This is a genomic window from Stenotrophomonas sp. TWI1183, assembly GCF_039673115.1.
GTDB classification, from domain to species: Bacteria; Pseudomonadota; Gammaproteobacteria; order Xanthomonadales; family Xanthomonadaceae; genus Stenotrophomonas; species Stenotrophomonas maltophilia_AA.
Window position 1 is genome coordinate 1 of record NZ_JBDJKZ010000017.1, and the last position, 55,838, is coordinate 55,838.

At 64.8% G+C, this 55,838-nt stretch carries 55 protein-coding genes (1 of these 55 running past the window's edge); 31 read left to right on the forward strand and 24 right to left on the reverse strand.

Translation table 11 applies throughout. The features are described 5' to 3' along the window. Positions 1 to 150: 150 nt before the first annotated feature. The 5 genes from ABE434_RS14535 to ABE434_RS14555 form a co-directional block, all read right to left on the reverse strand. Complete coding sequence (locus ABE434_RS14535; protein ID WP_176990514.1) at positions 151 to 705, reverse strand: queuosine precursor transporter; 555 nt, start codon at positions 703 to 705, stop codon at positions 151 to 153. A gap of 74 nt (positions 706 to 779) precedes the next feature. After that, the gene (locus ABE434_RS14540) at positions 780 to 1,298 is read right to left on the reverse strand and encodes a hypothetical protein (RefSeq protein ID WP_346479322.1); all 519 of its coding nucleotides are present in this window, start codon (positions 1,296 to 1,298) and stop codon (positions 780 to 782) included. Positions 1,299 to 1,341: 43 nt separating this feature from the next. After that, positions 1,342 to 1,863 (reverse strand): hypothetical protein, encoded by a 522-nt coding sequence (locus ABE434_RS14545; protein ID WP_346479323.1) that lies wholly within the window; start codon positions 1,861 to 1,863, stop codon positions 1,342 to 1,344. 67 nt (positions 1,864 to 1,930) lie between these two features. Next, entirely contained in the window at positions 1,931 to 2,794 is an 864-nt protein-coding gene (locus tag ABE434_RS14550) for a DUF2145 domain-containing protein (RefSeq protein ID WP_346479324.1), read from the reverse strand. Between the two features lie 56 nt (positions 2,795 to 2,850). After that, positions 2,851 to 3,822 carry a mitochondrial fission ELM1 family protein gene (locus ABE434_RS14555; RefSeq protein ID WP_346479325.1) on the reverse strand — a complete coding sequence of 324 codons (972 nt, stop codon included), beginning with the start codon at positions 3,820 to 3,822 and terminating at the stop codon, positions 2,851 to 2,853. Positions 3,823 to 3,951: 129 nt separating this feature from the next. On the opposite strand from ABE434_RS14555, the gene ABE434_RS14560 reads away from it, so the two are divergent. Next, complete coding sequence (locus tag ABE434_RS14560; protein ID WP_176990511.1) at positions 3,952 to 4,542, forward strand: malonic semialdehyde reductase; 591 nt, start codon at positions 3,952 to 3,954, stop codon at positions 4,540 to 4,542. Between the two features lie 85 nt (positions 4,543 to 4,627). After that, entirely contained in the window at positions 4,628 to 5,335 is a 708-nt protein-coding gene (locus ABE434_RS14565) for a YceI family protein (RefSeq protein WP_346479326.1), read from the forward strand. 184 nt (positions 5,336 to 5,519) lie between these two features. Here ABE434_RS14565 and ABE434_RS14570 read toward each other — a convergent pair whose 3' ends face one another. The 3 genes from ABE434_RS14570 to ABE434_RS14580 form a co-directional block, all read right to left on the reverse strand. Continuing rightward, on the reverse strand, positions 5,520 to 5,957 hold the full coding sequence (locus ABE434_RS14570) for a hypothetical protein (protein ID WP_176990509.1): 438 nt from the start codon (positions 5,955 to 5,957) through the stop codon (positions 5,520 to 5,522). A 57-nt stretch (positions 5,958 to 6,014) separates the two neighbouring features. Beyond that, positions 6,015 to 6,812, reverse strand: a complete 798-nt coding sequence (locus tag ABE434_RS14575) for a siderophore-interacting protein (protein ID WP_346479327.1) — start codon at positions 6,810 to 6,812, stop codon at positions 6,015 to 6,017. A gap of 90 nt (positions 6,813 to 6,902) precedes the next feature. Continuing rightward, entirely contained in the window at positions 6,903 to 7,406 is a 504-nt protein-coding gene (locus tag ABE434_RS14580) for a PadR family transcriptional regulator (protein WP_176990507.1), read from the reverse strand. 469 nt (positions 7,407 to 7,875) lie between these two features. Between ABE434_RS14580 and aceE the strand changes: the two genes are divergently transcribed. From aceE to ABE434_RS14595, 3 genes are all read left to right on the forward strand, one after another. Then, a complete protein-coding gene (aceE, locus tag ABE434_RS14585) occupies positions 7,876 to 10,563 on the forward strand; it encodes a pyruvate dehydrogenase (acetyl-transferring), homodimeric type (RefSeq protein WP_346479328.1) in 2,688 nt (895 codons plus the stop codon). A gap of 117 nt (positions 10,564 to 10,680) precedes the next feature. Next, positions 10,681 to 11,223, forward strand: coding sequence for a hypothetical protein (locus ABE434_RS14590; RefSeq protein ID WP_346479329.1), 543 nt, complete (start codon positions 10,681 to 10,683; stop codon positions 11,221 to 11,223). Then, positions 11,220 to 12,002, forward strand: coding sequence for a hypothetical protein (locus tag ABE434_RS14595; protein WP_346479330.1), 783 nt, complete (start codon positions 11,220 to 11,222; stop codon positions 12,000 to 12,002). Before ABE434_RS14590 ends, ABE434_RS14595 begins: the two co-directional genes overlap by 4 nt. 520 nt (positions 12,003 to 12,522) lie before the next feature. On the opposite strand, the gene ABE434_RS14600 is transcribed toward ABE434_RS14595, so the two are convergent. After that, positions 12,523 to 13,167, reverse strand: a complete 645-nt coding sequence (locus ABE434_RS14600; RefSeq protein WP_346479331.1) for a hypothetical protein — start codon at positions 13,165 to 13,167, stop codon at positions 12,523 to 12,525. Continuing rightward, positions 13,168 to 13,722 carry a TIR domain-containing protein gene (locus ABE434_RS14605; RefSeq protein ID WP_346479332.1) on the reverse strand — a complete coding sequence of 185 codons (555 nt, stop codon included), beginning with the start codon at positions 13,720 to 13,722 and terminating at the stop codon, positions 13,168 to 13,170. A gap of 1,096 nt (positions 13,723 to 14,818) precedes the next feature. On the opposite strand from ABE434_RS14605, the gene ABE434_RS14610 reads away from it, so the two are divergent. From ABE434_RS14610 to ABE434_RS14620, 3 genes are all read left to right on the forward strand, one after another. After that, positions 14,819 to 15,202, forward strand: a complete 384-nt coding sequence (locus ABE434_RS14610) for an integrase core domain-containing protein (RefSeq protein WP_346479333.1) — start codon at positions 14,819 to 14,821, stop codon at positions 15,200 to 15,202. A gap of 183 nt (positions 15,203 to 15,385) precedes the next feature. Continuing rightward, positions 15,386 to 17,365 carry a DUF3578 domain-containing protein gene (locus ABE434_RS14615; protein WP_346479334.1) on the forward strand — a complete coding sequence of 660 codons (1,980 nt, stop codon included), beginning with the start codon at positions 15,386 to 15,388 and terminating at the stop codon, positions 17,363 to 17,365. Beyond that, positions 17,355 to 18,590 carry a hypothetical protein gene (locus ABE434_RS14620; protein ID WP_346479335.1) on the forward strand — a complete coding sequence of 412 codons (1,236 nt, stop codon included), beginning with the start codon at positions 17,355 to 17,357 and terminating at the stop codon, positions 18,588 to 18,590. Before ABE434_RS14615 ends, ABE434_RS14620 begins: the two co-directional genes overlap by 11 nt. A gap of 116 nt (positions 18,591 to 18,706) precedes the next feature. On the opposite strand, the gene ABE434_RS14625 is transcribed toward ABE434_RS14620, so the two are convergent. The 4 genes from ABE434_RS14625 to ABE434_RS14640 form a co-directional block, all read right to left on the reverse strand. Continuing rightward, the gene (locus ABE434_RS14625) at positions 18,707 to 19,003 is read right to left on the reverse strand and encodes an NYN domain-containing protein (RefSeq protein ID WP_346479336.1); all 297 of its coding nucleotides are present in this window, start codon (positions 19,001 to 19,003) and stop codon (positions 18,707 to 18,709) included. 116 nt (positions 19,004 to 19,119) lie between these two features. After that, positions 19,120 to 20,439, reverse strand: a complete 1,320-nt coding sequence (locus ABE434_RS14630) for an XVIPCD domain-containing protein (protein WP_346479337.1) — start codon at positions 20,437 to 20,439, stop codon at positions 19,120 to 19,122. A gap of 26 nt (positions 20,440 to 20,465) precedes the next feature. Then, the gene (locus ABE434_RS14635) at positions 20,466 to 21,332 is read right to left on the reverse strand and encodes a hypothetical protein (RefSeq protein WP_346479338.1); all 867 of its coding nucleotides are present in this window, start codon (positions 21,330 to 21,332) and stop codon (positions 20,466 to 20,468) included. 100 nt (positions 21,333 to 21,432) lie between these two features. Next, positions 21,433 to 22,287, reverse strand: coding sequence for a hypothetical protein (locus tag ABE434_RS14640; RefSeq protein ID WP_346479339.1), 855 nt, complete (start codon positions 22,285 to 22,287; stop codon positions 21,433 to 21,435). 244 nt (positions 22,288 to 22,531) lie between these two features. On the opposite strand from ABE434_RS14640, the gene ABE434_RS14645 reads away from it, so the two are divergent. From ABE434_RS14645 to ABE434_RS14660, 4 genes are all read left to right on the forward strand, one after another. Further along, complete coding sequence (locus ABE434_RS14645) at positions 22,532 to 23,095, forward strand: hypothetical protein (RefSeq protein WP_346479340.1); 564 nt, start codon at positions 22,532 to 22,534, stop codon at positions 23,093 to 23,095. Between the two features lie 684 nt (positions 23,096 to 23,779). Then, positions 23,780 to 24,079 (forward strand): hypothetical protein, encoded by a 300-nt coding sequence (locus ABE434_RS14650; RefSeq protein WP_346479341.1) that lies wholly within the window; start codon positions 23,780 to 23,782, stop codon positions 24,077 to 24,079. A 118-nt stretch (positions 24,080 to 24,197) separates the two neighbouring features. Continuing rightward, entirely contained in the window at positions 24,198 to 24,545 is a 348-nt protein-coding gene (locus ABE434_RS14655) for a hypothetical protein (RefSeq protein WP_346479342.1), read from the forward strand. Beyond that, positions 24,542 to 28,156: a zeta toxin family protein gene (locus tag ABE434_RS14660; protein WP_346479343.1), complete on the forward strand. Its 3,615-nt coding sequence runs from the start codon at positions 24,542 to 24,544 to the stop codon at positions 28,154 to 28,156. The genes ABE434_RS14655 and ABE434_RS14660 overlap by 4 nt, the downstream gene beginning before the upstream one ends. 30 nt (positions 28,157 to 28,186) lie before the next feature. Here the strand turns inward: ABE434_RS14660 and ABE434_RS14665 are convergent, their stop codons facing one another. Next, positions 28,187 to 28,402, reverse strand: coding sequence for a hypothetical protein (locus ABE434_RS14665; RefSeq protein ID WP_319206545.1), 216 nt, complete (start codon positions 28,400 to 28,402; stop codon positions 28,187 to 28,189). A gap of 195 nt (positions 28,403 to 28,597) precedes the next feature. On the opposite strand from ABE434_RS14665, the gene ABE434_RS14670 reads away from it, so the two are divergent. The 4 genes from ABE434_RS14670 to ABE434_RS14685 all read left to right on the forward strand — a co-directional run bounded on the left by ABE434_RS14670 (position 28,598) and on the right by ABE434_RS14685 (position 31,853). Continuing rightward, positions 28,598 to 29,743: a YncE family protein gene (locus tag ABE434_RS14670; protein ID WP_346479344.1), complete on the forward strand. Its 1,146-nt coding sequence runs from the start codon at positions 28,598 to 28,600 to the stop codon at positions 29,741 to 29,743. Between the two features lie 284 nt (positions 29,744 to 30,027). Then, complete coding sequence (locus tag ABE434_RS14675; protein WP_346479345.1) at positions 30,028 to 30,243, forward strand: hypothetical protein; 216 nt, start codon at positions 30,028 to 30,030, stop codon at positions 30,241 to 30,243. A gap of 509 nt (positions 30,244 to 30,752) precedes the next feature. Continuing rightward, positions 30,753 to 31,565, forward strand: coding sequence for an alpha/beta hydrolase (locus ABE434_RS14680; protein ID WP_346479346.1), 813 nt, complete (start codon positions 30,753 to 30,755; stop codon positions 31,563 to 31,565). 111 nt (positions 31,566 to 31,676) lie between these two features. Next, complete coding sequence (locus ABE434_RS14685) at positions 31,677 to 31,853, forward strand: hypothetical protein (RefSeq protein WP_346479347.1); 177 nt, start codon at positions 31,677 to 31,679, stop codon at positions 31,851 to 31,853. 12 nt (positions 31,854 to 31,865) lie between these two features. On the opposite strand, the gene ABE434_RS14690 is transcribed toward ABE434_RS14685, so the two are convergent. Continuing rightward, the gene (locus ABE434_RS14690; RefSeq protein WP_346479348.1) at positions 31,866 to 32,708 is read right to left on the reverse strand and encodes an MnmC family methyltransferase; all 843 of its coding nucleotides are present in this window, start codon (positions 32,706 to 32,708) and stop codon (positions 31,866 to 31,868) included. Positions 32,709 to 32,897: 189 nt separating this feature from the next. On the opposite strand from ABE434_RS14690, the gene ABE434_RS14695 reads away from it, so the two are divergent. Then, positions 32,898 to 33,383, forward strand: coding sequence for a transposase (locus ABE434_RS14695; RefSeq protein ID WP_176990480.1), 486 nt, complete (start codon positions 32,898 to 32,900; stop codon positions 33,381 to 33,383). A 148-nt stretch (positions 33,384 to 33,531) separates the two neighbouring features. Here ABE434_RS14695 and ABE434_RS14700 read toward each other — a convergent pair whose 3' ends face one another. Beyond that, the gene (locus ABE434_RS14700; protein WP_346479349.1) at positions 33,532 to 33,951 is read right to left on the reverse strand and encodes a hypothetical protein; all 420 of its coding nucleotides are present in this window, start codon (positions 33,949 to 33,951) and stop codon (positions 33,532 to 33,534) included. A 112-nt stretch (positions 33,952 to 34,063) separates the two neighbouring features. On the opposite strand from ABE434_RS14700, the gene ABE434_RS14705 reads away from it, so the two are divergent. After that, positions 34,064 to 34,396 carry a hypothetical protein gene (locus tag ABE434_RS14705; RefSeq protein WP_346479350.1) on the forward strand — a complete coding sequence of 111 codons (333 nt, stop codon included), beginning with the start codon at positions 34,064 to 34,066 and terminating at the stop codon, positions 34,394 to 34,396. Between the two features lie 9 nt (positions 34,397 to 34,405). On the opposite strand, the gene ABE434_RS14710 is transcribed toward ABE434_RS14705, so the two are convergent. Further along, positions 34,406 to 34,777, reverse strand: a complete 372-nt coding sequence (locus ABE434_RS14710; RefSeq protein WP_346479351.1) for a MerC domain-containing protein — start codon at positions 34,775 to 34,777, stop codon at positions 34,406 to 34,408. Positions 34,778 to 34,847: 70 nt separating this feature from the next. Here ABE434_RS14710 and ABE434_RS14715 point away from each other — a divergent pair, with 70 nt between their 5' ends. Continuing rightward, a complete protein-coding gene (locus ABE434_RS14715) occupies positions 34,848 to 36,179 on the forward strand; it encodes a GTP-binding protein (protein WP_346479352.1) in 1,332 nt (443 codons plus the stop codon). A 9-nt stretch (positions 36,180 to 36,188) separates the two neighbouring features. Here ABE434_RS14715 and ABE434_RS14720 read toward each other — a convergent pair whose 3' ends face one another. Both ABE434_RS14720 and ABE434_RS14725 read right to left on the reverse strand, forming a co-directional pair. Next, positions 36,189 to 37,799, reverse strand: coding sequence for an ABC-F family ATP-binding cassette domain-containing protein (locus tag ABE434_RS14720; RefSeq protein WP_346479353.1), 1,611 nt, complete (start codon positions 37,797 to 37,799; stop codon positions 36,189 to 36,191). Positions 37,800 to 37,973: 174 nt separating this feature from the next. Beyond that, a complete protein-coding gene (locus ABE434_RS14725; RefSeq protein ID WP_346479354.1) occupies positions 37,974 to 38,876 on the reverse strand; it encodes a LysR family transcriptional regulator in 903 nt (300 codons plus the stop codon). Positions 38,877 to 39,185: 309 nt separating this feature from the next. Here ABE434_RS14725 and ABE434_RS14730 point away from each other — a divergent pair, with 309 nt between their 5' ends. Beyond that, on the forward strand, positions 39,186 to 40,388 hold the full coding sequence (locus tag ABE434_RS14730) for an MFS transporter (protein ID WP_346479355.1): 1,203 nt from the start codon (positions 39,186 to 39,188) through the stop codon (positions 40,386 to 40,388). 106 nt (positions 40,389 to 40,494) lie between these two features. Beyond that, positions 40,495 to 41,442: a polysaccharide deacetylase family protein gene (locus tag ABE434_RS14735; RefSeq protein WP_346479356.1), complete on the forward strand. Its 948-nt coding sequence runs from the start codon at positions 40,495 to 40,497 to the stop codon at positions 41,440 to 41,442. Positions 41,443 to 41,451: 9 nt separating this feature from the next. Here ABE434_RS14735 and ABE434_RS14740 read toward each other — a convergent pair whose 3' ends face one another. Continuing rightward, a complete protein-coding gene (locus ABE434_RS14740; protein WP_346479357.1) occupies positions 41,452 to 43,056 on the reverse strand; it encodes an EAL domain-containing protein in 1,605 nt (534 codons plus the stop codon). A gap of 271 nt (positions 43,057 to 43,327) precedes the next feature. On the opposite strand from ABE434_RS14740, the gene ABE434_RS14745 reads away from it, so the two are divergent. Then, positions 43,328 to 44,101 (forward strand): lytic transglycosylase domain-containing protein, encoded by a 774-nt coding sequence (locus ABE434_RS14745; protein ID WP_346479358.1) that lies wholly within the window; start codon positions 43,328 to 43,330, stop codon positions 44,099 to 44,101. A 9-nt stretch (positions 44,102 to 44,110) separates the two neighbouring features. On the opposite strand, the gene ABE434_RS14750 is transcribed toward ABE434_RS14745, so the two are convergent. After that, entirely contained in the window at positions 44,111 to 45,637 is a 1,527-nt protein-coding gene (locus tag ABE434_RS14750) for a hypothetical protein (protein ID WP_346479359.1), read from the reverse strand. A gap of 133 nt (positions 45,638 to 45,770) precedes the next feature. Between ABE434_RS14750 and ABE434_RS14755 the strand changes: the two genes are divergently transcribed. Beyond that, the gene (locus ABE434_RS14755; protein ID WP_346479360.1) at positions 45,771 to 47,849 is read left to right on the forward strand and encodes an SMP-30/gluconolactonase/LRE family protein; all 2,079 of its coding nucleotides are present in this window, start codon (positions 45,771 to 45,773) and stop codon (positions 47,847 to 47,849) included. A gap of 6 nt (positions 47,850 to 47,855) precedes the next feature. Here the strand turns inward: ABE434_RS14755 and ABE434_RS14760 are convergent, their stop codons facing one another. After that, positions 47,856 to 48,230: a YciI family protein gene (locus tag ABE434_RS14760; protein ID WP_346479361.1), complete on the reverse strand. Its 375-nt coding sequence runs from the start codon at positions 48,228 to 48,230 to the stop codon at positions 47,856 to 47,858. 211 nt (positions 48,231 to 48,441) lie between these two features. Between ABE434_RS14760 and ABE434_RS14765 the strand changes: the two genes are divergently transcribed. The 8 genes from ABE434_RS14765 to ABE434_RS14800 all read left to right on the forward strand — a co-directional run bounded on the left by ABE434_RS14765 (position 48,442) and on the right by ABE434_RS14800 (position 55,412). Then, a complete protein-coding gene (locus tag ABE434_RS14765) occupies positions 48,442 to 48,861 on the forward strand; it encodes a YciI family protein (RefSeq protein ID WP_346479362.1) in 420 nt (139 codons plus the stop codon). 27 nt (positions 48,862 to 48,888) lie between these two features. Continuing rightward, positions 48,889 to 49,311: a VOC family protein gene (locus tag ABE434_RS14770; RefSeq protein WP_346479363.1), complete on the forward strand. Its 423-nt coding sequence runs from the start codon at positions 48,889 to 48,891 to the stop codon at positions 49,309 to 49,311. A 27-nt stretch (positions 49,312 to 49,338) separates the two neighbouring features. Then, the gene (locus ABE434_RS14775; protein ID WP_346479364.1) at positions 49,339 to 49,749 is read left to right on the forward strand and encodes a VOC family protein; all 411 of its coding nucleotides are present in this window, start codon (positions 49,339 to 49,341) and stop codon (positions 49,747 to 49,749) included. Between the two features lie 55 nt (positions 49,750 to 49,804). After that, positions 49,805 to 51,058, forward strand: coding sequence for a sigma-70 family RNA polymerase sigma factor (locus ABE434_RS14780; RefSeq protein ID WP_346479365.1), 1,254 nt, complete (start codon positions 49,805 to 49,807; stop codon positions 51,056 to 51,058). Between the two features lie 69 nt (positions 51,059 to 51,127). After that, a complete protein-coding gene (locus ABE434_RS14785; protein WP_346479366.1) occupies positions 51,128 to 52,777 on the forward strand; it encodes a M28 family metallopeptidase in 1,650 nt (549 codons plus the stop codon). Between the two features lie 245 nt (positions 52,778 to 53,022). Continuing rightward, positions 53,023 to 54,282: a histidine kinase gene (locus ABE434_RS14790; RefSeq protein WP_176990461.1), complete on the forward strand. Its 1,260-nt coding sequence runs from the start codon at positions 53,023 to 53,025 to the stop codon at positions 54,280 to 54,282. Beyond that, entirely contained in the window at positions 54,272 to 55,045 is a 774-nt protein-coding gene (locus ABE434_RS14795; protein ID WP_088432747.1) for a LytTR family DNA-binding domain-containing protein, read from the forward strand. Before ABE434_RS14790 ends, ABE434_RS14795 begins: the two co-directional genes overlap by 11 nt. A 22-nt stretch (positions 55,046 to 55,067) precedes the next feature. Next, a complete protein-coding gene (locus ABE434_RS14800; protein ID WP_346479367.1) occupies positions 55,068 to 55,412 on the forward strand; it encodes a hypothetical protein in 345 nt (114 codons plus the stop codon). 39 nt (positions 55,413 to 55,451) lie between these two features. Here the strand turns inward: ABE434_RS14800 and ABE434_RS14805 are convergent, their stop codons facing one another. Then, a protein-coding gene (locus ABE434_RS14805) for a hypothetical protein (RefSeq protein ID WP_176990458.1) crosses the window boundary here: on the reverse strand, positions 55,452 to 55,838 show its 3' portion. It continues 228 nt past the right edge of the window; the window shows 387 of its 615 coding nt (coding positions 229-615); the start codon falls outside the window, past its right edge — the gene reads right to left on this strand; its stop codon occupies positions 55,452 to 55,454.

Sequence of the window (55,838 nt, forward strand, 5' to 3'; positions counted from 1 at the left end):
GTGGTTGGCGCCCGCGCGTCCCGTCGCCCCACCCCCTTGCCGCCCCGCCCCGCCCCCCGGCACTACCGACAGCGATCTTCGACCGACAGCGCCTTCCGACCGACAGCGCCTTCCGACCGACAGCGCCACACCGGGCGGCCGGCGCAGATGTCACACCGCGCGCGGCGCCATCTTCCACAGCAGCGCGCGGAACGGTGCCAGCAGGAACACGCCGATCGTCAGCTTCACCGCCAGATCGCCCAGCGCCCAGCTCACCCACGGCAGGCTGGAGCCGGCAAACGCAATGCTCCAGAAAATCGTCGTATCCAGCGTCGCGCTGCAGGTCGTCGCCACCATCGGTGCGCGCCACCAGTGCCCGCGGCGCAGCCGGTCGAACACGGTGATGTCCAGCAGCTGCGCGGCGATGAAGGCCAGGCACGAGGCCACCGCGATCCGCGGCGTGGCGATCCAGATCGACAACAGCACCGCCAGCGCGAAACCTGCCCACGCCACCCGCCGTGCCGCCGCCGGACCAAAGCGGCGATTGATCAGATTGCTGACCAGGAAGGCGACCGGGTAGCTGAAGGCGCCCCAGGTCAGCCAATCATTGATCGGGTACTGCACCAGCACGTTCGAGCCCAGCACCACCGCGCCCATGGCCAGCACCGCCAGCAGTAGCGAGCGGGGGGTCAACGGGGCAAACGCAGTGGCAGGACGCGCGGACATGGCGAGCCGGAAAAGTCGGGGAACAGCGGATTATCCGGGCTTGGCCGGCCCAGGGCCAGCCCGGGCCGGTTCAGTCAGAAGCGTTCGCTCATGCTGGTCGCCGCCGCATCCCGGGTCGGCAGGAACGCCAGCGCGGCACCTCCGGCATCGGCCACCATCCAGCCCGCACCGGCCGGGGTCGGGGTGAAATCCAGCACATCGCCCACCTTCACGCCTGCCGCCGGGTTGTCGGCACGCGCGGGCCATGCCACCACCGCCGGTGCATCCGGGGCCTGCGGGTTCTTCAGCTCCACCTCGTAGCTGCCGTCCGGCTGGTGCGTCACGCGCTCCACGGTGAGGGGCGGCATCGGCGCGGCCTTCTGCCGTTTCGCGGCCCGGGCGGCGCGGTTGTGCGGCATGGAGGCGTCATGCAGCTCGCTCACCCCCAACGCACTGAGCCAGACCGGTGCGGTGATCACCGCCAGGCTCACCACCGACGTCGTGAGGACGCTGCTGGTGACCGGCGAGGCATTGCTGAGGTTCTGGGCGCTGACCGGCAGGCTGGCCGTGAGCAAGGCCAGCGTCAGCAGTGGCGCAACGGCAGGACGGGACATCCGGTTCATTCAGTAGCTCCACGAGACAGTGGACAGCGAGGGGTTACCAACGTGCACTCGGCTGCGCCGCCGCCGCATCGATGGGCAGGAAGGCCAAGGCCGTGCCCTCGGCCGTGGTCACTGTCCAGCCGGCGCCGCCCTGGGTGGGCGTCAGCGCCAGGACGTCGCCCACCGCCACCGCTGCTGCCGGGTTGTCCTCGCGCGCGGGCCAGGCAATCACGGCCGGCTCGTCCGGTTCCTGCGGGTTCTGCAGGGCCATTTCGATGCCGCCTTCGGGCGTGCGTTCCACCTTCTCCACGGTGAGCGGCGGCAGCGGACCGGCTTTGCCACGTGCGTCCTTGGCCGCGCGGCTGCGTCGAGCGGAGGCATCGCTGGCCCTGCTGAGGCCGGCCGAGACCAGCCACACCGGTGCGGTCACCACCACCACGCTCACCACCGAAGTGACGATGACGCTGCTGGTCACCGGGTGATTGATGCCCACCACCTGCGCGGGCGCGGGCAGGCTGGCCGCGCATACGGCAATGGCCAGCAGCGGTGAAACGAGGCTGCGCGAAACACGTGTCATCGAAGATCCTTCTGATGTCTCAACATGGGTCCGCAGTATGCCCGCTGGCGTGCTGCCTGCCGCTGACTCACGGTTTGGGTGGGGTAATGCCCTTGACCGGCACATGCGGCACGGCCAGTTCCTGCTGCAGGCTGCTGCGCAGCTGCAGGAAATCGAAGATCGATTCCACCGTCACCACTGAGTAGTTGCCGGAAAGGCGCTCGCTGGCCGGGTGGTCGGTAACGGCCGCATTGGGCACGAAGAAGCGCGCGCCGAGCCGCTTGGCCACGCCGATGTGCAGCGTGCTGGGCGTGTACATGTGCCGCTGCAGCCATTCCTGCGCCTGGGTACGGTTGACGATCAACGTGCGCTCTTCCACCTGCGCCATCGCCGCGCCCAGGACTTCCAGCACCCACTGATTGGAATTCTGGTATTCGGTGCGGAACGGATAGGCCACCACGCTGTAGCGTGCTTCGTGCAGCGCCTTCGCCTGGATCGCCGGCTGGGTGAGCATCGCCTTGAGCGCATCGCGCACGGCCGGGGTCGGCACCCCGATGCGCAGATCGGTATGGCTGGAGGTCTCGCCGATGAAGGTCGCAACACCCTCGCGGAACAAGTGCGACTCCGCGGTCTTGCACGGATTGAGCAGATGCACCGCGCGCCATTGGCCATCCTCCTCGCGCAGCAGGAAGGCCAGGTGGCTGTGGCGCAAGCCGTACTTGCTCAGGTCCTGGCCGCCGCGTGCGATCAGCACCACGTCCACGCCCTCGAGGGCATCCAGGGCGTCCGTGGTGGCCAGCGCCACATCGAACATCGAGGCAAGCGCGGCGGGCGTGGGATAGCGTTCGGTGCATTGCGGCTCGGCGTGCGCGGTCAGCGCAGCGCCCATCAATACCGCGCACAGCAAGGCAGGGGGGAAGCGCTTGCGCAGGGCAGCGAAGGGTACATCCATGTCACACGTTCTCCGGCGGCACCGGCCGCGGCCGCATCATAACGCTGTGCAGGACGTCAGGCGTGGATGCCCAACCGCGCGCGCACCTCTTCGGCAACGCGCGTGGTCTCGCGCAGCGGTTCGATGCGGCCGTCCTTCTGCCAGTCCAGCCAGCGCAGCTGCAGGCGGCCACGCTCGCGCAGCGCGCTCTGGAAGTGCGCCAGCCGTCCCTGCGCCTGGTCGGCCAGGGCGACGGCCACCGGCATGCGCGTGGCGCAGGCTTCGGAGAGCAGGTTCACCGAGTCCGGTGAAACCACGACGCGATTGGCCCAGCCGAGCAGGCCGGCATACGGATTGACGCCATCACCGCCGTCGCCCCAGATCACGTTCGGCACATCGGCGAACGCACTGCGGAGCGCGCCGACCAGCGCGGGGGGCGTGCGTCGCGAGGTCGTGGCCAGCAGGCTGCCGCCCTCCGCGCGCAGCTGCGACGCCAACTGCTGGAATACCTGCACCATGTCCGGCTCATGCCAGGGTGCGTGCGGGGTCGGCCCGCCGACCAGCAGCGCGGTGCGCGGGCCGGGCAGGGCGCTGAACGTCGCGAAGGCGGCACGGCCGCAGGCCAGCCAGTCATCGTTGACCGGATTGAGGCTGCCCAGCAGGGTGAGCACGTTGCTGCCGCGCAGGCGGTCGTGTTCGGGGACGACCAGCAGGTCCCAGTGGCGCGGGCTGAGGCGGGGGTCGAGGATCTGCACCACCCGGGTGCCACGGCGGCGCAGCTCGCGCAGCGCACCGGCAGCCTGGCGGCCGCAGCCGATGGCCAGCTCCGGGACCTCTTCGGTCAGCGCGGCGAAGGCTTCGCCGTAACCCTTGGCGGCGCCCGGCAACCAGCGCGGGGCCAGCCAGCGCCAGGGCGCGCGCGGCGTGAGTACCAGCGGACGATGCGCCCCCAGCTTCAATGCCGTGGCCAGGGCCACCGCCTGCCGCACATTGCCGGCACGGCCGTCAGTGATCGTCCAGGGCGGACTCCATCGTTTCACGTATGGCATTAATTCGTTTCAGTCAGGCTGGGTGTTGCAACTGTCGCGACACTCTACACTGCCAGCCTTCGCCGATCGCGCGGTCGCCCTGCCACGGTAGCCGATGCGCGAACGATTCCCCTTGTTTCCGGAGGCTTCATGTCCCACGTCCTTGACGATGCTGCGCTCGATCAGTTGTTCCGTACCGCCCGCACCCAGAACGCCTTCCTCGATAAGCCGGTCGAGGACAGCCAGCTGAAGGCGCTCTATGAGCTGCTGAAGTGGGGCCCGACCGCCGCCAATGGCAGTCCGGCACGCTTCGTATTCGTGAAGTCCCCGGAAGCCAAGGCCAAGCTGGCCCCGGCGCTGTCCGAAGGCAACCACGACAAGACCCTGGCCGCCCCGGTCACGGTGATCGTCGCCTTCGACGAAGACTTCCACGAGAAGCTGCCGTTCCTGTTCCCGCACACCGACGCCAAGGCGTGGTTCGACGGCCCGCGTGAAGGCCGTACCGAGGGGGCATTCCGCAATGGCAGCCTGCAGGGCGCCTACCTGATCCTGGCCGCCCGCGCGCTGGGTCTGGATGCCGGCCCGATGTCCGGCTTCGACAACGCCAAGGTCGACGAAGCCTTCTTCAAGGGCACCGCGATCAAGTCGAATTTCCTCGTCAACCTGGGGTACGGTGACGCCTCGGGCCTGTTCCCGCGGCTGCCTCGCCTGTCGTTCGACGAAGCCGCCCGCATCGCTTAAGCGTTACCGCCGGATCGTGGCCCATCCGTGCGGATGGGCTGCATGACCTTTGCTACTTTTCCCTTCGAATCGAGAGAGACCTGACATGACCGTGACCCGCAAACTGCTGCTGCCGCTCGCCCTGACCCTGGCCATCGCCGCCTGCTCCAAGCCGGCCGACGAAGCCGCTGCCCCGGCTGCCGACGCGCCGGCCGCCACCGAAACCGCTGCCCCGGCTGCGGACGCTGCTGCTGCCGCTGCCGCCCCGGCGGCCGATGCGATCCAGATCGCCTCGGGCACCTACAAGCTCGACCCGACCCACACCGACGTGCTGGTCCAGTGGAGCCACTTCGGCTTCTCGCACCCGACCGCCCACTTCGGCGCGGCCGAAGGCACCCTGGTGTATGACGCGGCCGACGTGACCAAGTCGACCGTCGAAGTGAAGCTGCCGCTGACCGGCCTGAACAGCTTCACCGCCAAGTTCGACGAGCACCTGAAGAGCGCCGATTTCTTCGACGCCGCCAAGTTCCCGGCCGCCACCTTCAAGAGCACCAAGGTTGAGGCCAACGGCACCAACAAGCTGACCGTCACCGGCGACCTGACCATCAAGGACATCACCAAGCCGGTGACCCTGGATGTCACCGTCAACGGCGGCGGCGAGCACCCGATGGCCAAGGTGCCGGCGGCGGGCTTCGATGCCACCACCACCATCAAGCGCAGCGATTTCGGCGTCGGCGCGTACGCCCCGAACGTCAGCGATGAAGTGAACATCCGCATCACCACCGAGGCCACTGGCGAAAAGCCGGCTGCCTGAGTTTCTCCTCACTCGTCGTGAGAAGGCAGAAAGCCCGCCAATTGGCGGGCTTTCTTTTTGCGCGGCTACCGGTCGATACCCGGTAGTGCCGGCCGCTGGCCGGCTCCTCATCATCCTGGACGGAAGGGGGAGCCGGCCAGCGGCCGGCACTACCGTTCCTGGCCCGGCTGCACGACGGCCTCGGTCACCCCGCCGCCACCTGCGCGCTCACCTTGCCCAGCCACAGCGTGGTGAAATCGGTCGGCGTCCGCCGTGCCGGTGCACTCAATCCGCTCTCGCGCAGGAATGCATGCGTCGCCTGCGCAAATGCCTGGCGGGCCAGCAGCGCGGCCTGCTTCACCGAGGCCTGCTGCTTGCGCAGCTGCACGATCTGCAGGCTCGGCTTACCGGGCATCGCGTACTTCTGGTAACGGCGCAGCTCATCGGCGACCAGGTCGATATCGATGTTCGCCTGCACCAATGCTGCCTGGGCGCGGGCCAGCGGGATCAGGGCGGTGCGCAACGGGGCGATGTTCCCGCCCACGGAAGGCGCCAGCGCCGCCAGGGCGGCATCCAGCGCGGGATCGGCGCGCTCGGCGCGGTCGATCAGATCGGTCAGTGCCGAAAGAGGAGAGGCTTGCATGAAAGGCACCGGCACAAAACGCGATTGTCGCATCCGTGGCCGGTGCCCGTCGCGGGCTCAGTCGTCGTGGTGCTCACTGCCGTGGGCCTTCCAGTAGCCGGTCGAGCGGATCCAGTCCTTCGGCACGCCCAGGTGACCCTCGATGTACTTGCGCATCATCCGGGCCCGGCGCGACTCGGCCGCGATCCAGTAGAAGGTGTCGCCATCCGGCTCCTCGAAATCGGTCAGCACGTCTTCCAGCAGGGTGCTGCTGGCGGCGTCGAAGCCGTTGCGCTCCAGCCACGAGATGCGGATGCGGTCGTCCTCCGGCAGCTCCTGGCGGTCGCCGGATTCCGGGATCTCGATGTAGACGTCGGCGTTCGCGCCCTCCGGCAGCGTCTCCAGCCAGCGGCCGATCGCCGGCAGCGCGGTTTCATCGCCGATCAGCACGTAGGTGTCGAAGTCATCGGCGGTCATGTGCGAGCCGCGCGGGCCGCCGACGGCGATCGCATCGCCCGCCTGCGCGTTGGCGGCCCAGGTCGAAGCCAGGCCGTCGCCATGCATGACGAAGTCCAGCGCCAGCTCGTTGCTCTCCAGATCCCACCAGCGCGGGGTGTAATCGCGCGAGGGGGAGGGCGCCTGGCCTTCCGGGTAGCGCGGGCCTTCCGGGGTCATCGTCGGGACCACGAACTGGCCCTCGGCGTTGGGGAAGAACAGCTTGACGTGGTCGTCCGGCGAGGGCGAATCGAAGCCTTCCAGCGCCTCGCCACCGACGATCACCCGGCGCATGCACGGGCTGATCTCTTCGGTGCGCAGCACCTGCAGCGGGCGGAACTTCACGGTATGACGGAGCAGTCGGTTTTCATGCAGAGCCATGGGAATACCTGGATCAGTGCCGCAGCGCGGCGTTGAGAGAGAAGGACCTGGCGGGCGGTGGCTGGCTGGGTCTGAAACGAAGAGGGAAGGTCAGCGGCCCTGCGCACGGATGTGCGCGGCGGCCTCGCGCAGCGCTTCGGCCACGGCGGCGGCGTTGTCGTCCTGCCAGCGGCCGTGGCACAGGCCCAGCGCGTGCTTGAGCTCGCGCAGCGCATCGCGCACGGACGGCGGCAGGTTGGCCTTGGTGATCGTGCGCGCGCTGTCGCGCACCCGGTGCACCGCTGCATCGACCTCGTCGCGCTGCGCCTCCAGCTCGGCCTGGCCCAGCGCGCTGAGCGCGTAGCGTTTGCGCCCACCGTCCTCGACCGCGCCGACCCAGCCGGCCGCCTCGAACTGCGCCAGCACCGGGTAGATCGAGCCGGCGCTGGGCGTGTAGACCCGCACGAACATGTCGCTGATCAGCTGGATCAGCTCGTAGCCGTGGCGCGGCTGGTCGGCCAGCAGTGACAGCACCAGCAGGCGCAGATCGCCGCGGCTGAGCGGCCGGGCGGTCAGCGGGCGGGCAGGGCGGTCGAGATCGCGCGGAGAGGTCATTTCGATATATCGAATGCAGTGACGGAACGATATATCGAAAACTCCCGTTCGGCCAGCCGCGGCGCACGCATGGCAGGGATGCGTTCAGGTGAATCCAGCGTGCGACGGTGCGTGCTTGTGATGGAACACTGCGCGCTCTCCTGGCCGACGAACGTTGCCGATGATCCACGCCGATGCGCGCTGGAACGCCTTCCCGCCGCGTACGATCCACGCCAATCGCCTCTGCCGCAGCGCCTGGGCTGTCCAGCGGTGTCCTGCTGACGCGCCGGTGTCATCGCCGCCGGGCAGGCTGAAATGCAGCGTGGAACCTTCAAGCCCGGCCCGCGCGCTGTCGCCTGCTGTCCTTCCGGACACGCCCGGATGGTTCCATACGCAACCGTAGCGAAGTAAGCAAACCCCTTGGTGCGCTACACTTTGCGGCTAGAAATCTAAAACAGTCGCGCGCGTGCGTGCGGTCATGGGAGCGCAAATGAACTGGTTGAACGAGGTGCTGAACAACGACCCGAATCCTGTGGAAACCCAGGAATGGATCGAGTCGCTGAAGGCCGTTATTGATGTCGAGGGCCCCGAGCGCGCGCATCAGCTGTTGGAAGGCATGGTGGAACTGACCCGTCGTTCGGGTGCTTACCTGCCGTTCTCTCCCACCACCGAGTACGTGAACACCATCGCGCCGACCCTGGAGGCCAAGAGCCCGGGCAACGCCGAACTGGAATGGCGCATTCGTTCCATCATCCGCTGGAACGCGATGGCGACCGTCGTGCGCGCCAACCGCAAGCCGGGCGACCTGGGCGGCCACATCGCCTCCTTCGCCTCCGGCGCCACGCTGTATGACGTGGGCTTCAACCACTTCTGGCGCGCCCCGAGCGAAGACCACCCGGGCGACCTGCTCTTCATCCAGGGCCACAGCGCCCCGGGCATCTATGCGCGTTCCTTCCTGGAAGGCCGCATCGACGAAGCCCAGCTGGACAAGTTCCGCATGGAAGTCGACGGCGGTGGCCTCTCCAGCTACCCGCATCCGTGGCTGATGCCGGACTACTGGCAGACCCCGACCGTGTCGATGGGCCTGGGCCCGCTCGCCGCGATCTACCAGGCGCAGTTCCTGCGTTACCTTGAAAACCGTGGCCTGATCGAGAAGTCCGACCGCAAGGTGTGGTGCTTCATCGGCGACGGCGAGAGCGATGAGCCGGAAACCCTCGGCGCGATCGCGCTGGCCGGCCGCGAAGGCCTGGACAACCTGATCTTCGTGGTCAACTGCAACCTGCAGCGCCTCGACGGCCCGGTGCGTGGCAACGGCAAGATCATCCAGGAACTGGAAGGCGTCTTCCGTGGCGGCGGCTGGAATGTCATCAAGCTGTTGTGGGGCGGTTACTGGGATGCCCTGCTGGCCAAGGACACCAATGGCGTCCTGCGCAAGCTGATGATGGAAACCGTCGACGGCGAATACCAGAACTGCAAGGCCTTCGGTGGCGCGTATACCCGCGAGCATTTCTTCGGCAAGTACCCGGAAACCGCTGCGATGGTCGCCGGCCTGTCCGACGACGATATCTGGCGCCTCAACCGTGGTGGCCACGATCCGCACAAGGTGTACGCCGCCTACCATCAGGCCGTGAACACCAAGGGCATGCCGACCGTGATCCTGGCCAAGACGGTCAAGGGCTACGGCATGGGCAGCGCGGGTGAAGCACTGAACCCGACCCACCAGACCAAGAAGCTGGACGACGATGCCGTCCGCCATTTCCGCGACCGCTTCAACATCCCGGTGACCGACGCACAGCTGGCCGATGGCCAGGTGCCGTTCTACCACCCGGGCCCGGATTCGCCGGAAGTGAAATACCTGCAGGAACGCCGTGCCGCCCTGGGTGGTTACCTGCCGCAGCGCCGCCGCAAGGCGACCAAGAGCTTCAACGCACCGAAGCTGGAAAGCTACGAGCGCCTGCTGAAGTCCAGCGGTGAGCGCAGCTACTCCACCACCATGGCCTTCGTGCAGAGCCTCAACATCACCCTGCGCGACAAGGAACTGGGCCCGCACATCGTGCCGATCGTGGCCGACGAAGCCCGTACCTTCGGCATGGAAGGCCTGTTCCGCCAGATCGGCATCTACGCCCCGTTCGGCCAGAAATACAAGCCGGTCGATGCGGACCAGCTGATGTTCTACCGCGAAGACCAGAGCGGCCAGGTGCTGCAGCAGGGCATCAGCGAGCCGGGCGCGATCAGCTCCTGGATGGCCGCCGGTACCAGCTACTCGGTCTCCAACGTGCCGATGCTGCCGTTCTACATCTACTACTCGATGTTCGGCTTCCAGCGCGTGGGCGACATCGCCTGGCAGGCCGCGGACATGCGTACCCGTGGCTTCCTGCTCGGCGGCACCGCCGGCCGCACCACGCTGAACGGTGAAGGTCTGCAGCACGAAGATGGCTTCAGCCATATCGTCGCCGGTGGCATCCCGAACGTGCGCAGCTATGACCCGACCTTCGGCTTCGAAGTGACGGTGATCCTGCAGCACGGCACCAAGGCCATGATGGAAGATCAGATTGATGAGTACTACTACATCACCCTGATGAACGAAAACTACACCCACCCGGAAATGCCGGAAGGCGCGGCCGAAGGCATCGTCAAGGGCATGTACCTGCTCACCGACGCCGGCAAGCCGAAGAAGGGCGAGCTGCGCGTGCAGCTGCTGGGTTCGGGCACCATCCTGCGTGAAGCCATTGCCGCGGCCGAGCTGCTGGACAAGGACTTCGGCGTCACCGCCGATATCTGGAGCTGCCCGAGCATCAACGAGCTGCGCCGCGATGGTTTCGATGCCGAGCGCTACAACCGCTTCCACCCGGAAGCCGAGCCGCGCAAGGCCTACGTGACCGAGCTGCTGGAAGGCCGCCAGGGTCCGGCGATTGCCGCGACCGACTATGTGCGTGCGTATGCGGACCAGATCCGTGCGTTCGTGCCGATGTCGTACACGGTGCTGGGCACGGATGGCTTTGGTCGTTCGGATACCCGTGCGAACCTGCGTCGCTTCTTCGAGGTTGACCGGTACTACATCGCGCATGCCGCGATTGCGGCGCTGGCGAAGGAAGGGAAGATGACGGGTAAGGATGTGGCGCGGGCGATCAAGCAGTACAAGATTGATGTGGAGAAGTCGAACCCTGTTGGCGTTTGATCTGTAGTACATCTTGGATGACGCAGGAGGTTTCGGATTCTAGTTCCGAATCCTTCTGCGTTCTTCTTAAGCGAGAGGTTGACCCCTCCAACAACCCTCGAAATCAGGGATGTAGTAATGAGCTACTCGCCAGCTGAAATTTATGCTTTGCAGGTTGAGCAAAGGGTCCATGACGATCTTTTTCATGCTGACATCTCGCGTCTAGATCTTTCTCGCAGAATCGCGCACTTGAATTTGCATTTGAGTAAGTACTGCGGAGACCTTGTGCTCGCCAAAGAGGGAGGGAATGAGAGTGCCGCTATGAAGGCACTTGTCGATTGCGCCATTATTTCCTCATCAGCTGCGACTGCACTTAATGTTGATCTTTCCAAGGTTCGAGCGGGGGATGGCGCGATTCCAGACACTGTTCCATTCTTATTGGCCCTTGTTGTCCGCGTCGGCCGGTTGGCGAAGGCTACAGAAGCGCTAGACCACGTTGAAGACTACCCCTTTAGAAGAGTATGGGAGCAGGAGTTTTCCTCGATCTTCCATATGGTGATCAGCGAAATCGATAGTAGGGAGGGCGAGACGGGAGCTAATGCTCTGTCGAAAATCAAGCGACGCCTCGAGTTTGTCAGGTCGAAGATTAACTTCGCAATGATTGCAGGAGGGGCCCCTTGACGTTTTGGAGCGATGTGACGCTCAAGAAAAGACTTCCTGAGCTTATTAGTCCGTATTCGGTCGGTCTCGTTGAAGGTGCTTCGTACGAGCTGGGTGTCGGGGGAGAAGCCTACGTCACGCCAGATCATGAGGTGAAGCCTGCGGAGCGCATAAAGCGCAGAATGTCCGATGGAGACTCGGTAAATATTCCGCGTGGTCAGTTCGCATTCCTTGTTACGGACGAGATCATCACTGTTCCTAATGACGCGGTTGCATTCATTTCAATTAAGGCGAAAATCAAATTTAAGGGATTGGTTAATATTTCGGGATTTCATGTCGATCCTGGATACAGTGGCCGGCTAGTTTTTTCGGTCTTCAATGCTGGTGCAAGCGATGTTGTGCTCGATCGTAATGAGCGCGCATTCCTAATCTGGTATGCGTCGCTGGATCAGCCAAGCGAAACGCCGAAATCCGGACGTGGCTACATGAACATTCCTTCCGAACTAGTCAATGGGATCTCCGATAGCACGCTTTCGCTGGCTGTCTTGGATAGCAAAATCGGTGATGTGACCGCCCAGGTGAAACGTATCTACCATGTTGCGCTTGGGATTGTGGGATTCGTAGGCTTCCTTACTTGGATGGGCTTTGGGCCTTCATCAGACAAAGCGTCGGTGGCTCCAGGTAGCGCTGAGAAAATATATATCCTGCCTGATGCGAATTTCGTTTACCCCCCTCGGTTTAACTATCTTGATTGCTCGGTTTTGGTTTCAAATCCTGTGGATGAGCGGTCATGCAAATGAGTATATTTTCTGACCAGGCTGTCGAAAAGTCCGCAATTATGTCTCGTTGCGGCAACTATCGGTACTTACTCTCTAGGAATTGGGATGGGTCGCGTCCTATAGTTGCCTTTGTCGGGCTGAATCCCTCGACGGCTGATCACCGGAACGACGATCCCACAACGAGAGTATGTATTAATTACGCAAAACGATGGGGGTATGGTGGGCTTTTCCTCGCAAATCTCTTCTCGTATCGATCCACAGATCCGGACAATTTGTATTCAGTGGATGATCCCATTGGTCCGCGGGCAGATCGTTACCTCTCCAAAATTGTCAAAGAGGCTGATCTCGTCATTTGCTGCTGGACTTCACGGGGGGCGTTGATGGGAAGAGATTGGGAAGTCTATCGAAAAATACCCGATCCGCACTGTCTCACAATTCTTGGTGATGGCTCTCCTGGGCATCCGCTCTACAAGAATGCTTCGCTCAAGCCTATGCGTTATGAGCGCTCAGAACGAGGAGTTATTTGAGTCGTGCCGAACCCTCATTTTCGTTTCCTGGTAATCCTGCTGCCGGATCCGGTGTATCGCTCGGACGCGATATTAAAGTCGAATGGCTCCCCGTGTAGGTACTTCGACCTATGACTGGATAGCCAGCGAAGAAGCTCGGCGCTTCTTTCATTCCCGAATGTCCGGTGGTTTCTCGCGTTTGAGTACCCCATCGTGCGCAGGATATCAGTCGGCACGGCGATCGCTTGTCTGCCAAAATAGTAGAAATTTGAGGAGATCAGGACGGAGTTTATTCCTGTGTCCTTATTTAGGTTTTTGATGTTAACTGTTCCGTCTTCGTTACTGTGATGTGAGTCTGCTTGAAGCCAGCATCCATTGGCCATCGTATAAATGTTGTCGCCAACAAGTCGAGTTGAGCTTCCATTTCTCGCGGGTTTCTTGATTTGAAATTCCGGCAGGCCCCAGTAGTCTTGAAAAGTTATCTTTTTCTCAACCTGCATGGCAAAAATGCACTTCCCTGTTGCTCTTAGCCGTCTTCCCCCGAGCCCTATTACCCAATCTCCTACCTTCGCGGCGCTTCTTATTCTTGGTTTGCATGTAGCTAAAGTGCACGTTCCATGAAACGGATTGGGTGCGAAGCCGAAGTCCCGATCCACGACGTAGATGAAGGTCCTCGACATTTAGCAGGTCCTGTTCTGAATTTGATTCGAAGGACTGCGCTCCGATCCATCTGCCGCTTGAAACGCGTCAAGTGTCCCTTCAACAGCGCTTAGTATTGCGTCGGTATTCCAAGCCACAATGGTCGTAGCAAAACTGTCGAGCGCCTCTGGAATCTTTGCGTCCTGATTGCCCTGCTCGTATACGCCGATTATCGCTTTCCCCTGTCGGTGCGCCTCCTCAATTTCGTAATTCACCCATTCGCGATCATGGGTCTCCTTCCCGATAAGCACTACAGTTGTTTGCGCCCAGGAAATTTTCATCCTAAGTGCACGGCGAAGTGCAAGGTCAGAAACCTCTCCTTTCTCTAGTCGCTGCTTGTTTGCATCTTTGAGTCGAATCGAACTGTTTCGTACATCCACCCCGCCTCTCTTCATCAGAGCGGTGAGGGCGTCGACCGCTCGGTCGTCTGCGAAATGGTGACTGATGAAAACATGTCTTCGTTGAGCGTTCACAAGCGCCTCCAGTTCAGTGATCCTGCCGTGCGACCCATTGAGTATGCTCTCGAGAGAACGCACTCTCAGCGCTCGCTATGTACTTTGACAGCGCGTCTTCGGATCCATCGCTTGGGGCCAAGTCCCTCAGCGAAGATATCTCGTGGGCCGCAAGTGCATAGGACGCTGACAACTCTCCAAATTTTTTTGACTGGAACCAGGTTAGGGTGCACGCAGACAGCGTTACGAATATGTCTGTAGGCCAACTTTCAACAGTAAAGAAATGTACCCGCGATATAGCTAGTACCACCGCGAATGCATTGAGCAATAATATGATAACGAACAGTCGGCGCGCGGAAGTCTCGTTGCTGGCGGATTTTTTTGTATACCAGCGAAGTTGATCCTCAACTCTCAGATTAATGTAAATGCGCAAACGCTCGTCTGGGCTCATCCCGCGAACATCTGTCATGTCAGTGCTTATTTGTGCGGCGGTTGAGGCGGGTACAGGAATGCCAGATACTGATGAGTTCTGCGTCGCCAGCTCTCGAATTCTCTCAACGAACAAGACCTTGGACTGAGCCTCGTCATTGTCGAACGGTTCGGCGCGACACGCATATCGCCAAGCCATTGTCTTTACTGATTCCGCAAGTGCTCGCGCTGCGTACCAGCGTCGGAGCGGTCTATTCAGCGCGATGTAAATTGAAGAGCACAGAGTCAGTAGAAGAAGTGTCGCTTGAACTGACGCGGCTATCCAGCTTGGATGATCAAAGAAGGAGATGACGGATGCCGCGGAAAGACCGCCAATATTCAGGCAGAGCGCATAGAAATACGTATGCTGGAGCGACCGAGAAGAGCTGTCTGACGAATAGTAAAGCGCCGGTAGCGTTAGCTTATCCATGCCAAAAGTTCTAGTCGTCCTAGGGTGTGCTCATTTAGCGACTTCAAGGATAGCCTGTCAAGCGAGAGTGAGATCAAATGATCGCAGGAGCGCGGCGAGGAGTGGTGCCCCATTAAGACCTTAGTCCGCTCGCTCCAGTCGTCAAAAATACGAGATCCGCTAGGTGAACATCGAGAATGACTGAACTAAGCTGCATTCGCTGATGAGCGAGCATGGCATTTTTGTTACTGGACTGTCCGACAGGCTGTAAGGCGCCGCATGCGGTGGGCCGGAGCATCGACATTGTCTGCTGGGTCAGGTGGCGCCAGCTGGCGCCACCTGACCTCGGCCACCCGCTTTGGCACGCTGGGGTGCGTGCCTGAGGCATTTTATTTGCGCTCGGACAACGGCTTCGTCTTCACCAGTCGTGATTACACGCGCCTTGTGCGCAGCGACGATCTGACGCAGGAATTCAGCATGCCGCACTGCCCGCAGCAGAACGGGATTGTGGAACGGGTCATCCAGACCCTGAAGGAACAATGCCTGCATCGATACCGATTCGAGAGCCAGGCCCATGCCATGCGAATGATCGCTGACTGGATCGCCTTCTACAACCAACAGCACCGTCATCAAGCGCTGAAGATGATGACCCCGGACGCGCGCTATGCCGCCACATCAACCGCATGACCGGAACAGAAACGGGTGAGTCATTACACATTGGCCCAGGCCCCAAGAGGTCATTGATGAATGCTGTCGCGTTCCGATACTGTTGTCGCAATTGGCCCGTTCTCCGTGTGGCCACCAGACATCGGCTAGGAGCTTCATATGACAGATCACTTGCCAGGCCAAAGACCCCAGGACCTAAGGGGAATGCTTGGCACGATCCTGCGCACGTACCAGCAGGCGCGATCTGAAGTCAGATTTGGCGGAGAGAATGAAGTCTCAGCAGTCTTTCGGGAGCTAAGAGAGGCAGTTGAGCGTATTCCGCGTGTTGCTGGCAGCGAGCACCTAAAGGTGGTAGCGAGCTACGGCAAGGGCAACTGGGCAACAATCCCTTGGCTGTCAATCCTGGATCGACGAGAGACCACCACCACTCAGCGTGGCATCTATGTGGTCTACCTCTTCAGCGAAGCAGGGGACGGGGTCTACCTCACTCTCGCCCAAGGAGTCACCGAGCTCGAGTCACTTCATCGCAAGGAGGCCGTTAGGAAGCTCAATGACCGCGCAGATGGGGTGAGGGCTCTCATTCCCGGCCTTGCTGGAGCGGGCTTCGACTTCTCCGCGGGCATAGATCTCCGCTCCAAGGGCAGCAAGGCGCGTATGTATGAAGCGTCCACGATCGTGGCCAAGTACTACGGTGTGGATGAACTGCCCTCCGATGAATCGCTGATCGCCGATCTCGACGCTGCTCTGCGGGCTTACGGCGCAGTCGTCGATGCTCACAAGAGCCGGGTGGCGCCAGGGCTAGAAAGACGCGTTGCCCTCGTGGGGACATGGGGGACAATCTCTCGGGACTTTAGCTCTGTGCGAGAGAACATAGACAGCAATGGTGGATGGGCAAGCGGCTGGACATTCAGGCTCCGAGAGGGCGTTCGTGACGAGCTCTCCAGAGGTTTCACGCTTTACATCAATGACGGCAGGCGGCAGATCGTCGCCAGGGCGCGCGTGGGCGCGCTCCGCTGCGCGTCGTCTGCGGATGGAATGGCCAATCCATGGCCCGCGCTACCGGGGACTCACGACGAAGGAAATCGATTCAACGATAGCGCCAACGGCGCTTACAAGACGTGGTTCAAAGTCGAGGCCATCGAGTTCATCGACCCCTTCCCGGTAGAAGAACTGGAGCTGGTAGACGGGTTTTCTACATCTCTCAGCGTGGTGAATCAAAATGCATTCGGCTACGTGTACGAGAGACTAAAAGACTCATACCCCGGCGACGATGACGGCCAAGATGCCGCCGGCGCGGACGGATCGATCATTTCAGCCGAGTCCGAACCGGATCTGGACATGTCATGGTTGGCGGCTGAGACGCTCCTCACCGAAGAAGCACTCGGCAGCATGATCGATTGTCTGCGCGGGAGTCAGCCACAGCTGATTCTGGCGGGCCCACCCGGCACCAGTAAAACCTGGGTGGCCCAGAAGCTTGCAACCTACCTAACCAACGGTCGTAAGGGTGCGGTGCGACTGGTGCAGTTCCATCCCAGCTACACGTACGAGGCATTCATCGAAGGGTTGCGCCCAGTAGCAGGTCCTTCAGGCGTTTCGTTCGATGTGACGGCTGGCGTAGTGCTGCAGGTAGTGCGTGATATGCGCCAGGCGGGACATCTCAACGATCCAGACCATCCCTACGTCATCATCATGGATGAGGCAAATCGGGCAAATCTCCCTCGGGTGATGGGCGAGCTTCTGTATCTTCTTGAGTATCGGGATCAGGCAATTAGTCTCCAACTCTCCAAGGAGTTCAAGCTGCCTTCCAACCTGATGTTCATCGCAACGATGAACACCGCCGATCGCAGCATTCGCTCCATAGATGCGGCGATGCGGCGCCGTTTCGAGATTTTCGAGCTCGCACCGGATGCGGAAGTGCTGGAGCGCTACTTCAGCTCCATAGCTCTACCCTCAGCAGCCGTGATAGAAGGGCTGTCCAGGCTCAATGGGCATCTCGCAAGGGATCTGGACCGACACCACACCATCGGCCATTCCTTCTTCATGCGCAATGACATGTCCCCAAAAGTTCTACGGGAAGTCTGGATGCGAAAGCTGTTGCCCCTCATTGAGGAGTACTACTACGATCAGCCGGATGGCATGGGTTCCCTGAGCGTCAACCACTTGTGGCCTGACTATGCTGACTGAAGTGGTTCTCGAGGAAAATCGAGAATGCTCCGTTCGCTTATCAGATCAGCACGTTCAGGCGCTAGAGGAAATTGGTCGCCGGATGGCCGGCCGCCTAAACTGGTGGGGCTCAAAGTCCAAAACGAACACCGGCGGTAGCGACAACCTGGACGAACAAGCATCAGTGGTTAGCGTCGGGTATCGGCCTAATGGCACGCACCTAGTGAAGTTTAGGAACGTAGTGGGTGTAGTTCGCTTGGGCGACCTACAGCTCCAGGTTGTGCCCAAGATCCCGCTGAGCCACTTCTGCCACCTCCTGGGGCGGTCTGAGGTGGCGCCGAGAGTGGATGATTCGCCAACTCGCGTCGGCAGCTCGCGAGAGTTGCGGGAGCTGGTCTGTAGATGGCTGCTGGCGGAAGCCGAGCGCGTGCTAAGGCTTGGATTGCATAGGGACTACAGCGAGTACGAGGATGAGCTTTGTGAGGTGAGAGGCTCCGTACAGCCTGTGCCCACGGTGCTGGCGAACCTCTCTGGTCGAGTCGTGGTTCATTGCACCTATTCAGAGCTAGACGAAGACGCGGCGATCAATCGTCTGATGAAGGCGAGCTGTGCAGCGGTAGCTGCGGACCCGGCTATCGACTTGTCCCAGAGGCGGCACGCGCGCCGTCTCGTACTGGCGATGGGTCCTGTGGGTGTCCTACGTGAATCCGACTGGCGATTCCAAGCGACACGTCTGCATGCGCGCTACTCACGGGTACTGCCGCTTGCGAGGCTAGTTCTGGCGTCGCGAGGAGCATCCATGGAAGCGGGCAATGTCGCGGGGACCTGCTTCCTGATCCCAACGCCAGGCATAGTGGAAAGTGGATTGCGCAACATCCTCGCAAACGCGCTATCACCGATTGATGTGAGGAAGCGAGGGCTCCGGTTAACGGAGGGTGGGATCACGCTCAATCCAGATCTCGTTGTGGACGGAGGTCGCATCGTGGGGGACGTCAAGTACAAGTACTTCGGTGGCGACTGGGACCGTGCGAGCTTCAATCAGATCGTGGCATTCGCATCTGGCTTTGAGGCAGAGAGAGGCTTCATCGTGGGCTTCAGGCACAGGGAGGATGGATTGGTACCCTTGCCAGCCGCAATCGGCAAGATTCGGGTGAGGAAGTTTGCGTGGGTGGCGTCATCTGGGACAGACCCTGTGCTGAGCGAAGGCGTGCTCGCTGAAGAGGTCCGAACTTGGATCAGCGTGTAAGCCTACGAGTTGAGCCGCACCAAGTTGCTAGATCCGGCGCCGCAGGGACCAGAACGGGTCCATCCGAACCAAATCGTATTCCTAGCCATCCCGGCAAGGGCAAGCCCCGGAGGAGGTCAAAAATGTTGACGCCTTGGGAAGACGAACCCGATGACGCGCGCCCCAAGCGCAAACCCTACGTCGGATGTGTTCTTCTTCGAAGCGTACTGAAACTGAAGGCAGGGCGTAAATGCCTGCCGAACCAGCGTCTGTTCCCAGCTGTTGCCAAGCGTATTTCGATTTCCGTAACCCCGGCGGACCGTAACTCTTCCTGCCTGCGCGGCCATCAGCAGCGCGAAATCAACGATATCCGGCGACACGTTGTCGCAATCAATCATGACGGCGACAGCTGCTTCCTGTGACTGATGGGCCATTACCGTTCCTTGTCTGGGCAGGGGTGAGTCTGCGTAGCTTACTCAACCTGGAATTGCGGCCGGGCCACGGTTGGAGTCTGGCCTGGGCTGATGGACGCCCCCCCCCCCGAGCCGCATCACCCCATACGCATCGCTTGGCTCTGGGCTTCACGAACGCGGGCGTCCAGTTCCTGCTGCGTGGTCTGTGCCAACGCCTGGTGCTGCCGCTCCTGACCGGCGACGTCCAGCTGCCGCATGGACTGCTCCACCGGCGTCTGCACAGCGACATCGGTCGGCATTGAAGCGCGTCGATGCGCCGGGTCGGCCAGTTCGCCTTGGACAACAAAGACATTTCGGCCAGCAGGGCTATCGGCGGTGCCTTGGCTCAGCACTACATGGTCGGCGCGCTCAAGTCCGTTCTCCACGGCAAGCGCGGTAAGGCTGGCCGTCAGCCGTTCGCTGGTCTCGTCAAAGCTCCGCCCATGTTTGGCGTCGAGCGAGGCCACATGCCCGCGGATCTGCTGGTACAGCGGGTAGTGGGCGTCACCTGGGCGAAGCTCGGCCAAACGGGTTTCCGGCTGCTGCCCGGGCAGATCATTCAGCACCACCTTGGGCGTTTCGATCCGCTGCCGGTAGGAATCATCGGGATGAAACTGGGTCGCCTTTTGCTCGCGCTCCAGGCGGACCTCGCGCGTTTCGTTCAGTCCCTCGACCACCCGCGCATCGCGCTCCTGGATCGGGAGGCCACCTTCGGGGTGGTGGTGCCACGTGCCAGCCTTCTCGTCATACACGTGGTACGAACTGCGTATACCGATCACATTCGGATTGCTGGCAGGCAGGGCCTGATCAGCCATGGTGGCTTCATAGAAACCAAGCTTGGCCACGTAGGCGGTTGCTTGTCCCCAGGGCATGGCGGCGTAGGCATGGCCCACCGTGTTCGTTGCGCGGCTCAGGCCCCGGTTGTCGTTGTTGAGCATCTCCTGCCAGACCTTCTCGGCGGCGTCCTCGCTCACATTCTTGCGGGTGGCTTCCAGAAGGATGCGCGGGGTCCAGCAGTTCGGGTCAAGATGGTGCAGCTTGAAGGCCTCATCATGAGCCTGCTGTACATCGCGCCCAGGCAGGTTGAGCGCCCTGGCAGGTTCGCCCGCGCCCACCCATTCCTCACGGCGCTCCAGATCCTCCTTCAACAGCGTCTGCCCGAAGGCTTCCCACTCGCGCTCGGTCAGTAGGCGGTTGCGCAGGCCGGGGTTGCGATCATGCTGATCGCTTGCTTCCAGCTGGGCGTAGGCGTTGGCGACCTGCCCGGGAAGGTTATCGTTGCGAACCACGCCCAGCGCCAGCAGGCCGTAGCCATCATTACCTGGCTTCTGCGCCAGATAGTTCCAATAGAGCTCGCGGTTGCCTTGGTCGGCATACGCACGCAGGGTGTCGACATCCTTCTGATTCAATCCACTCACGCGGTGTTCCTCCTGAACGTCCCGGTTCACTCAACCTTGTACTGGGCCAGAACCTGGCGCGCGGCAGCTTCAATTTTCTTCCAATCCTTCAGAAAGATCCGAGGGTAGGAGAGGGATACAGACAGGCTGTTGTCGGTATCTACGAAATTGTGGGTGCAGCTGGAAACCACGGTTTTCTCGTTGATCACAAGCTGGTCTCCCTCCAGGGCCAACCCATCGTGGCCATCTTTGAGCTTGCTGCACTTGATGAACGTTTCCAGCTTGCCGCTGGCATCGCGGGCGATGTACCAGTCGTCCTCGAAATTCGGGTTGCGCTTGGCCGGCAATCCGATCTGCAGCTCGTAGGCCTTGGCAAACACCGCCATCTGCTCTTCATCAATGGCGTACGGCGTCAGCCCCAGCGTTTCGGGGCCCGGTCTGCGCAGATCCAGGCGACGGCGCGGGTCCTTCCTGTAAATCGAGCCTTCCTCGCTGGTGGCGTCGGTGCTGGTCTGGCGACCCAGCAACTCGGTGATGGGCACCTTGTCGATGTGGTCCACTGCCATCGAAATCGCTCGATGGTGATCAGCCATGGTGCGCGACGAGCGCGTTCCTGGCGGCGCAGCCTGCAGTTCGGGCCACATCAGCGTCAGCCCAACGCCGCCGCCAATGGCGGGGCCGATCTGGTCGTCGTAGAGATTTGCTGGGAAGGCATAGCGATGCGGGCCCAGCTTGGCTACTACCGGTGCCGTCGTATAGGTGTAGCCGTCAATCGTGCGGCTCTGGCCGGAATCTTCAGACATGGCAGCTTCTCTCTCTCCCTTTTCCGTGGGTGGAACCTTCGCACAGGCGCTGGCGCTGAGGGCGACGGCTAGCGCAACCGTCAGGCACCGCCCGGAGGACATCACGCTCATGGGGCCATTCCATTGCATTGAGTACGTTCAACTATAGGGATAGTGCTGGCATTCGGACAAGAACCGCATCCATCTGAGCCGGGCGGCTCAGCTTGCGGCATCAACGGAACTTGGTGCGGTTCAAGACATCACGTATGGCCTGCTCCATGGCCTTCCAGTCTCTGAGAAACACGCGGTTGTAGTTGAGGCTGATGGACAGACTGTTCTCAATGTCCACGATGTAGTGTGTGCAACCTGCAATTGTTCTACCTGGGGCATCAATGATGTCCTTGCCCTTGATCGCCAAGCCATCGCCCGAATGCTTCGGACTGTCGCATTTGATGAAACTGGAGAGCGCGCCACCCGGTCCGCGCGAGATGTACCAGTCGTCCTCGAACGCCGGGTTGCGCGGAAGAGGGCGGCTATATTTGGCTTCATACGTGCGTGCATAGTGATCCATCATTGATTCGTTGATGGCGTAGGGAGTCAGGCCTAGTCGCTCTGGCTGGGCAACCCGAAGATCCAGACGGTCGGCAGGATTACGCCGCTCCAGCCAGTCTTCCTCCGTGATCGCCTCGTTGGAGGAGAGCCGCTCCAACACGCTGTCGATCGGAACCCTGTCGACGTAGCTGACGAGCACGCGAATCTCCTTTCGGAAATCATTCGTACGGGGGTTGGCGCGCGCTCCCGGTGCCGTCGGTTTCATGTCCGGCCACTCGACGACCAAAGAGACACCCTCACCAGGCCACGGCGCAATCTGGCTGTCCAGATAGTTGGCCGGAATCTCGAATGTGTTCGGTCCCAACTTCACCTCTACCGGTGCATCGGTGTAGGTGTGCCCATTGATGGTTCGACCGGTCTCTGTTGCGGCCGGCGCTCCTTCCTGCTCCGTAGGCGGCGTTTGTCCAGAGGCACTGGCACTTAGCACGACTGCAAGTGCCACTGTGAGGCACCGGCCGGATGACATCACGCTCATGGGCCATTCCATTGCATTGGATTGGGCAACTATAGAGGAGGTGCCGGTGGGGCTCCAGCTGGTCTCGAGGCGTTGAATGCTCGTGAAGAATGCGCATGCAGAATTCAAAGAGGATGCGGTTCGAGAGATTGTCATGCCGCTGAGCTCAGGCGAACGGGTTCACAGAATGTGTCGCTTCTCAGATGGTACGGTCTGCAGCAAGCAACTGACATCGTTTGGCACCTCCACGCAAATGTAGAAGCGCATGAAAACAACAACAGCCGCATGCATCCTGTTTTTGATGGCCACTCGCTTGAGTGCGGCAGAGCCACCTGCGCCAACGCTGAACGCCGCCGTGGAGCGCATGACGTCAGCAGAGGCCGTCGACGAGGCAGAAGCAAGCCGGCGCATCGCTGAGAGAAGGGCGCTGGCGCCCGTGAACGCGGCGCTGGTGCAGGAGTTCGGCGACCGTTACGCAGGGCGCGTGATCACGCGGGATCCCCTGGGGATGACAGTGCGCCTGAAAGGCGCCGGCGCCGGCGCCGTGCCTGGCCGCATCGTGGCCACAGCGATGGGGCCTGTCCAGGTGCGGTTTGTGCCGGGGGCTCGGCATTCAAGCAAGGACCTGCAGCAGATCGTGGCGTCCAACCGATTGCGGTCCTACTTTCCCAACGCCGGCGGGATGGGCGTGAACGCTGCAGAGGGCCGCATCGACATTGGTGTTGTGGATCCAGACACCTTCAAGGCGTACCGCGCGCGCCAAGCCGAAGTGGAAAAGGCGCTGGGCGTCCACCTTCATTTCAAGCGCACTGCAGAGGTGCGGCTGTAGCGGCTCGGATCCGGGAGGCGTCAAGCAGGCGTGGTTCCGGGTCTTGTCATTGGCAGCAGGACGCAATGACCGCGCGCAGACCTCCCCGGCCTGCTACGCTCCCTGCGCCATAGCCCACGGCTCCGTCTTCAGCGCCAAGCTAAGCGTCCACTGACCGCCTTCCTCCAGATGTAGGCTCAGCAGGTCGTATGTCTTGACCATGTTCAACAATGCGGAGTGGCCATGGACCGTAGGATTGAATGCCGGGTCAGCGGGCTTCAGATACTGCTCCAGAGAGTTTAATGTCACCCGGCCATCCGGGCTGGACTCCGTGGCCCGGCGGCCCCATGGTCCGATGGGCCAGCGTGAGGTCCGGGAACATGGATCTCACTGAGTTCGCTGCTCTGGTGCCCTGGCCAAGGCCAAAGTCAGACTTTTCCGATAGTGCAGATAGGCCAGCCGTGGCAGCCTCTAGTGTGGCCGTAACACTGCAAGTCAATGATGACCTGGGCAATGACCTATGCAGATTCCAATGCTGCACGTGCACCTATGATGATGCAATGGCTGTTGGGGACGATCACTCCCGCTCAGTGGCCTGCAGTTCGGCCGGGCAGCGCCAGGAGGTAGTATTTGCAAGCCGCACGCCTAGATAGGACGCCAGTCATGCCAGTATCCTCGCCTCCTTTTCCCGCCCGACTTCGGGAGATGCTTAAGGACTATCCGGACCACATAGCCGACCTTCAAAGGCTGATAGCTTCCTTCGCTGACAAGCCAACGTCATGGTCGCGATATGAGGAGCTCATCTGGGCGTTCGAAGATAGCGCCAGCAGCTTTTTCCAGGATGCCGGCGCTGAGCTGAAGGTCGCGAAGGAGAGCGGGGATGTTGATCTCATCTCGAAGGCTGAAGAGAAAGAGAAGCAAATGGGCCGAATAGTCCTTCAGAGTCCCTGGGTAGGTGACGCGGAGTTCAGGGACTACTTCAGGTGTAAGGCACTTCTTGAATGAGCAGCATGGCTGAGCAGTTGAGCCGGGAGGAGTGGGTTGGCGACCCATGAATTCATGCGGATGAGCCCCAAGCTGGATAAGTGTTCCAAGATGACGACCACTGACTAGGACATACGACATGCCGCTTCCGCCACCTCCAGTTCCGAAAAAGCTATGTGAGCTGCTACAGAACTACCCGGCGCATATTGAACGCTTGAGATCAGCAATCGAAAAGGCTGCGTCAGATGGCGGTGCAAATGCGCCCCGGACTGAGTACATCGTATGGGTACTAGAGGACGTGCTGGAGTCGTTCATCAGTGAGGCAAAGAACGAACTTGCTGCCGCGCGCTCCGCAGGATGCGCAGACGACATAGCGAAGGCCGAGGCGAAGGAGATGCTGATGCGTCGCGCCGCGCCGAAGCAACAGTGGATTGGCGACAGCGGTCTGCTCGAGTTCTTTAAGAAGGACAAGGGACAAGCTGGATGAGTGCGGGTCAGGATCAGCTCGACAAGGACGAACACGCTCGAATCCTGTATGGCAGAGTGATCAGTGATTACGGCGTTGATACCGCTACGTCCCACGATAAGCCCAAAGCGATCATCCTAGGTGGACAGCCAGGTGCCGGTAAGGGTGGACTGACCATTGCCGCAGTCGCTGAGTTGGATGGTGATGTCGTAATAATTGATCCGGACGAGTTGCGTCGACACCATCCCAAGGTCGACCAGTTTCGCGATGAGAATCCGTACACTTGGTCAAGTCGCACACACGTCGATGCCAGTGCTTGGGCTGATGAGGCCTTTGATGCCTCGTCCGCAGCCAAGACGAATCTCATCTTGGACAAGACCCTCGGCAACGGCGAGCGGGCAGCAGATCTGATAAGGGGCCTGCAGAAAAAAGGCTACGAGGTCGAAGTTCGTGTAGTCGCCGCACATAAGCTGGAGAGCGAGCTGGGTGTGGACAGACGCTTCACGCAAAGCATGGATGCTGTCGGCCACGGTCGCTACGTACCGCAGGGGGCGCGCCATGCCATCTACGACAGCATTCCCCATAGCTTGGATATCCTGCAGGCAAGCACGGACGTCCCGATTTTCATCTATAACCGGGAAGGTGACCTTATCTATGACAGCCGCGTGGATCCACGCCCGGCAGGGCAGGCGCTTCAAGAGGAACGCACCAATCGGCTTCGCGATCCCGTCGTGACGCAGTACCTCCGTGCCACATGGGGCGATCAGGTGGATTGGCATGAGAAAGTGCCTGAGCGTGCTCATGAGATTCCTGCCATGAATGCTGCCAAGCACAGCCGGCTCTTGAGCGAGCACTCGGTGCAAGGCGTGGGCGAGAATGCGCGCGTCCAAGCACAGGTTGGCGCAAGCCTTGACGAGATCATTCGTTCCGGCGCCCCACCCGCCGTCGTCGTTCGTGAGCCACAAGCACCAGATCTGAAGCGGTTCGGATTGGGAATGGGCGCCACCGTCCTTGGCGCGGCCGCCAGCGCGTACGACGCCCATGAAACCGCCAAGCGCGCCGGCTCGCTGCTGAACGAGCAGAACCTGCCAGCAGCGCAGTCAGAGCTGACCCACTTCGCAGCCCGCGGCGTCGGCGGCTGGGCAGGCGGAACGCTGGCGGCAGGCCTGGTCGGCACCACTGGCGCCGCTCCGATGGCGTTGATCGCCGCCGATGCCTATCTGTTCTCAGCAGCCTTCGAAAAGGCCGCGACCCTGCGTGAAAACCATTCCATCTACAACCAGCAGGACAAGGCCGGAACGGATTGGAAGCAAAACGGACACGCCTGGGTTCGGGAGGCGTCGCTCGATCGAACGCAGGACGGGGTGGCCAACCCCATCAAGGAGGACGTAAGCGCCACCTACGAAAAGACGCGGGAACTGAACGCGCTGGCAAGTGCCCGTGCGGTAACACTCGAACTGGGCAAGGTGCCCGCTCCCCAGGATCCATTCAACGTCCCTGCTCGCCCCAGTGACCAGCGCGGCCTGGACAACGCAAACTGGCTGCGTGACGCGCAGACCGAGCAATGGGTGCGCCAGATCAAGACCGGCGTCTCGGGTGCGAACGACCGGGGCAGCTACACCCAGGAAGTGGCAAGCCCCGAGCGCGCGAAGGAACTGGACCAGGAAGCGGTCGCGCGCATCAAGGACAACATCGCCAATGGTCGCGAGGCCGTGGTGGCAGCCTACCTTGAGAACCACGCTGCGCTCCGCTCGCAGGACTATGTCGCCGTTCCACCAGCGGTGGAGTTCGCGAGGGCCAAGGCGGATGTGGCGCGTGGCTCAGACGACCGGCTCTACAGTCGGGATGCGGCGGGGCAGTGGACCCACGAGGGCGTTGCGGCGCAGGGAAACCGCGCCTTGGAGCTGGAGCTGACCCGAGCGATTCGCCAACCGTCGCTTGAGCAGTTCGACGCGTCGTTGTACGCAACGTTGGCGCGCCCGGCACCGACTGCCGCCGAGGTAGACCGGAACGAGGTACTTCACCGCTATCAGACTTACAACGTTCGCGTGCCCGAGGACTATTTGCCGGCCATCGAGCTGGCTACGCAACGTACACGTGAGGCGCAGGGAGTGACCGGCCGCACGATACAAGAGTTGCAGCCTGCCGAATCCGGCTTGTACAGCGCGGATAGCGCCATCGTGCATTATCAGGCCGGGCCGGACGGCGTAGCACAGCCTGTTGCCTTCACAAGTACTGAAGAGATTCAACGAGCTCACGCCGAACTTCAAGCGCAGGCGTTGGACCGCGCACCGCTGCCAGACACCCCCGAACTCCGCATCGACAGGCTCTCTCCTCGAGAACAGGAAGCGCATCAACAGGCCCTGCGCGAGGCGAACCGCCAAGGTGCCTCCACTGCCGAAGCTCAGCAAGCCGCCACTTTCGCGGCGATGGCTGCAGGTGGTGCGGACGTCGACGAGGCGCGAGCGCCCCAGCTTCCCGAGGATGTGGTCCAGGCCGTCCCGTCGCAGGCATTTGCCGCAGCGAGTGCAACAGCCGCGCCCGCGCAGATCGCAGCGGCTGCCATCACCGCCGCGCCTGCGCTCCCTGATCACGACGCACAGCCCAAGCAGCAGACCGAAGCGCCCCGGCCGCCCACGCAGGACGCTGCTGCCACGGCGGAGCAACAGCGAAGCAGGGAAGACACTGCCCGCAACGCTGAGCATGCAGACCAGTTGCACCGGGAAGACAATGCGCTGCATCGTCAACAACAACCCGCGCAGCAGGCGGCGGATTTCGTCTCTGTGCCAGAGCGATCAGAACGAACAGTGCTGCCGACAACTGAGGCGCCGGAGCGCGCGTCCGCGGCCGGCCAAGCGCAGGAAGCAGAGCTGCTGAAATCCCGAAACGAAGCCCCAACCCGCAACGAAAATGCCGAAGGCACCCGTCAGCTCCCGACGGCCACAAGCGAAGCGAGTGTCGAGCCTGAGACCGAAGGTCCGAGGCTTCACACAGCTGAAACCGCGGAGCTGCAGGCAGCCCGTTTCCACGCGGAGCCGTCTCCGACCGGTGCAGCGGAGCACGAACGGCTGGCGGCGCCCGAGAATGACCGCCCATCCGAGGACCTTGCCAACGCACAGGTGGCGCCAACGGAAGTGTCTCCACCACAGGGAGCCCTGACCGAAACGCCAGCACCACCCGACGAGGCAGTGCCCTGGACACCCGTCAACCCGCACCACCCGGACCATGCGCTCTACCAGCAGATCCGCAAGGAAGTCGCCAGGCTGGACGAGTCGCACGGACGCAGCTACGACCATACCAGCGAGCGCCTCACCGGCAGCCTGCTGGTGCTGGCCAAGAGCAACGGTCTGGACCGGGTGGACCACGTGGCGCTGAGCAGTCCCACGGCCCAGCAGCCCGGCGCGCATACCGTATTCGTCGTGCAGGGCGACATGGGCAACCCCGGCCACCTACGCGCGGGCATGCTGACCGAACAGGCGGTGAAGACCCCTTTTGAGGAATCGCTGGAGCAGTTTGACGTGGCCGCGCACGAGCAGGAACAGCGCAACCAGCAACTGAACCTCCAGCGGCAGCTTGAAGACGACAAAGTGCAGCATGACATGCAGATTGCGGCCGCCAGCGTAGGCGGCTAGCTCACCCACCTCCCGGCGCCGGCGCCTGGCTCAGCTGTTCAGCAGCAGCCCAACCGGCGGCCACACCACATGCGCGCGGTCCAGGTCGTAGTCGTTGCCGAACGCCAGCGCCGCCTCGCGCGGCTCCAGGTCGTAATAGCTCACCAGCAGGGCTTCGTCCATGCCCGCATCGCTGTGATTGATGGCGAACAGGCCCAGCATGGCCTCGTCGAATTCTTCCAGCCAGTCAGTGTCGATCTTGTTCATGAGGGATCCTCCAGAGCGGACGGCAGGATCTCCCAGCGCCGTCTCACCGTTTAGGACCGGGCCGAACCCGACACCCCTGGCCGCGCCTGTTAAGATGGCCGGCCAGCCAGCCTGTCCACGTCTTCCGATAGTGGCCGGCCGCTTCCAGCGGCCCGCGAGCCAGGACACCTCCCGTGCCCATCCAAGGAAGCTCGCATGCACCCTCGTTCCCTGTTCCGTTCGGCCGCCCTGGCCCTTGCCGTCAGCCTGACTCTCGGCACTCCGTCGGCCCTTGCTGCTGAGCCGACCACTGCCGCCGCAGCCGCCACCAAAGCCGCCGTCCAGCGCAAGGCCGTCGCCCAAGGCCTGTACGAGCTGGCCTTCAGCCCCAAGCAGAACGCCGTGTTCGTTGCCTCGTCGGGCGGCTTCGGTGATGCAGCCGGTCCGTCCCAGCTCCTGCGCCTGAACCCGGAAACCCTGGCCGTCGAAACCGCCATCCCACTGGAGCGCAAGGCGTTCGGCGTGGTGCTGGATGACGCCCACAACCGCCTGTACGTCGGTAACACTGTCGATACCTCGGTCACCGTGGTCGACACTGCCACGAACAAGTCCGTTGGCGTCGTGCAGTTGATGGAGAAGAAGGTCGGCAAGGACGGCAAGGCGTCCTACACCCACGATCTGCGCGAGCTGGTCGTCGATGGCGCCAGCAACCGTCTGTACGTCACCGGTCACTCGGGCGAGGGCAGCGTGCTGTTCGTAGTGGACACGCAGTCGCTGAAGGTCATCAACACCATTCCGGGCCTGGGCAATGCCAAGGCGCCGGGTCTGGCGCTGGATGCCAAGGCCAAGCGCGTGTACACCTCGAACCTGCTGGCCGAGCTGGTCACCGTCGGCACCGACAGCGGCAAGGTCGAGCATCGCTTCAAGGTCAGTGCGGAGCAACCGATGAACATCGCGCTGGATCCCGACGGCAAGCGCCTGTTCGTGACCGACCAAGGCTCGGAGATGATCCGCAAGTACCAGGCCAGCAGCTCGGGCTTTGAATCGAAGCACCCTGGCCAGCGTGTGCTGGTGCTGGACCGTACCACCGGCAAGGAACTGGCCAGTATCCCGACCGACGCCGGCCCGCTGGGCATCCTGCTGGATGCACCGCGCAAGCGCCTGTACGTGACCAACCGCGATGGTGGCACGGTGACCGCGTACAACAGCGACACCTACAAGCAGGTGGCGACGTATGCGGTGCCGACGCACCCTAACAGCCTGGCGCTGGATGCCAAGAAGAATGTGCTGTACGTGACCGTCAAGAACGGTGACAGCGAGCCGAAGGGAAGTGAAGAGTCTGTTGCCCGGATTGCGCTGTAACGCGCCGCCGTTGGAAAGGACCGGCCGCTTGGAGCGGCCGGTTTCTTACGCGTTGCATTGGATGGACTGTCCCCCGTAGGCCATGATGCGAGACTGGCGCAACGCCCTCGGCATCCGTACGCATGAACAGATCAAGGATGGCAGTTAGACCTATATCGACACACGAGGTGGACGTGGTCAGGCGCGCCTTACAGTCCGCGCCGGTGGAGGGCCTGAAGCTCACTTCACTGGAGGACCTGGAATCCCTCAACGTAGTAAGACGTTGTGCCTGCGGCTGTGCATCCGTGGACTTCAAGTTCCTCGGGGCGGGAGAAATCGCCGAGCTGCTTGCCGACGCGATCGGCGATACATCCAGCGGGGAGGAGGTGGGCGTTCTTGTCTTTGGCGTCAACGGCCGGATTATCGGCTTGGAGATCGTGGGGTACTCGGATTCTCCAGCGGACCTGCCCATTGCGTCGACTGTGCGTCGTTCGATTGAATCTGCCGACCAACGTCACTGAATCGCGACATCAGCGCTGTTTGAGACGCGTCGCTGTGCGACGCCCATGTCTACGCAACCGCACGCCCACGCAACAACACATAGCAGGCGCAGCTCGCACAACGCTCAGTCGAAGGTATCTGCCGCAGTGCTGCGCTCAATGCCGTACGGGAGGCTGGGTGCGCTCCGAGACCATGCAACAGCAAGGTGACTGCCAGCCCGCAGCAAGCGCCCTCTGGAGGGCCGGGCAGCCCGGCTTGCGGGCCAGTAGCAGCCTCCGGCACGATCTCATGACAGTCCATGTACTGGTTCCCAGCGTCGACGATGTCCCATGGCAACTATCGTTCGTAGCCGTCTCAGATCTTGAGATCGTCGCCGCCCGATGCGAGGGTCAGCGCCGCTGAACACCCCGGCGGATATCAGTCAGCCCTGTGCACGCCACGTCAGCAACATCGCGCTTTCTTTCACGGCTCACCCAACCCCCTCTCCCTAGGATCAAACCTTCCTTCCCCATCGCTCCAAGGAGTTCCCATGGCTGCTTCCCGCGTTCGCCTGCACGTTGAAGATTCCGGTGGTAACGGCCGCCCGGTGGTGCTGATCCACGGCTGGCCGCTCTCGGCTGAATCGTGGAAGGCGCAGGTTCCCGCGCTGCGCGATGCGGGCTACCGCGTGGTGGCCTATGACCGCCGGGGCTTCGGGCGCTCGGACAAGCCGACCGATGGCTACGAGTACGATACGCTCGCTGATGACCTGGCCGGTGTGATCGAGGATCTGGACCTGAAGGATGCCACCCTGGTCGGCTTCTCGATGGGCGGTGGTGAAGTGGCGCGCTATGTGGCCAAGCATGGCGAATCGCGCCTGCACAGCGTGGTGTTCGCCTCGGCGGTGCCGCCCTACATGCTCAAGACCAGCGACAACCCCGAGGGCCCGCTGACGAAGGAAAAAGCGGATGAAATGCGCGCGGGCCTGGAGAAGGATCGCGACACGTTCTTCGATGGCTTCACCAAGGATTTCTTCAGCGCCAACGGCGAGCTGAAGGTGAGCGAGGAGGAGCGCCAGGCCGCGATCACGCTGTGCAAGCAGTCCGACCAGACCGCGGCGCTGGGTTGCATGAAGGCGTTCGGCACGACCGACTTCCGTGGCGACCTGGAGAAGGTCACGGTGCCGACCCTCGTCCTGCACGGTGACAGCGACGGCACGGTGCCGTTCGAAGGCTCGGGCAAGCGCATCCATGAAGCCATCCCGGGCAGTGAAGTGGTGGTGCTGAAGGATGCGCCGCACGGGTGCAATGCCAGCCATGCCGAGGCGTTCAACAAGGCGCTGCTGGACTTCCTGAAGAAGTAAGCCGGAGGTCGTCCGCAGATCGCGCCCGGCACGTTGCGATGACGTGTCGGGCGTTCTTGTACGCTGTATCGGCCAAGCGAAAGTGCAGCGCTACGCCAAACGAGACGACCCATGCGCCAGTCCCAGACACCGCCCTGGAAGAAGCCCAGTCCCAATGGGAAGAAAAAGTCGCAGCCGCTCTCCCAGGCACAGAAGGATGCGGCCCGTCAGCGCGCCGAGGAAAACGGGCGACGCTATCCCAATCTGGTCGACAACATGTGGGCGGCCAAACTGCCACGCGGCAGTTGAGCGACACCCGCCTCAGCGCTTGGCCGCAAGCACCCCATCCATCGCCAGCTCGGCCTTGAACCCCGCCTTCTCAAGTCGCTTGGCGACCTCGCGCGGCACATCGCGGCCGCTGGTCAGCTTGTTCGGCGCACCGGTGTAATGGAACATCCGGCCGCCTTTGCGGATGACGCGCGCGAGCTGGTCGTAGAACACCTGCGAATACAGCTCGCCGGCAATGCCGAAGCGCGGCGGGTCGTGCAGGATCGCGTCGACCGAGGCGCTCTCCAGCCCTTCGATCTCCTGCGACACATCGCCCTGGCTCAGTGACAGTCGGCCGCCGCTGCTCTCCGCCTCCGGGTCTGGCGACCACGGGTTGAGCGTGCGCAGCCACAGCACGTCCGGATTCTTCTCGAAGGAGCGGATGCGGGTGACGCCGCCTTCCAGGCAGCACGCGGCGAAATAGCCCAGGCCGCCGCAGGTATCGAGCACGGTCTTGCCGGCCGGGGCGATCAGCGCGACCTTGCGGCGGGCATCCTCGAACGGGGACACCTGCGCGCTGGGCAGCATCTTGATGCCGTCGATCTCGAAGGTCGGCGCGTCCCAGTCGGTCGGCACCAGCTTGATCAGCGCCGAGCCGAAGCGCGAGATCGCCAGGAACTCCTCGCCGTCCCAGTAGTACAGGGTGCGGTCCTTGGTCTTGCCGGGATAGGCATAGGTCTCGCCTTTCCACTGCCAGTGGTCGGCCGCCAGCAGGGCGGTGCCGGTGGAGCGGCCGAGGTCGAGCGAGCCCGTCCATTCCCCGGTGCCGGCATCGCGGGCGCGGGTCAGGGTCTCGGCAAGCGGGCGGGTCAGCAGGGGGCCGGTGTAATGGGGCACGGGATCGGGCCGGGGCGCGGGCGCCAGGCGGTCTGTCAGTCAGGGGTGGGCATCGTACCTGAGAAGGCCGTCGCGGGCCCTGATGCACTCCCCCAGGGCGGGAATCCGACCCTTGCGTGCGCGGGTGTCCGAGGCGCTGGCAGGGAGTGCGCTGATCGTAGCGGGCCGGGGACTTTGGATACTTGGGTCATGTCCTACGACCACCTCCTCTGGCCCACCGGCACCGCGTACTTCTTCAGCGCGCACCTCCGCGATCGCAGCAGCAGCCTGCTGGTGGAGCAGGCACAGGTGCTGCGGCTGGCGTTCCGGGTGGCACAACAGGCGCGGCCATTCCGGATCAACGCGATCGTGGTGCTGCCGGATCACCTGCATGGGGTGTGGACGCTGCCGGAGGGCGACGAGGAGGGCCATCGTCGCTGGTCGCAGATCCAGGCGATCTTCGACCGCCAGCTGCCTGTGGCCGAGCCGCGCCTGCAGCTGCGCCGGGATCGCAGTCTGCGGCCGCTGTGGCACAACGGTTTCCGCGAGCATCGGATCGTGGACGCCGACGACCTGCAGCGGCATGTGGCGTATGTCCACCACAACCCGGTCAAGCACGGGCATGTGCGCGATGCGACGCAGTGGCCGTACAGCTCGATCCATCGCGGTCGCCGTGATCCGGAGACGCCATGTTGAAGTACGGGGAGGGGATGCCCGCCTGTGTAGGCCTGCGGGTGGGGCGGTGTCGGGGATGGGTGTTGCGGGCCGGGCTACCGGTGCGGGCGGGCGGTGATCGCTGCCTGCCGCCGGTGGTCCGGCGGGTGGGGGTATCGAGCGCGGATGATCAGGGGCATTTCACCGGGAATACCGGGCCGGCGCCGATCAGGACCAGGGCCATGTAGTCGCTGTCCTCGGCCTTGCCCTTGAGCGTGGCACCCGGAGTGAACTTGAAGATGCCGAAGCCGCCACCGGGGCGGACCAGCGCTTTGTCGATCTGATCCGCATCGTCGCGGAAGAACTGTGCGATCTCGGCGCGGCTGGATTCCTGCAGCGGCGTGGCGTGGCGCTGCCATTGCTCATCGCGGTTGAAGGACACGTAGTACTGGCCGCTCTGCTGCTCGATGCGGAACTCGGCCGGCTTGCGCGCGTGGGTGGCATAGCAGCCCAGCATCGGATCGGAGGAGAAGACGCCGGCGCTGTTGTCGTTGCGGCAGCCGGTCAGCAGGAGCGGGGACAGGAGAAGCAGGCTGGGCAACAAGCGCATGGCGTATCCTGGCTTCGGGTGGTGGGGCATTGTCCAACACGCGATGAAAAGATCTCGTCTGTGTGCGGTGGGGACGATGGTGTACGGTGGCGCGATTGTCAGGAGACCCATCGTGCTGCCACCTTCCCCGCAGAAGTCCCGCTCACCGTCGGCTCCACCGATATCGGCCCAGCGACTCCCGCTGCTCGGCCTCGTCAGCTTCCTCGGCCTCCCCATTGGGGCCTTCGCTGCACACATCGCCACCGCCGCCAATCACGGTGTCACCGCGGGCGCCAGCACCACCGGCGTGTCCATCGGCGTGCTCGCCTCGGCCGCGGGGGGCCTCATCGCCACCGTCGGCTCGCGCGTGCGCCAGGAACGCTGGCCGTGGCTGGGCATCATCGGCGCGGTGCTCAGTGCAGCACCGCTGGTGCTGTTCCTGGTCGGGATGATGTTCAAGCACTGAGCCGTGCGCTCAGTGCCGGTGCCGCCGCCACGCATTCCACACATGCGTGCTGGCCAGCAGCAGGCTGCCGACCACGGTCATCGGGGTCTCGGCCTCGTGGCTCGGCCAGCCCAGTGCGCCGACCAGCAGCAACAACAGCCCTGCCGCCGCGCCAGCCATCGCCCACGCAGGCAGCGGGTGCTGGCGGTGTGCGCGCCACAGCGCGAAGCCGGTTAGGGGCGCGGCGATCGCCACGAACAGGGCATGCACCCACTCGGCTTCGGCCCACACGCCCATCAGGGGGAGCATCGCCGCGAGCAGCGGCAGGGCCAGGCAGTGCAGCAGGCACAGGCCGGACAGCGCGATGGCGCCGGCATCCAACAGGGCAGAGGATCGCTTCATGGGGCGTAGGGGTCTTGGTTTGTGAATGTTATATAGTAACATTTCATTCCCTCTCCTGACCTGCTCCGCCATGACTGCCTCTGCTGCCCTTCGTGATTCCCGCCTGCCGGTGACGGTGCTGTCCGGCTTCCTCGGCGCCGGCAAGACGACCCTGCTCAATCAGCTGCTGCGCAACCGCGAGGGCCGCCGGGTGGCGGTGATCGTCAACGACATGAGCGAGATCAATGTCGACGCGCAGCTGGTCCGCGACGGCGGCGCTGCGCTGAGCCGCACCGAGGAGACGCTGGTGGAGTTCAGCAACGGCTGCATCTGCTGCACGCTGCGCGATGACCTGCTGCAGGAGGTGCGCCGGCTCGCGGCCGAGGGCCGCTACGATTACCTGTTGATCGAGTCGACCGGGATCGCCGAGCCGATGCCGGTCGCGGCGACCTTCTCGGTGCGCGATGAAGAGGGCTTCAGCCTCAGTGATATCGCGCGGCTGGACACGCTGGTGACGGTGGTCGATGGCGCGCGGTTCCTGCACGACTTCGGCTCCAGCGATCGGCTGATCGACCGCGGCCAGCAGGCTGGTGAAGACGACGACCGCGGTGTGGTCAACCTGCTTGCCGAGCAGATCGAGTTCGCCAACGTGATCGTGGTGAGCAAGTGCGATCTGATCGACGACGACACGCTGCAGTCCACGCTGGCCGTGCTGCGTGCGATGAACCGCGATGCGCGGCTGGTCCTGGCCGAACATGGCAACGTGCCGCTGCAGGAGGTGCTTGATACCGGCCGCTACGACTTCGTCAAAGCGCAGTTGGCACCAGGGTGGATGCAGGCACTGCGCGGCCAACACACGCCGGAGACCGAGGAATACGGCATCACCAGTTTCGTCTACCGCTCGCGCCGGCCGTTCCATCCGCAGCGTTTCGCACAGCTGCTCGACACCGGGCTGGGCAGCGTGATCCGCAGCAAGGGCTTTTTCTGGCTGGCCAACCGCATGGACTCGGTGGGGGAGCTCTCCAGTGTCGGTGCGGCGACGCAGACCTCGGTCGCGGGGGTCTGGTACGCCTCGCGCGAGCGCATGGCGGCCGGGTTGGAAAACACCGCGCCGGCGCTGCCACCCACGCGCGTGCCCTACACGGACATGGGCTGGACCCGCCAGCAGACGGCCTGCTGGACCGCGCCGATGCCCAGCGTCGAGCAGGTCGGCGATGCCGGTGAGTACCAAGCCATGCGCAGGCTGTGGCATCCCTGGTGGGGCGACCGCCGCCAGGAACTGGCGGTGATCGGGGTGGCGATGGACGAGCACGCGGTCCGCGCCGAGCTGGATGCCTGCCTGCTCAACGATGAGGAACTGCGCGCCGGGCCGCTGCTGTGGCAGCTGCTGCCGGATGCGTTTCCGGCGTGGGCACGGGCCTGACCGCCGGCGTTACACCGGGGTCAGCCGCCATCCTTCGTCGGCCGCGTGCAGCGTGTGGGTCAGGCCGACCGCCTCCAGCAGCGCGCTATCGTGCGAGACGATCATCAGCGTGCCGGTGTACTGGTTGAGCATCTGCTCGAGTGCGGTCAGCGAGGGCAGGTCGAGGTGATTGCCCGGCTCGTCCAGCAACAGCAGCTGTGGTGGTGTCTGCGCGTACAGCACTGAGGCCAGTGCAGCCTTCAACCGCTCGCCACCGCTCAGCGTGGCCAACGGCCGCAGGCTGCGCTCGGCATCGAGCCCGAGCAGCGCCAACTGTGTGCGCAACGTGCCTTCGCTGGCCAGCGGATGCGCGCGCTGCAGCAGTGACAGCGCCGAGGCATCGCCCGGCAGCATCGTCAGCGACTGGTCAAGCAGGGCGACGCTGGCCGCAACCTCCACATGCCCCGACACCGGCGCCAGCGTGCCGGCCAACAACCGCAGCAGCGTCGATTTGCCGCTGCCGTTGCGTCCCTGCACGCCGATCCGCTGCCCACGCTGCAGGGTGAGATCGAGAGTCCTCCACGGCGCCTGCACCCACGGAAGCCCGGCAGCGACGAGCTCGGCCACGCGCTGTGGGCCCGGCTGGCTGATCACCGGGGCAAGCAGGGCGATCTCGATGTCCTGCTCCACCTCGCCGGCGGCCTCGCGCACGCGCGCGTCCAGTTCGGTACGGCGCTCGCTCTGCTGCGCCTGCCAGCGGCCCGCGCTGTGCTCGCTGCGGTTCTTCATGCCACCGAGCAGGATCGGTGCCTGGTTGGCGGTGCGTGCATCGCGTGTCGCCCGCGCCTGGCGGTGTTCCATCCGTTCGCGCTGGTCGCGCATCTCGTTCTGCTGCTGGCGGCGCTCGCGTTTACGCAGGGCAAGCTGCGCGTCCGTGCTGCGGCGTTCGTCCTGCTTCTGCGCGGCGTAGAGCGCGTAGTTGCCGCCGTAGTGGCGGAGTCCGGCCGGTGACAGCTCCACGATGCGCGCCATGCTGTTCAACAAGCTGCGGTCATGGCTGATCACGATCAGGCCGCCGTGCCAGCGCTGCAGCGCCGCGATGAGGCGCTCGCGATGCGCGGCGTCGAGATGGTTGCTGGGCTCATCCAGGATCAGGCCCTCGGCCCCGGAGAGGAACGCGCCGGCCAGCGCCACCTGCACCGCCTGGCCACCACTGAGCGTGGCAGCCGGCAGCAAGGGATCCAGCGCTGGCAGGCCCAGCAGGTGCCACTGCGTCTGCAGCTGTTCGCGCAGGTCCCAGCGCTCCCCGAGGCAGGTGAAGTCGTCCGGGTCGACGCTGCCGGCCTCGATGCGATGCAGTGCATCGAGCACCGGGCCGACACCGGCCAGATCGGCAATGCGACCTGCGGGCACGCCGCTGTGCTGCGCGAGCAGGTGCACGGGGCCACTGCGCTGGATGCGGCCGGACGTGGGTGTGAGATCCCCGCTGAGCAGGCGGGCGAGCACGCTTTTGCCCACGCCGTTGCGCCCGACCAGGCCGGTCGGGGTGCCGTCGAACGCGGCGGACAGTTCGGAAAACAGGACCCGGCCGTCGGGCAGGGTATGCGTCACGCGATCGAGCGTGAGGGCGAATGCGGTCATGCGACCTCCATGGATGCCAAGGACTCCCCTCCTGCAGGACAGGCGGGTGGAGACAGGCCGTCAGACGACGGCGGCATCAATGGCGCATGTAGGCCTACCTCGGCAACAAAGGCGACTGGCTGTCGCGCGGCCAGTATAAAACCGCCCGACGGCCGGGCGATGAACGCGGCCTGCTCAGCAGCTCACCCCGGTCAGCCGCGCGCTGATGAAATCGATGAAGACGCGCAGCTTGGGCAGCACATGGCGGCCCGAGGGCCACAGCAGGTAGAAGCTGCCGCAGGCGTGGATGCGGTTGGCCAGCACCCGCTGCAGGCGGCCATCGGCCAGCGCGTCGCGCACCGAGTGCTCGGGAAGGTAAGCAATGCCACGCCCGGCCAAGGCGAAAGCAAGCCGCGCCTCGATCGTATTGCTGACCATTGAGATCGGCAGGACCAGCGGCGCGGCGCCCGGGGTCTGCGGTAGCGGCCAACACTCCAGCTTGCCGCTGCTGGGAAAGCGGTAGTGCAGGCAGTCGTGCAGCAGCAGGTCCTCGGGCAGGCGCGGGGTGCCGCGGCGGGCCAGGTAGTCCGGCGAGGCCACCAGATAGCGTGGGAATTCGCCCAGCTGCCGCGCGCTCAGGCGCGAGTCGGCCGGCTCGCTGACCCGCAGGACGGCGTCGAAGCCTTCCTCGATCACATCGACCAGGCGGTCATCGAAATCCAGCTCCAGCCGGATGCCCGGGTAAGCGGCCATGAACTCGGTCAGCAGCGGCAGCGAGATGTCGCCGACCAGCGGCAGGCTGACCCGCAGCACGCCGGTCGGCGCCTCGGTCTGCTGGACCAGCTCATCGCGGGCGGCATCGCGCTCGTCGAGGATGCGCCGGCAGCGCACCAGGAAGCGCTCGCCCTCGGCGGTGAGGGTGACGCTGCGGGTGCTGCGATGGAACAGCCGCACGCCCAGCGCCTGCTCCAGCCGCGATACGGTCTTGCCGGCGGCCGAAGCGGAGATGCCGAGCACGCGGCCGGTCTCGACGAAGCTGCGGGTATCGGCCACCTGCACGAAGGTCTGCAGATTGCCGAGGTTGTCCAGGGCTGACATGGGCGGCCACAGAGGAGGGAAGCGGCCACTCTAGCGGCCATCGGGGTGCGCAGGAGCACGGTCGCGCGGATCGGCCCGCAACACTGCGGTGCGCCGTGGGTGGGTTCGGCCGCAGGACCTTACAGGGCAGGCACCTTGCCGATTGCCGCCACCGCAGTCCGGAATGTGCGGAGCGCCGCCCCGCTGTTTCGCCGGCCGCGCAGCGCCTACGGTGGCGCTCCCCTCTTTCCGGCCGCTGCCCATGTCTGCTCGCCACGCCCCTGCCACGCTCTCCGCCCCCCGTACCGCTGCGTGCACGGTGGCCTCCCCATGAGCGGGCACGTGCTCGATCCCACCGCCGTCCCCGTGGCCGACGCCGCCACCCGGTTGCCGCTCGGCGGCCTGCTGGCGCTGGCCTGCGCGGGCTTCATCACCATCCTCACCGAGGCGCTGCCCGCCGGGCTGCTGTCGCCGATGAGCGCCGATCTCGGCGTCAGCCGCGCGCTGGTGGGACAGCTGGTCACGATCTATGCGCTCGGTTCGCTGGTCGCGGCACTGCCGATGACCGCGCTGACCCGGCGCTGGCCGCGGCGTCCGCTGCTGCTCACCGCGATCGCCGGCTTCGTGGTGGTCAACACGATCACCGCGATGAGCCACCACTACGGGGTGATGCTGGTCGCGCGTTTCTGCGCCGGGATCAGCGCCGGCCTGCTGTGGTCGCTGGTGGCCGGCTATGCCAGCCGCATGGTGGTGCCGCAGCTGCAGGGCCGGGCGATCGCAGTGGCGATGGTGGGTACGCCGCTGGCACTGTCGCTGGGCATTCCGGCCGGCACCCTGCTGGGCCAGACCATCGGCTGGCGCTGGGCGTTCGCGCTGATGTCGATTCTCAGCGTGGGCCTGCTGCTGTGGGCGCGGCTGGCCTTGCCGCCACTGCCGGCCCCGGGCGCGGCGGCGCAGCAGCCACTGGGCAGCGTGCTGCGCCTGCGTGGCATGCGCACCGCGTTGCTGACGATGTTCCTGTACGTGCTGGCGCATAACGTGCTCTACACCTACATCGAACCGTTCGCGGCGTTGTCCGGCGCGGCCGCATGGCTGGATCGCCTGCTGCTGGTGTTCGGCGTGGCTGCGCTGGTCGGCATCTGGATCACCGGCCTGCTGGTGGACCGCTGGCTGCGCGAACTGGTGATCGCCAGCACGGTGGTCTTTGCGCTCTCGGCGGTGGCGTTTGGCCTGTGGCCCGGTTCGACGTGGGTGCTGGTGGCCGGCACGGTGGTGTGGGGCGTGTCCTTCGGTGGCGTCGCCACCCAGTTCCAGACGGCCGTGGCGCGCCGTGCCGACGAGGCCGGTGACATCGCGCAGTCGTTCGTGGTGACGGGTTGGAACCTGGCGATTGCGCTGGCCGGCATCCTCGGCGGCGTGATGCTGGAAACCGTCGGCGAACGCTGGCTGCCGGCGATCCTGCTGGTGCTGCTGCTGGCCACGCTGGTGGTGGTGTTGCGCCAGCCGCGGGCGTGGGAACCGACCGCGCACTGAGCCCAGCCGCCGCACACGGCAAGGTGGTCCGCGATACCCGGCGCTATGCTGGAGCCGGGTATCGCGATGGGAGCAGCGGGTGCGCAAGGGAGTTCTTCGAAGTGCTGTGCTGGCACTGCTTTGCCTGGCCGGTATCGCCCACGCGGCGACGCCGGATCGGCGCATCGCGCTGACCATCGACGATCTGCCCTGGCAGCGTCTGGACGAACGCGCCGAGCCCGAGCTTGCCGCCCGCCATGTGCAGCTGATCGCGGCCCTCAAGCACGCGGACGTGCCGGTGGTGGGCTTCGTCAACGAGGTCAAGCTCGAGGTGGATGGCCGGATACAGCCGGCACGCGTGCAGATGCTCCGCGACTGGCGCGATGCCGGGTTCGAGCTCGGCAACCACACCTTTGGCCATGTCGATCTGCACGCGATCGGGCTGGCCGCGTATGAGCAGGACATCCTGCGCGGTGAAGCGACGTTGCGCCCGTTGCTGGCCGAGACCGGGCAGGCACCGCGCTGGTTCCGGCATCCCTATCTGCGGGCCGGGCAGTCGCCGCAGGAACGTGCCGCGCTCGGTGTGTTCCTGCAGCAGCACGGGTATCGGGTGGCGCCGGTCACGGTCGACAACAGCGAGTGGATCTGGGCGTTCGCCTACGACCACGTGCGCGATACCGAGACTGATCCCATCGCGCGCGAGGCTCGCCTGCGCCAGCTGCGCCGCGGCTATGTGCCGTACATGCTCAACAAGCTGGACTACTACGAGCAGCAGGGCCAGCAGCTGCTGGGCCGGCTCCCGGCGCAGGTGTGGTTGATCCACGCCAATGCGCTCAGCGCCGATTGCGTGGAGGAACTGGTCGCGGCCACCCGTCGGCGCGGCTATCGCTTCGTTTCGCTGGAGGCCGCCCTGCAGGATCCGGCCTACCAGCATGCCGACGGCTACAACGGGGCCGGCGGCATCAGCTGGATCCAGCGCTGGGCCATGGCCGAGAACAGGCCCAAGGCCTTCTACGCGGGCGAACCCCTGGTGCCGGCGTGGGTGATGACGCTGGCCGGGCTCGATGCGGAGTAGGGAGGCCGCTCAGTCGGGTGTGTCGCCGTTGGGGTTCTGCATATCTTCGGGGGCCTGCCCGTACTGCTGCTTGCGGTGTTCGTGGAACGCGACGAACTCCGCCGGCGGCAGCGCCTTGGAGAACAGCCAGCCCTGGCCGAACTCCACCTGGCGTGCCTGCAGATAGGCCAGCTGCGCAGGGGTTTCCACGCCCTCGGCGACGGTGAACAGCCCCAGCGTCTTGGCCATCTCGATGATGTGCGAGGTGACCGGGCTGGTCGCGCTGTCGGTGCCGATCGCATCGATGAACGACTTGTCGATCTTCAACGCATCCAGCGGGAGCTGCTGCAGGTACTGCAGGCTGGAATAGCCGACACCGAAGTCGTCGATCGCCACGCTGTGGCCCATGCGCCGTGCATTGGCCAGGTTGGTGCGCGCGCGGCGGACATCGATGAAGCCGCGCTCGGTGGCTTCCAGCCAGATCTGCTGGGGGTGGATGCCGGTGCCGTGCAGCTTGGCCGCCAGTACCTTCAGCGCCCGCCCGCTGCTGACGTCTTCGGCGGCCAGGTTGATCGCGATGTGGGCGGTGCGATCTTGCACCAGCAGGGCGCGCATGTCGGCGATCACGTGGTCGATGACCTGGTCGGTCAGCGCATCGATCAGCCCGGCCTCCTCGGCCAGCGGAATGAACAGGTCCGGGCGCACCAGGCTGCCGTCGGGACGGCGCCAGCGCACCAGCGATTCGGCGCCCACGCAGATGCCGGTCGCCAGCTCGATGATCGGCTGGTAGTGCATGAAGAACTCACGCTTGCGCACCGCGGTGGCCAGTTCGCCGCGCAGCGACAGCCGCCGCCGCGACAGCCAGACCACGCCGCCGATCACCGCCAGCGCGCCGAGCACGCCGAGCGGAATGAACTGGCCGATCTGGTGGCGGAACGCGGCGACCAGATCGGTGCGCGGTGCGGTGGCGATCGCCAGCCACTCCTGGTCCTGCGCAGTGGCATACAGGGTCTGGCCTTCCATGCCGGTGGCCGGCTCGCGCAGCAGCCGCTGCAGCAATGCCTGGTCCTGGATGTCCTGCTGGGCGATCAGCCGTCCATCAGGGCTGGCCACGGCCAGCCGCACGTTGGGATCGACGATCACGTCGATCAGCCGTGCCGGGTCCATCAGGATGTCGTAACGGCCGTAGCCCAAGGCCAGCAGAGATTGCCGGCCACTGCCGGCCAGTGCGTGCACGCCCAGCGTGATCCCGGCGCCTTCCGCGGTGACGTAGGCGGGTGTCGGCTGCGCGACCTCGGCGTCCATCGGCCCCCACGAGGTGCAGGCCAGCCGACCGTTCTCGAAGTAGCCGATCTGCTCGGCCGAATGGGTGCTCATCACCAGGCTGCGCATCAAGTGGAGATGCTCGGGAGAGCAGGGCGTCAATGTGCTTTGGTCGAGTTGGCGCAGGGCGTTCAACGCACCCTCGTAAGCGCGGTGCGCGCGCTGCAGGGTACGCTCCGCGGTGGTCTGCAGCCGTACCTGCTCGGACTCGCTGGCGCGGCTCCAGGTGAAATAGAACACGGTGGCGATCGGCACCAGGGCGCCGAGCAGGGCCAGCAGGACGGTGACGGCGATGATCCTGGGGCGGTTCAAGCGAATCTCGATGCCTCGTCGAAAGGGGGTTCCATGGCAGCCCAGCGGGCCAGGGCGGTCGCGGCCCCAGTCGCTATATGACCATCAGTGCGGTCGATTTGAAACCAGCGCGTCCAGGGTCGCCCGCCGAGCCGGCGCGGGCAGGGGATGATCACGGACCGAACGGGCTGATCCCGTCATGAGCCCGCCGGGACGGGCCCGGTATTCACCTTCGGTTCGCGCCCCTGGCCGGATGATCGCGCCGCACCCTTCCGTGCCCTGATCCGAGCCGATGAACCCGACCCTGCCTGCTGCGTTGGCCCTGTTGTCGTTGCTGCTGCCTGGCCTGGCATCGGCGCGCACGGTCTATCGCTGCGTGCAGAGCAACACGGTCAGCCTGGCCACCGCGCCCGAGCCGGGGTCCCGCTGCACCCCGCAGCAGATCGACGACAACGCCGTGCAGACGCCCAACCTGTGGGGCAACATGGGCGTCTTCAGCGGCACCCTGTACGAACGCGAGCAGGACGGTGCGCTGGTCTACTCGACCCGCAACCTGCCGGGCTCGCGCGTGTTCCTGAAGTTCACTGTCGCCACGCCGCCGGGCGAACCGGCGCATGAAGGCCTGGGCAAGGTCGGTACGCCACAGTTGAACCGGCATGCCAAGCAGTTCAAGGCGGCGGCGAAAGCCACCGGGGTGGACGATGCCTGGCTGCGTGCGATCGCCCATGCCGAGAGTGGCTTCGACGCCGGCGCGATCTCGCCCAAGGGCGCGCAGGGCGTGATGCAGCTGATGCCCGATACCGCCACCGAATACGGCGTGGCCGATCCGCTCTCGGCCGAGCAGTCCATCGGTGGCGGTGCGCGTTACATGAAGGCGCTGCTGCGCCGTTACAAAGGCGACCGCGTGCTGGCCGCCGCCGCCTACAACGCGGGGATCGGGGCGGTGACGCGGTACAAGGGCGTGCCCCCGTATGCCGAGACGCTGGCCTACGTGGAGAAGGTCAGCGCGCTGTATGTGCGGTATCGCGAGGCGATGGGCTTCAAGGTGGAGACGCCGGCGAAGTAGGCCGGTGTTTCAGCGCGAGGAACCGGTATTGAACAACGGGTGGTGCTCGCTGCGTCCGACGGCGTCCAAAGCTGCCTGCACATCGGCGCGCGCGACGACCTGCCGCCATCGGCGATCGCGCTCGGCATCACCGGGCAGCGAGGGTACGGTCAGCAGCTGCTGCATGGACATCAATGCTTCGCTGCGGTGCTCGGTCGAGCGCAGCCGTGCGACCAGCTGTGCGGCGGCCTGGTCCAGCGCATTGTCTTCCAGCAGGGTTTCCACCACGTAGTCTTCGGCGATGTCCTCGTGGTCTTCCAACCAGCGCTGGGCGGTGGCGGCCTGCGCCATATCGCCCAGCTGGCGGTAGGCGAAGAAGCGCACCCACTGCTGCACGGCCTCACCGTACGGGCTCAGGTTGCTGCCGGTTTTCTCGAGGGTCTCCAGCGCCTCGCGCGGCCGTAGCAGCGACGCCTGCCACGACGCCAGGTTCAACTGCTGGCTGACGTTGGCCGCGCCTTCCTCGTGGAACGCGGCGGCGGTTTCCAGGGTCGCCAGCCCGGCCCGCGCATCGCCGAGGCGGCGCTGTGCGATGGCGCGGTTGTTGAGCAGCCAGGCAATATCGCCGGAGTGCTCGAAGCTGCGCGGCAGGCTGGGATCGGCCGCCGCGCCAGCGACGTTCCCGGTCATGGCGACCACCTCTTCATGGCGCCCGAGTGCCAGCAGCGCATAGCTCATCTCCACGAGATTGCGGATCTCCTCGGGTGCCAGCAGGTTACCCACGCGCAATGCATCGAGTTCGCGCTGTGCGGACTGCAGCGGGTCGAAGCGCGGACTGTCGCGATCAATGAAGCGGTCGAACCGCTTGTCCGCCCGCAGGGCGAGGATGGCCATCGGGCTGTCGATCCGTTCCAGTGTCGCCGCGACCCGGTCGTCCTGGCCGCTGTCGATCTGCAACACCGCCAGCCGCTTCCAGAAATCGGTCGGCTCGATATCCTGGGGTTTCCAGCCCTGGTCGAACAGCGCCTGCAGGAAGTCCCGGTAGTCGCTCTCGTGGCCCTGCAGCTGCTGGCCCAGCGATCCGGCCATGGACATGCTGATGTCGGGCAGGAACTGATCGGACAGCTGCAGCGAGCGGGTGATCAGGCGCGCGCCCTCGAGGTGACGGCCATCCTCCGCATCCAGCACGCCCAACAGATAGAGCACGCGCGGTTCATCGGGTGTCGCGTGTCGGGCGAGCTCAAGATAGCTGCGCGCTGGAGCATGCTGGCGAGCCTGCAATGCCACCCAGCCGGCCACGACGTAGGCGTTGACCCGATCAGCATCGGGAATGTCCGCCAGGCCGGGATCCGCCAGCAGCCGCTCGAATGTGATCAGTGCGCCCAGCGTGTCACCCTGCTCGCCTTGCTGCGCGGCTTCGCCCAGCGCGTCCTGCAGTGCTTGTACGTGCGCACTGTCGGCTGGCGCGCGGGTATCGGCCGATGCCTGCACCGGCGCGGCAACCGCCTGTGCCAGGGCGATCAACAGGGCGATGCGGTGGGGTCGCAGGTGCGGCATGCGGCGCTTCCTTCCATGGCGTGAATCCTGATTGGAACCCGGCGGGCCGTGGCGGCACAAGCGACCTGTGTCAGGGTTTGCAGATCCGCGCGCAGGCCGTATCGTCAATGCCCTTTGGAATGCAGGGATCGCAATGGGACGCAACGCATGGGCAGGAATGATCGCGGCGGCTACCGCTGCGGTGCTGGCATGGACCTTCCTGCGTGAGCCATCGCCGCCATCGCCGCCCGCCGGCCCGCTGCCCACCGTGCTGGGCTGGTCCCCCCGCATCGACAGCATCGCCGGCGACGGCGTCGGCGGCACCACGGACGGCCCCGCCACCCAGGCACGCTTCGCCGATCCGTATGGGCTGGCGGTCGACGCCCACGGCGTGGTCTACATCGCCGATGCCGGCGACAACAACCGCATCCGTCGCGTGCATCCCGACGGTCGCGTGGACACCCTGGCCGGGCAGGGCGAAGGCTGGCGCGATGGCGCTGCGATGCAGGCGCAGTTCAACACGCCGTCCGGTATCGCAGTGGATACCGCCGGCACAGTCTTCGTCGCCGACACCGGCAACCATGTCATCCGGCGCATCGCGGTGGATGGCACGGTGAGCACGCTCGCTGGCGATGGCCAGCGGGGGTTCGTCGATGGGCCGGCCGCGCAGGCGCGTTTCGATGGGCCGATGGGCGTGGCGGTGGACGCGGGCGGCCGTGTCTATGTGGCCGATACCTACAACGATCGCATCCGCGTGATCGAGCCCGATGGGCGGGTACACACCGTGGCCGGTGGCGAACGCCCGGGCAACGCCGATGGGAACGGTGCGCTCACGCGGCTGGATACGCCGGTGGCGCTGGCGCTGGATGCGCACGGCAACCTGCTGATCGCCGACCTGTTCAACAACGCGATCCGCCAGCTCGCCCCGGATGGCACGCTCAGTACCCGCGTCGCCGATGGTGGGCTGCTCAGCGGTCCGCTGTCCCTGGCGGTGACCCATGACGGGGTGATCTATGCCAGCGACATCAATGGCAAGGTGGTGCAGATTTCGGCGCAGGGCCACCAGCTCGCGCTGGCCGGGGTACCGCCGCAGCCACGCTTCGCCCGCCCCACCGCGCTCGCGCTGGATGCGGGCGGCGGGCTGTATCTGGCCGATGCCGCGTCCTACCGTGTGCATCGCCTGAGTCCGTTGGCCGCGGGCCAGACCGCACCGCCGGCCCTGATCGGCCCGGCGCCGGACGCCCCGCTGCCCGCCACCGCCGGCCGTTGGCCGCTGGCCCCGCAGGAGGGATGGCATGAAGTGGTCGGCACGCTGGGTGAAGTGCGCGGCGACTTCAAGGGGGAGAGCCGCCATCACCTGCACGGCGGCTTCGATATCCGCGGCGATGTCGGCCAGCCGGTGCTGGCGATCGCCGATGGCAAGGTCGACACCCCGTTCGCCGCGTGGTCGGTGGGGGGGCAGGCCGAGGGCCTGTCGCTGGGGTCGCTCAGGTATATCCACATGAAGGTCGGCCGCGATCCGCGCGACCGTCCGTTCGATGCGCGCTGGCAGCAGTTGTCCGCTGAGGACGGCACGTTGGAGCGCATCCGTGTGCGTCGCGGCACCCGCTTCGCCGCAGGTGAAGCGCTGGGCACCATCAACCGCATGGCGCACGTGCACCTGAGCGTGGGTGCCAGCGGCTTCGAACGCAATGCGGTGGCGCTGGGCTTTACCGGTTACGCCGATGCCTTCGCGCCGCGCATCACCGAGGTGGCCGTACTGGACGATCTCGACCAGCCGATCACGGCCGGCGCCGACGGCCGCGTTGCGATACCGCGCCAGGGCCCGGGAGTGCAGATCGTGGTGGAAGCCTGGGACCAGGTCGACCGCAACCTGCCGCGGCGTCGGCTGGGCCTGTACCAGGTCGGCTACCAGGTGCTCGATACACAGGGCCGGCCGCTGGCGGGCTACGAGCAGCCGCGCTTCAACATCGTGTTCAACCGGATGCCGCGCGAAGACAGCGCTACCCGCGTGGCCTATGCACCGGACAGTGGCATCACCGTGCATGGCAGTGCGATTACGCGGTTCCGCTATCTGGTCACCAACACCGTGCGCGATGGCCTGGTCGAGACCGCACGCTGGCAGCCCGATGCGTTGCCGGCCGGTGACTACATCCTGCGCGGCAGTGCACGCGACTACAGCGGCAACGAAGCGATCGGCCCGCGCGATCTGAAGATCACGCTGCTGCCCTGAGCGGTATCAGGCGCCGACGCGCACGCGCTCGGCGTCCATGTCGGCCAGGGGCCGTACCTCGATGCTGCCGAAGCGCGACCACGGAAACTGCTGGGCGATGCGCATCGCCTCGGCGGCGTCGGGGGCGTTGATCAGGTTGAACCCGGCCAGCAGTTCATGGGTCTCGGCGAACGGGCCATCGGTGATGCGGGCCTGGCCCTGGCGCACGCGCACCGTGCGCGCGCTGTCCACCGGTTCCAGTTTCTGCGCGAGCACCAGCGTGCCCTCGGCCTGCAACGCATCGGCGTGCCGCAGGCAGTCGTGCATCAGGCGGTCGTACTCCTCGCCTGGCAGGGCCTGCAACAGGCCCTCGTCGATGTAGATCAGCAGCAGGAATTGCATGGCCAGGCCAGGGGATGGGCAGGGCCATCATCATGCCCCAGGCCACGCGGCAGCCGTGTTGCAGCGCGACAGGACGCGCCTGTTCAGGCTGCCTGCGACGGCTGGCCGACGGCATCGGCATTTTTTTTGGCGGGCGTGTCGATTTCCGGCTCACTGCAACGTTGTATCCCTTGAACGGCCCAGATACCGGCCGGCCCCGAAGGAGACACCGATGAAAGTCATGGTACTGGTCAAGGCAACCGCGGCCACCGAGGCCGGACAACTGCCGACCGAGCAGGAGATCCGCGCCATGGGCGCCTACAACGAGCAGCTGGTCCAGGCCGGGATCATGCTGGCCGGCGAGGGCCTGCACCCGACCTCGCGTGCGCGCCGGGTGGCGTTCGGCAGCGAACCGCCGCGCGTGATCGATGGCCCGTTCGCGGAAACCCGCGAGCTGGTCTGCGGCTTCTGGCTCTGGCAGGTCCGTTCGCTGGACGAAGCCACCGAATGGCTGAAGCGTGCCCCGTTCGCGCCGGGCGACGTGGTCGAACTGCGCCCGATTCTCAGCGCCAAGGATTTCGGCGCGGCCTTCACCCCCGAATTGCAGGCGCAGGAACAGCGTCTGCGCGAGCAGATCGGCGCGGCCGATTGACCCACCCCTCACCCCTGGAGCATACCCATGAAACTGATTCCGTTCCTCGGCTTCAACGGCAAGACCCATGAAGCCATGGCCTTCTACGCGCAGGTCCTTGGCGGCAAGGTCACCTCGGAAATGAAGTACCGCGACATGCCACCGATGGAAAGCCAGGAAGGCTGTGGCGAGATGCCGCCGGAGACACTGGACCACGTCGCGCACAGCCAGCTGGAGGTCGGTCCGGCGATCCTGATGGCCGCCGATGGTCCGTCCGCGGAAGGGCAGGGCAGCACCACGATCAACATCGATGTCGACTCGATCGAGGAGGCCGAGCGCGTGTTCAAGGCCCTTGCCGACGGGGGCGAGATCAAGATGCCGATTACCGAAACGTTCTGGGCCCATCGCTGGGGCTTCCTGATCGACCGCTACGGCAAGCCGTGGATGGTCAATTGCATGAAGCAGCCCTGATCCCCACGTCCAACAGGAAACGCACGCATGTCCAACGCAACGCAACAGATGATCTTCGTCAATCTCCCGGTACGCGACCTGGAGGCCTCCAAGGCGTTCTTCGCCGCGCTCGGCTACAGCTTCAACCCGACCTTCACCGATGAGAACGCGGCCTGCATGATCATCAGCGACAGCATCTTCGTCATGCTGCTGGTGGAGTCCTTCTTCGCCCAGTTCACGACCCAGCCGATCAGCGATGCGCGGCGGCAGACCGAGGTGATCACCTGCCTGTCGGCCGGGAGCCGCACGGCAGTCGATGCACTGGTGGACACGGCACTGAAGGCCGGTGCCCGCGAACCGCAGCCGGCGCGCGATTACGGCTTCATGTACCAGCGCGGCTTCCAGGACCTGGACGGCCATCTGTGGGAAATCGCACACATGGACGGCGAACCGGGGTGATGGCACGGCGCGGTGCGGCTTGTGCCCCGGCCGCACCGGTGCTTTGATCGGCCGCATGGACACCGCACTGACGCAACGACTGGACACGATCTGGCGCATGGAGGCGCCAGTGCTGACCGCCCGCCTGACCCGCCTGCTCCGCGGCGATGTCGGCCGTGCCGAAGAGCTGGTCCAGGACACCTGGCTGGCCGCGCTGGAGCGCTGGCCCAGCCAGGGCGTACCGGACAATCCCGGAGCGTGGCTGATGACCACCGCGCGCAACCGCGCCATCGATGTGCTGCGCCAGCACCAGCGCGTCGCCGGGCAGCACGCGCAGTACGGCAGTGAACTGGAGCCGCTGCCGTTGCCTGCGCCGGATGACAGCGACGCGCTGGAAGACGACATCGGCGATGACCTGCTGCGGCTGATGTTCGTGGCCTGTCATCCGGTGCTGGCGGCCGACGCGCGGGTGGCGCTCACCCTGCGCCTGCTGGGCGGGCTGACCACCGACGAGATCGCACGGGCCTTCCTCGCGCCCGAGCCGACCATCGCCCAGCGCATCGTGCGCGCCAAACGCACGCTGGCGCAGAAGCAGGTGCCGTTCGAAGTACCGCGCCAGGCGGCGTTGCCGGAGCGGTTGGCGTCGGTGCTGGAGGTGGTCTATCTGATCTTCAACGAAGGTTACGCCGCGAGTGCCGGCGATGACTGGATGCGTCCGGCGCTGTGCGATGAAGCGCTGCGGCTGGGCCGCGTGCTGGCCAGTCGGTTGCCGACCTGGCCGCAGGTGCAGGGGCTGCTCGCCCTGATGGAACTGCAGGCCTCGCGCACCGCCGCGCGCACGGATGCCACCGGCACGCCGATCCTGCTGCCCGAGCAGGACCGCGCGCGCTGGGACTGGCTGCAGATCGGCCGCGGCCAGGCGGCGCTGCAGCAGGCGGTGGCGCTGGGGGGCAGCGAGGATCCGTACGTCCTGCAGGCGGCCATCGCCGAGTGCCATGCGCGCGCGCGCCGTGCCGAAGACACCGATTGGGCGCGGATGACGGCGCTCTATGCGCGCCTGGCCCAGCGCCAGCCGTCACCGGTGATCGCCTTGAACCATGCGGTCGCCCTGTCGCGCGCGGAGGGGGCGGCCGCGGCCTGGCCCCTGGTCGATGCGCTCGCTGGCGACGCACGGCTGCGCGACTACGCGCCGCTGGCCGCGGTCCAGGGCGACCTGCTTGCCCAGCTGGGTCGCAGCGAGGACGCGCGGGCGGCGTTCGAGCGCGCGGCCACGCTGACCGCCAACGCGCGCGAGAAGGCGCTGCTGTTGGCACGCGCGGCGGCTGTGTAGACCGGCACTGCACCGGGCGGCGGCTCTGGCCTACACTCGGGCGATTGTCGGTCAGTCATGAGGTGCAGCGTGAAGCGTGTGGTAATCAGCCTGTTGGCGTTGTCGGTGTCGTCGGCCTTGATGGCCGCCACCCCCAAATTCGATGGCGCGCGGATCTCCGCCGACGTCAAGGAACTGGCCTCGGATGCCTACGAGGGCCGCTCGCCGGCCACGGCCGGTGAAGAAAAGACCATCACCTTCCTGAGCAGGCAGTTCGCGGCGGCCGGCCTGCAGCCGGGCGGCGACCTCAAGGACGGCAAGCGCCTGTGGACCCAGGCCGTGCCGCTGCTCAAGGGCGATATCGTCGGCACCCCGAGCCTGTCGCTGAGCAGCAAGGGCACGCCGCAGACGCTGAGCCAGGGCAAGGAAATCGCCGTGCGCGCCGCGATGAACGGTGCCAGCGAAGTCGACATCAAGAACGCCCCGCTGGTCTTCCTCGGCTACGGCGTCAAGGCCGGCGAGCGCAACTGGGACGACTTCAAGGGCGTGGACCTGAAGGGCAAGATCGCCGTCGTGCTGATCAACGACCCGGACTTCGAGACCGGCCAGGGCGACTTCGACGGCAAGGGCATGACCTACTACGGTCGCTGGACCTACAAGTACGAAGAAGGCGCACGCCAGGGTGCCCTGGGCGTTCTGATCGTGCATGAAACCGCACCGGCCTCGTACGGCTGGGCCACCGTGGCCGGTTCCAATACCAACACCATGTTCGACGTGGTCCGCGACAACCCCGCCGAAGCGCATCCGCTGCTGGAAGGCTGGATCCAGCGCGATCTGGCGGTGGAACTGTTCAAGCGCTCGGGCCTGGATTTCGAGGCGCTCAAGAAGCAGGCGCAGACCCGTGACTTCAAGCCGGTCGAGCTGAAGGGCGAGACCTTCTCGGCCAAGTACGCGGTCAAGACCGAGGTGATCACTTCGCACAACGTGGCCGCGCGCCTGGAAGGCAGCAAGCATCCCGACGAGACCGTGATCTACAGCGCGCACTGGGATCACATCGGCGTCGGCAAGCCGGACGCGAACGGTGACACCATCTTCAACGGCGCGCTGGACAACGCCAGCGGCACCGCCTCGCTGGTCGAGCTGGCCCGCGGTTTCGCCAAGGGCAAGCGACCGGAACGTTCGGTGCTGTTCCTGGCGGTGACCGCCGAGGAAAAGGGCCTGCTGGGCTCGGAGTACTACGCCAGCCACCCGCTGTACCCGCTCGGCAAGACCGTGGCGCTGATCAACATGGACGGCATGGCGCCCTTCAGCCCATCGCGTGATTTCGGCATCTACGGCTCGGCCAAGCTGGAACTGCTGGACCAGCTCAAGGACGTCGCCAAGGGCTGGGACATCCGCTACACCCCGGATCCCAAGCCGGAAGCCGGCCTGTTCTTCCGCTCCGATCACTTCCCGTTCGCCAAGCGCGGCGTGCCGGCGGTGTCGTACTCGGCGGGCCAGGACTGGGTGGAGGGTGGCGTCGCGGCCGGCAAGGCGGCCTCCGATGACTACACCGCCAAGCGCTACCACCAGCAGGGCGACGAGTGGCAGCCGGACTGGACCTTCGCCGGTGCCTCGCGCGATCTGGAAGTGCTGTACACGCTGGGCAACCAGTTGGCCAACTCGCGTGCCTGGCCGAACTGGAGCACCGACTCCCAGTTCCGCGCCCCGCGCGATGCCAGCGCCACCGAGCGGAAATAAGACCGCGTCCGGCCGGCACGCCGGCCGGACCCCCCTGTAGAGCCACGCCATGCGTGGCTTCGCGGTCCCGAACCCCGACGTAGAGCCACGCCATGCGTGGCTTCGCGGTCCCGGAACCAAAACCAGCCACCCATGGGGTGGCTCTACACCGCTTCGTCCCACCATTCCCCGCCTTCGTCGCATGCCGCTTGTTCCCGCGGGCGGCAGGGCTATGCTCGCTTCACTCCCTATGTGATGACGCCGCCGTGTTCGCCAGCCTCGCTCTGATCCTCCGCATCCTGTTGGCCTGGGCCGCCGCCATCGTGGTGGCGGGATTCGTCTGGAGTGGCATCTTCAGCGGCATGAACGATGGTCCCGGTTGGGTCTTCGGGCTGCTGGCCCTGTTCGTGATGGTGACGGCGGTGGGCAGCTGCATCACCCATATCCGCCGGGTCTGGCTGGTCGCCGGGCGGCTGGATGCCACCACGCTGTCCAGCCGCCAGCGCCGCCAGATCGAGCTGCCGATGGATGCCGGCCCGGCGTTCGCGCTGCTCGAAGCCGCCATCGCCGAGCTGCCCCGCGTGGAGGACATCGAAAGCGCGCCCGGCAGCCTGCAGGTACGTGCGTATGTGCGCCGCGTGGACGCCTACAACGGCCGCCCGCCGTCGCGCTGGAATCTGCCCGCGCGCGTGGCGATCCGGCGCAACAGCGTGCTCGCCACGGTCACCCCGGGGCAGGGCACCAGCAGCGTCACCCTGCTGTTCGAACCCGATGCCGGGGTCTGGGCGGACCTGCTCGCGGTCGACGAAGGCAGCAATCATGAGAACGCCGAGGCCGTCAGCCGCGCGATCACCCGTCGCGTCGCCGAACAGCGCCGCGACGAGCAGGCCGCTGCCGAGCAGACCGCCACGGAGAAAGAGCTGTCCGTCGCCAAGCTCAACCTGCTGCATGCCCAGGTCGAGCCGCACTTCCTCTACAACACGCTGGCCAATGCGCAGGTGCTGACCCGCACGGATCCGCCCCGCGCCGACCAGATGCTCGGGCACCTGATCCAGTACCTGCGCAGCTCGCTGCCCAGCGTGGAGGAATCGATGTCGACCCTGGGCGTGGAGCTGGAGCGTACCCAGGCCTACCTGGAGATCCTCAAGATCCGCATGGGGGCACGCCTGGCCCTGCAGGTGGACGTACCGCCGGCGCTGCTCGGGCTGGCACTGCCCTCGATGGCGCTGCAGACCCTGGTCGAGAACGCGATCAAGCACGGCCTGGAGCCCAAGCCCGGCGGCGGCACGGTGTGGATCATCGCGCGCGCCTTCGAGGACCATGTCACCCTCACCGTGGCCGACGATGGCCTCGGCTTCGGCCAGGGCACCAGCGGTTCCGGCATCGGCCTGAAGAACCTGCGCGAACGCCTGCGCCTGACCTGTGGCGAACGCGCCGGCGTGGCGATCGTGTCCAATTTCCCCAGCGGTGTGGCGGCGACGATCACCCTGCCGCGCGATGCCCGTGAGGCGATCCATGCAGCTTGATGCGCTCATTGCCGAAGACGAAGACCTGCTGCGGCAGTCGCTGGTCGCCCAGCTGCAGCGGTTGTGGCCGGAACTTCGGCTGGTGGCCGAATGCGAGGACGGTGCCAGCGCGCTGGAGCGGCTGGCCGAGCTGAAGCCGGATCTGGCCCTGCTCGACATCCGCATGCCCGGCATCACCGGCATCGAAGTGGCCCGCGCGCTGCCGGAGATCAGCCCGCGCACCCAGGTGGTGTTCGTCACCGCCTACGACCAGTACGCCATCGATGCGTTCGAACAGGGCGCGATCGACTACCTGCTCAAGCCGGTCAGCGATGAGCGCCTGCTGGCCACGCGCGAGCGCATCCTGGCGCGCATGCAGCTGGGCCGCCCGGACAGTGGCATGCTCGAGCAGCTGCTGCAGCGCCTCGGCCAGCAGCCCGCCGCCGCATCGAGCACCCCGCCGCTGGCCTGGATCACCGCCAGCAACGGGCGCGACACGCAGCTGATCATGCTGGAAGACGTGATCTACTTCCGGGCCGACAGCAAATACACCACCGTGGTCACCGAACAGGGTGAAAGCCTGCTGCGCACCTCGTTGCGCGAACTGCTCGACGCGCTCGATCCGCAACGTTTCCGCCAGATCCACCGCTCCACCATCGTGAACATGAAAGCGGTCGCCGCGGTCACCCGCGATGACACCGGCCGCGGCCAGCTGCGCTTGAAGCACCGGACCGAAGTGCTCAACGTCAGCCAGCCCTTCATGAGTCTGTTCCGCGGGATGTAACCGCCTTTTTCTGGAGCCTGCCATGCGTATTGCCGTTGCCGCCAGTCTCTGCGTCGTGATGCTGGCCGCCTGCCAGCAATCGAGCAACACCTCCGTCACCCGCATCCGTGCCAATGGCGTGGATACGCTGCACAGCAGGACCACCGTGGACAACGGCGTGGCCAGCTTCGCCTGCATCGCCAGCAGCAGCGGCCAATGCCATTACCTGGTGCTGGATGCGCGCTGCGCCAAGGACAAGGACTGTGCCTACCCGCCGCTGCACCGGCTGGCCGTGGCGGTCGGCAAGACCGAGCAGATGGCGGGCTTGCCGGCTGGCTTCCAGCACTGCGTCAGCGCGGTCCAGAAAGAACAATGCCACCGTGAGTGATCACGGTGGCATCGTGGCTCCCCCCGCTTTGCAGTAGGGTCAGAACGCGGGCTGCAGATGCAGGTTGGTGCCGTTGGGCTGCTCGCCGACATGGTTGAGCTGGCCGACCAGTTCGGTGTGCTGCTTCATCCGGCCGATCTCGCGCATGATGCGGATGTCCTCGTGGCGCAGCTCGCGCTTCGCGCTCACCGCCTGCTTGTAATCCAGGACTTCCGGGTAGTGCTGGGCCATGTCCAGTGCTTCGGCCACGCACTCCACCGTATCGGCATCGGAGGTGATCCGGGCGCGGCTGTTGAAGGCCTTCATCCAGCGCTCAAAGCCGGCGGTGTGATCGAACATGTTGGCCATGAACCAGATCACGAACAGGATCGAGACCCACGAACCGAACACGATCACCACGCGGGTGAAGGTGATATGGAAGTCATC

What these genes read in the sequence shown, in the direction of transcription:
- ABE434_RS14555 (WP_346479325.1), bottom strand. Translation starts at nt 3,822, where the DNA reads ATGCCATACGTGAAACGATGGAGTCCGCCCTGGACGATCACTGACGGC.
- ABE434_RS14695 (WP_176990480.1), top strand. Translation starts at nt 32,898, where the DNA reads ATGTCCTACGACCACCTCCTCTGGCCCACCGGCACCGCGTACTTCTTC.
- ABE434_RS14685 (WP_346479347.1), top strand. Translation starts at nt 31,677, where the DNA reads ATGCGCCAGTCCCAGACACCGCCCTGGAAGAAGCCCAGTCCCAATGGG.
- ABE434_RS14660 (WP_346479343.1), top strand. Translation starts at nt 24,542, where the DNA reads ATGAGTGCGGGTCAGGATCAGCTCGACAAGGACGAACACGCTCGAATC.
- ABE434_RS14655 (WP_346479342.1), top strand. Translation starts at nt 24,198, where the DNA reads ATGCCGCTTCCGCCACCTCCAGTTCCGAAAAAGCTATGTGAGCTGCTA.
- ABE434_RS14635 (WP_346479338.1), bottom strand. Translation starts at nt 21,332, where the DNA reads ATGAGCGTGATGTCCTCCGGGCGGTGCCTGACGGTTGCGCTAGCCGTC.
- ABE434_RS14625 (WP_346479336.1), bottom strand. Translation starts at nt 19,003, where the DNA reads ATGGCCCATCAGTCACAGGAAGCAGCTGTCGCCGTCATGATTGATTGC.
- ABE434_RS14545 (WP_346479323.1), bottom strand. Translation starts at nt 1,863, where the DNA reads ATGACACGTGTTTCGCGCAGCCTCGTTTCACCGCTGCTGGCCATTGCC.
- ABE434_RS14700 (WP_346479349.1), bottom strand. Translation starts at nt 33,951, where the DNA reads ATGCGCTTGTTGCCCAGCCTGCTTCTCCTGTCCCCGCTCCTGCTGACC.
- ABE434_RS14775 (WP_346479364.1), top strand. Translation starts at nt 49,339, where the DNA reads ATGTCCAACGCAACGCAACAGATGATCTTCGTCAATCTCCCGGTACGC.
- ABE434_RS14620 (WP_346479335.1), top strand. Translation starts at nt 17,355, where the DNA reads ATGCTGACTGAAGTGGTTCTCGAGGAAAATCGAGAATGCTCCGTTCGC.
- ABE434_RS14615 (WP_346479334.1), top strand. Translation starts at nt 15,386, where the DNA reads ATGCTTGGCACGATCCTGCGCACGTACCAGCAGGCGCGATCTGAAGTC.
- ABE434_RS14765 (WP_346479362.1), top strand. Translation starts at nt 48,442, where the DNA reads ATGAAAGTCATGGTACTGGTCAAGGCAACCGCGGCCACCGAGGCCGGA.
- ABE434_RS14580 (WP_176990507.1), bottom strand. Translation starts at nt 7,406, where the DNA reads ATGACCTCTCCGCGCGATCTCGACCGCCCTGCCCGCCCGCTGACCGCC.
- ABE434_RS14640 (WP_346479339.1), bottom strand. Translation starts at nt 22,287, where the DNA reads ATGAGCGTGATGTCATCCGGCCGGTGCCTCACAGTGGCACTTGCAGTC.
- ABE434_RS14720 (WP_346479353.1), bottom strand. Translation starts at nt 37,799, where the DNA reads ATGACCGCATTCGCCCTCACGCTCGATCGCGTGACGCATACCCTGCCC.
- ABE434_RS14560 (WP_176990511.1), top strand. Translation starts at nt 3,952, where the DNA reads ATGTCCCACGTCCTTGACGATGCTGCGCTCGATCAGTTGTTCCGTACC.
- ABE434_RS14710 (WP_346479351.1), bottom strand. Translation starts at nt 34,777, where the DNA reads ATGAAGCGATCCTCTGCCCTGTTGGATGCCGGCGCCATCGCGCTGTCC.
- ABE434_RS14670 (WP_346479344.1), top strand. Translation starts at nt 28,598, where the DNA reads ATGCACCCTCGTTCCCTGTTCCGTTCGGCCGCCCTGGCCCTTGCCGTC.
- ABE434_RS14535 (WP_176990514.1), bottom strand. Translation starts at nt 705, where the DNA reads ATGTCCGCGCGTCCTGCCACTGCGTTTGCCCCGTTGACCCCCCGCTCG.
- ABE434_RS14565 (WP_346479326.1), top strand. Translation starts at nt 4,628, where the DNA reads ATGACCGTGACCCGCAAACTGCTGCTGCCGCTCGCCCTGACCCTGGCC.
- ABE434_RS14600 (WP_346479331.1), bottom strand. Translation starts at nt 13,167, where the DNA reads ATGTCGAGGACCTTCATCTACGTCGTGGATCGGGACTTCGGCTTCGCA.
- ABE434_RS14680 (WP_346479346.1), top strand. Translation starts at nt 30,753, where the DNA reads ATGGCTGCTTCCCGCGTTCGCCTGCACGTTGAAGATTCCGGTGGTAAC.
- ABE434_RS14650 (WP_346479341.1), top strand. Translation starts at nt 23,780, where the DNA reads ATGCTTAAGGACTATCCGGACCACATAGCCGACCTTCAAAGGCTGATA.
- ABE434_RS14590 (WP_346479329.1), top strand. Translation starts at nt 10,681, where the DNA reads ATGAGCTACTCGCCAGCTGAAATTTATGCTTTGCAGGTTGAGCAAAGG.
- ABE434_RS14645 (WP_346479340.1), top strand. Translation starts at nt 22,532, where the DNA reads ATGAAAACAACAACAGCCGCATGCATCCTGTTTTTGATGGCCACTCGC.
- ABE434_RS14800 (WP_346479367.1), top strand. Translation starts at nt 55,068, where the DNA reads ATGCGTATTGCCGTTGCCGCCAGTCTCTGCGTCGTGATGCTGGCCGCC.
- ABE434_RS14760 (WP_346479361.1), bottom strand. Translation starts at nt 48,230, where the DNA reads ATGCAATTCCTGCTGCTGATCTACATCGACGAGGGCCTGTTGCAGGCC.
- ABE434_RS14750 (WP_346479359.1), bottom strand. Translation starts at nt 45,637, where the DNA reads ATGCCGCACCTGCGACCCCACCGCATCGCCCTGTTGATCGCCCTGGCA.
- ABE434_RS14550 (WP_346479324.1), bottom strand. Translation starts at nt 2,794, where the DNA reads ATGGATGTACCCTTCGCTGCCCTGCGCAAGCGCTTCCCCCCTGCCTTG.
- ABE434_RS14745 (WP_346479358.1), top strand. Translation starts at nt 43,328, where the DNA reads ATGAACCCGACCCTGCCTGCTGCGTTGGCCCTGTTGTCGTTGCTGCTG.
- ABE434_RS14715 (WP_346479352.1), top strand. Translation starts at nt 34,848, where the DNA reads ATGACTGCCTCTGCTGCCCTTCGTGATTCCCGCCTGCCGGTGACGGTG.
- aceE (WP_346479328.1), top strand. Translation starts at nt 7,876, where the DNA reads ATGAACTGGTTGAACGAGGTGCTGAACAACGACCCGAATCCTGTGGAA.
- ABE434_RS14570 (WP_176990509.1), bottom strand. Translation starts at nt 5,957, where the DNA reads ATGCAAGCCTCTCCTCTTTCGGCACTGACCGATCTGATCGACCGCGCC.
- ABE434_RS14755 (WP_346479360.1), top strand. Translation starts at nt 45,771, where the DNA reads ATGGGACGCAACGCATGGGCAGGAATGATCGCGGCGGCTACCGCTGCG.
- ABE434_RS14780 (WP_346479365.1), top strand. Translation starts at nt 49,805, where the DNA reads ATGGACACCGCACTGACGCAACGACTGGACACGATCTGGCGCATGGAG.
- ABE434_RS14795 (WP_088432747.1), top strand. Translation starts at nt 54,272, where the DNA reads ATGCAGCTTGATGCGCTCATTGCCGAAGACGAAGACCTGCTGCGGCAG.
- ABE434_RS14770 (WP_346479363.1), top strand. Translation starts at nt 48,889, where the DNA reads ATGAAACTGATTCCGTTCCTCGGCTTCAACGGCAAGACCCATGAAGCC.
- ABE434_RS14665 (WP_319206545.1), bottom strand. Translation starts at nt 28,402, where the DNA reads ATGAACAAGATCGACACTGACTGGCTGGAAGAATTCGACGAGGCCATG.
- ABE434_RS14575 (WP_346479327.1), bottom strand. Translation starts at nt 6,812, where the DNA reads ATGGCTCTGCATGAAAACCGACTGCTCCGTCATACCGTGAAGTTCCGC.
- ABE434_RS14725 (WP_346479354.1), bottom strand. Translation starts at nt 38,876, where the DNA reads ATGTCAGCCCTGGACAACCTCGGCAATCTGCAGACCTTCGTGCAGGTG.
- ABE434_RS14730 (WP_346479355.1), top strand. Translation starts at nt 39,186, where the DNA reads ATGAGCGGGCACGTGCTCGATCCCACCGCCGTCCCCGTGGCCGACGCC.
- ABE434_RS14540 (WP_346479322.1), bottom strand. Translation starts at nt 1,298, where the DNA reads ATGTCCCGTCCTGCCGTTGCGCCACTGCTGACGCTGGCCTTGCTCACG.